The sequence below is a fragment of the Colwellia sp. 6_MG-2023 genome (assembly GCF_030547765.1).
In the GTDB taxonomy this organism is placed as follows: domain Bacteria; phylum Pseudomonadota; class Gammaproteobacteria; order Enterobacterales; family Alteromonadaceae; genus Colwellia.
This window is the reverse complement of record NZ_JAUOPP010000026.1, coordinates 1-57,671: the sequence shown is the minus strand read 5'-3', so window position 1 is coordinate 57,671 and position 57,671 is coordinate 1. Positions and strand designations below refer to the sequence as shown.

The 57,671-nt window shown below is 35.3% G+C and carries 52 protein-coding genes and 1 pseudogene (1 of these 53 running past the window's edge); 14 read left to right on the top strand and 39 right to left on the bottom strand.

The features are described from left to right. From metG to tsaA, 4 genes are all read left to right on the top strand, one after another. Positions 1-1,728 carry the 3' portion of a methionine--tRNA ligase gene (gene metG, locus Q4503_RS15530; protein ID WP_303602815.1) on the top strand. 399 nt of this gene lie to the left of the window's left edge, so the window shows 1,728 of its 2,127 coding nt (coding positions 400-2,127); its start codon lies beyond the left edge, outside the window; the stop codon is at positions 1,726-1,728. 128 nt (positions 1,729-1,856) lie between these two features. Further along, the gene (locus tag Q4503_RS15525; RefSeq protein ID WP_303602814.1) at positions 1,857-3,998 is read left to right on the top strand and encodes a cation:dicarboxylase symporter family transporter; all 2,142 of its coding nucleotides are present in this window, start codon (positions 1,857-1,859) and stop codon (positions 3,996-3,998) included. Between the two features lie 25 nt (positions 3,999-4,023). Further along, positions 4,024-4,464, top strand: coding sequence for a rcsF protein (locus Q4503_RS15520; protein ID WP_303602813.1), 441 nt, complete (start codon positions 4,024-4,026; stop codon positions 4,462-4,464). A gap of 1 nt (position 4,465) precedes the next feature. Further along, positions 4,466-5,203 carry a tRNA (N6-threonylcarbamoyladenosine(37)-N6)-methyltransferase TrmO gene (tsaA, locus tag Q4503_RS15515; protein ID WP_303602812.1) on the top strand — a complete coding sequence of 246 codons (738 nt, stop codon included), beginning with the start codon at positions 4,466-4,468 and terminating at the stop codon, positions 5,201-5,203. A gap of 63 nt (positions 5,204-5,266) precedes the next feature. Here the strand turns inward: tsaA and Q4503_RS15510 are convergent, their stop codons facing one another. After that, complete coding sequence (locus Q4503_RS15510; protein WP_303602811.1) at positions 5,267-7,078, bottom strand: nitrilase-related carbon-nitrogen hydrolase; 1,812 nt, start codon at positions 7,076-7,078, stop codon at positions 5,267-5,269. 404 nt (positions 7,079-7,482) lie between these two features. Here Q4503_RS15510 and Q4503_RS15505 point away from each other — a divergent pair, with 404 nt between their 5' ends. Next, positions 7,483-8,079 carry a PEP-CTERM sorting domain-containing protein gene (locus Q4503_RS15505; RefSeq protein ID WP_303602810.1) on the top strand — a complete coding sequence of 199 codons (597 nt, stop codon included), beginning with the start codon at positions 7,483-7,485 and terminating at the stop codon, positions 8,077-8,079. Positions 8,080-8,634: 555 nt separating this feature from the next. On the opposite strand, the gene Q4503_RS15500 is transcribed toward Q4503_RS15505, so the two are convergent. Beyond that, positions 8,635-11,772 (bottom strand): S8 family serine peptidase, encoded by a 3,138-nt coding sequence (locus tag Q4503_RS15500; protein WP_303602809.1) that lies wholly within the window; start codon positions 11,770-11,772, stop codon positions 8,635-8,637. A 548-nt stretch (positions 11,773-12,320) separates the two neighbouring features. On the opposite strand from Q4503_RS15500, the gene yddG reads away from it, so the two are divergent. Next, the gene (yddG, locus tag Q4503_RS15495; protein ID WP_303602808.1) at positions 12,321-13,241 is read left to right on the top strand and encodes an aromatic amino acid DMT transporter YddG; all 921 of its coding nucleotides are present in this window, start codon (positions 12,321-12,323) and stop codon (positions 13,239-13,241) included. Positions 13,242-13,377: 136 nt separating this feature from the next. On the opposite strand, the gene yiaY is transcribed toward yddG, so the two are convergent. Then, positions 13,378-14,526, bottom strand: coding sequence for an L-threonine dehydrogenase (gene yiaY / locus Q4503_RS15490; RefSeq protein WP_303602807.1), 1,149 nt, complete (start codon positions 14,524-14,526; stop codon positions 13,378-13,380). A 282-nt stretch (positions 14,527-14,808) separates the two neighbouring features. Here yiaY and Q4503_RS15485 point away from each other — a divergent pair, with 282 nt between their 5' ends. Continuing rightward, the gene (locus tag Q4503_RS15485) at positions 14,809-16,914 is read left to right on the top strand and encodes a S9 family peptidase (protein WP_303602806.1); all 2,106 of its coding nucleotides are present in this window, start codon (positions 14,809-14,811) and stop codon (positions 16,912-16,914) included. 58 nt (positions 16,915-16,972) lie between these two features. Here Q4503_RS15485 and Q4503_RS15480 read toward each other — a convergent pair whose 3' ends face one another. Both Q4503_RS15480 and Q4503_RS15475 read right to left on the bottom strand, forming a co-directional pair. After that, on the bottom strand, positions 16,973-18,652 hold the full coding sequence (locus Q4503_RS15480; RefSeq protein WP_215971552.1) for a B12-binding domain-containing radical SAM protein: 1,680 nt from the start codon (positions 18,650-18,652) through the stop codon (positions 16,973-16,975). Positions 18,653-18,804: 152 nt separating this feature from the next. After that, the gene (locus Q4503_RS15475) at positions 18,805-21,162 is read right to left on the bottom strand and encodes a CHASE domain-containing protein (RefSeq protein ID WP_303602805.1); all 2,358 of its coding nucleotides are present in this window, start codon (positions 21,160-21,162) and stop codon (positions 18,805-18,807) included. Between the two features lie 515 nt (positions 21,163-21,677). Between Q4503_RS15475 and Q4503_RS15470 the strand changes: the two genes are divergently transcribed. From Q4503_RS15470 to Q4503_RS15460, 3 genes are all read left to right on the top strand, one after another. Then, positions 21,678-22,145, top strand: a complete 468-nt coding sequence (locus Q4503_RS15470) for a hypothetical protein (protein ID WP_159820537.1) — start codon at positions 21,678-21,680, stop codon at positions 22,143-22,145. After that, positions 22,135-23,253, top strand: coding sequence for a PQQ-dependent sugar dehydrogenase (locus Q4503_RS15465; protein ID WP_303602804.1), 1,119 nt, complete (start codon positions 22,135-22,137; stop codon positions 23,251-23,253). Before Q4503_RS15470 ends, Q4503_RS15465 begins: the two co-directional genes overlap by 11 nt. A gap of 191 nt (positions 23,254-23,444) precedes the next feature. Next, the gene (locus Q4503_RS15460; protein ID WP_368506801.1) at positions 23,445-24,332 is read left to right on the top strand and encodes a LysR substrate-binding domain-containing protein; all 888 of its coding nucleotides are present in this window, start codon (positions 23,445-23,447) and stop codon (positions 24,330-24,332) included. Between the two features lie 190 nt (positions 24,333-24,522). Here Q4503_RS15460 and Q4503_RS15455 read toward each other — a convergent pair whose 3' ends face one another. The 9 genes from Q4503_RS15455 to Q4503_RS15415 form a co-directional block, all read right to left on the bottom strand. After that, the gene (locus Q4503_RS15455) at positions 24,523-26,145 is read right to left on the bottom strand and encodes a methyl-accepting chemotaxis protein (protein WP_303602802.1); all 1,623 of its coding nucleotides are present in this window, start codon (positions 26,143-26,145) and stop codon (positions 24,523-24,525) included. 387 nt (positions 26,146-26,532) lie between these two features. Further along, entirely contained in the window at positions 26,533-26,880 is a 348-nt protein-coding gene (locus Q4503_RS15450; RefSeq protein ID WP_215971557.1) for a DUF2282 domain-containing protein, read from the bottom strand. Between the two features lie 174 nt (positions 26,881-27,054). After that, complete coding sequence (locus tag Q4503_RS15445) at positions 27,055-27,963, bottom strand: YeeE/YedE thiosulfate transporter family protein (protein ID WP_303602801.1); 909 nt, start codon at positions 27,961-27,963, stop codon at positions 27,055-27,057. 148 nt (positions 27,964-28,111) lie between these two features. Continuing rightward, a complete protein-coding gene (locus tag Q4503_RS15440; protein ID WP_215971559.1) occupies positions 28,112-29,695 on the bottom strand; it encodes an FMN-binding glutamate synthase family protein in 1,584 nt (527 codons plus the stop codon). A gap of 223 nt (positions 29,696-29,918) precedes the next feature. Beyond that, positions 29,919-31,160 carry a sodium:proton antiporter gene (locus tag Q4503_RS15435; RefSeq protein WP_215971560.1) on the bottom strand — a complete coding sequence of 414 codons (1,242 nt, stop codon included), beginning with the start codon at positions 31,158-31,160 and terminating at the stop codon, positions 29,919-29,921. A gap of 183 nt (positions 31,161-31,343) precedes the next feature. Then, positions 31,344-31,892: a DoxX family protein gene (locus Q4503_RS15430; RefSeq protein ID WP_215971561.1), complete on the bottom strand. Its 549-nt coding sequence runs from the start codon at positions 31,890-31,892 to the stop codon at positions 31,344-31,346. Between the two features lie 35 nt (positions 31,893-31,927). Then, a complete protein-coding gene (locus tag Q4503_RS15425; protein WP_215971562.1) occupies positions 31,928-32,755 on the bottom strand; it encodes a DNA-binding domain-containing protein in 828 nt (275 codons plus the stop codon). Continuing rightward, a complete protein-coding gene (locus tag Q4503_RS15420; RefSeq protein ID WP_303602800.1) occupies positions 32,748-33,692 on the bottom strand; it encodes a DUF692 domain-containing protein in 945 nt (314 codons plus the stop codon). Before Q4503_RS15420 ends, Q4503_RS15425 begins: the two co-directional genes overlap by 8 nt. After that, a complete protein-coding gene (locus Q4503_RS15415) occupies positions 33,682-34,029 on the bottom strand; it encodes a DUF2282 domain-containing protein (protein WP_215971564.1) in 348 nt (115 codons plus the stop codon). The genes Q4503_RS15420 and Q4503_RS15415 overlap by 11 nt, the downstream gene beginning before the upstream one ends. 581 nt (positions 34,030-34,610) lie before the next feature. On the opposite strand from Q4503_RS15415, the gene Q4503_RS15410 reads away from it, so the two are divergent. Beyond that, complete coding sequence (locus Q4503_RS15410) at positions 34,611-37,151, top strand: TonB-dependent siderophore receptor (protein ID WP_303602799.1); 2,541 nt, start codon at positions 34,611-34,613, stop codon at positions 37,149-37,151. A gap of 253 nt (positions 37,152-37,404) precedes the next feature. Next, positions 37,405-37,605, top strand: a complete 201-nt coding sequence (gene arfA / locus Q4503_RS15405) for a ribosome alternative rescue factor ArfA (protein ID WP_215971566.1) — start codon at positions 37,405-37,407, stop codon at positions 37,603-37,605. Positions 37,606-37,704: 99 nt separating this feature from the next. Here arfA and Q4503_RS15400 read toward each other — a convergent pair whose 3' ends face one another. From Q4503_RS15400 to Q4503_RS15390, 3 genes are all read right to left on the bottom strand, one after another. Then, on the bottom strand, positions 37,705-38,064 hold the full coding sequence (locus Q4503_RS15400) for a hypothetical protein (RefSeq protein WP_303602798.1): 360 nt from the start codon (positions 38,062-38,064) through the stop codon (positions 37,705-37,707). Positions 38,065-38,304: 240 nt separating this feature from the next. Then, positions 38,305-38,775, bottom strand: a complete 471-nt coding sequence (locus Q4503_RS15395) for a hypothetical protein (RefSeq protein ID WP_303602797.1) — start codon at positions 38,773-38,775, stop codon at positions 38,305-38,307. Between the two features lie 167 nt (positions 38,776-38,942). Then, positions 38,943-39,206, bottom strand: coding sequence for a hypothetical protein (locus tag Q4503_RS15390; protein ID WP_303602796.1), 264 nt, complete (start codon positions 39,204-39,206; stop codon positions 38,943-38,945). Between the two features lie 368 nt (positions 39,207-39,574). Between Q4503_RS15390 and Q4503_RS15385 the strand changes: the two genes are divergently transcribed. Together Q4503_RS15385 and Q4503_RS15380 are read left to right on the top strand one after the other, a co-directional pair. After that, on the top strand, positions 39,575-39,829 hold the full coding sequence (locus Q4503_RS15385; RefSeq protein WP_303602795.1) for a hypothetical protein: 255 nt from the start codon (positions 39,575-39,577) through the stop codon (positions 39,827-39,829). A 56-nt stretch (positions 39,830-39,885) separates the two neighbouring features. After that, a complete protein-coding gene (locus tag Q4503_RS15380; RefSeq protein ID WP_303602794.1) occupies positions 39,886-41,658 on the top strand; it encodes a lysophospholipid acyltransferase family protein in 1,773 nt (590 codons plus the stop codon). A gap of 151 nt (positions 41,659-41,809) precedes the next feature. Here the strand turns inward: Q4503_RS15380 and Q4503_RS15375 are convergent, their stop codons facing one another. From Q4503_RS15375 to Q4503_RS15270, 22 genes and pseudogenes are all read right to left on the bottom strand, one after another. Continuing rightward, positions 41,810-42,310 carry a DinB family protein gene (locus Q4503_RS15375; RefSeq protein WP_215971571.1) on the bottom strand — a complete coding sequence of 167 codons (501 nt, stop codon included), beginning with the start codon at positions 42,308-42,310 and terminating at the stop codon, positions 41,810-41,812. Between the two features lie 34 nt (positions 42,311-42,344). Continuing rightward, entirely contained in the window at positions 42,345-42,626 is a 282-nt protein-coding gene (locus Q4503_RS15370; protein WP_303602793.1) for a zf-HC2 domain-containing protein, read from the bottom strand. After that, on the bottom strand, positions 42,598-43,302 hold the full coding sequence (locus Q4503_RS15365; protein ID WP_215971573.1) for a sigma-70 family RNA polymerase sigma factor: 705 nt from the start codon (positions 43,300-43,302) through the stop codon (positions 42,598-42,600). The genes Q4503_RS15370 and Q4503_RS15365 overlap by 29 nt, the downstream gene beginning before the upstream one ends. 151 nt (positions 43,303-43,453) lie before the next feature. Next, positions 43,454-44,605: an acyltransferase gene (locus Q4503_RS15360; protein WP_303602792.1), complete on the bottom strand. Its 1,152-nt coding sequence runs from the start codon at positions 44,603-44,605 to the stop codon at positions 43,454-43,456. 172 nt (positions 44,606-44,777) lie between these two features. Further along, on the bottom strand, positions 44,778-45,128 hold the full coding sequence (locus tag Q4503_RS15355; RefSeq protein ID WP_215971575.1) for a hypothetical protein: 351 nt from the start codon (positions 45,126-45,128) through the stop codon (positions 44,778-44,780). A gap of 490 nt (positions 45,129-45,618) precedes the next feature. Continuing rightward, positions 45,619-46,707, bottom strand: a complete 1,089-nt coding sequence (locus Q4503_RS15350; RefSeq protein WP_303602791.1) for a hypothetical protein — start codon at positions 46,705-46,707, stop codon at positions 45,619-45,621. A 292-nt stretch (positions 46,708-46,999) separates the two neighbouring features. Then, entirely contained in the window at positions 47,000-47,512 is a 513-nt protein-coding gene (locus Q4503_RS15345; protein ID WP_303602790.1) for a cupin domain-containing protein, read from the bottom strand. Between the two features lie 55 nt (positions 47,513-47,567). Continuing rightward, positions 47,568-47,969 carry an NUDIX domain-containing protein gene (locus Q4503_RS15340; protein WP_215971578.1) on the bottom strand — a complete coding sequence of 134 codons (402 nt, stop codon included), beginning with the start codon at positions 47,967-47,969 and terminating at the stop codon, positions 47,568-47,570. A gap of 120 nt (positions 47,970-48,089) precedes the next feature. Beyond that, positions 48,090-48,578, bottom strand: coding sequence for an AAA family ATPase (locus tag Q4503_RS15335; RefSeq protein WP_303602789.1), 489 nt, complete (start codon positions 48,576-48,578; stop codon positions 48,090-48,092). Between the two features lie 68 nt (positions 48,579-48,646). After that, positions 48,647-49,222 (bottom strand): YdeI family protein, encoded by a 576-nt coding sequence (locus tag Q4503_RS15330; protein WP_215971580.1) that lies wholly within the window; start codon positions 49,220-49,222, stop codon positions 48,647-48,649. Between the two features lie 112 nt (positions 49,223-49,334). Next, entirely contained in the window at positions 49,335-49,649 is a 315-nt protein-coding gene (locus tag Q4503_RS15325; RefSeq protein WP_303602788.1) for a DUF4144 family protein, read from the bottom strand. A gap of 285 nt (positions 49,650-49,934) precedes the next feature. After that, positions 49,935-50,627 (bottom strand): aspartate/glutamate racemase family protein, encoded by a 693-nt coding sequence (locus tag Q4503_RS15320; RefSeq protein ID WP_215971582.1) that lies wholly within the window; start codon positions 50,625-50,627, stop codon positions 49,935-49,937. 62 nt (positions 50,628-50,689) lie between these two features. Continuing rightward, the gene (locus Q4503_RS15315) at positions 50,690-51,010 is read right to left on the bottom strand and encodes a hypothetical protein (RefSeq protein ID WP_303602787.1); all 321 of its coding nucleotides are present in this window, start codon (positions 51,008-51,010) and stop codon (positions 50,690-50,692) included. Between the two features lie 105 nt (positions 51,011-51,115). Further along, on the bottom strand, positions 51,116-51,892 hold the full coding sequence (map, locus tag Q4503_RS15310) for a type I methionyl aminopeptidase (RefSeq protein WP_215971584.1): 777 nt from the start codon (positions 51,890-51,892) through the stop codon (positions 51,116-51,118). Further along, positions 51,885-52,091, bottom strand: a complete 207-nt coding sequence (locus tag Q4503_RS15305) for a ParD-like family protein (protein WP_215971585.1) — start codon at positions 52,089-52,091, stop codon at positions 51,885-51,887. The genes map and Q4503_RS15305 overlap by 8 nt, the downstream gene beginning before the upstream one ends. 184 nt (positions 52,092-52,275) lie before the next feature. Next, complete coding sequence (locus Q4503_RS15300; RefSeq protein ID WP_215971586.1) at positions 52,276-52,692, bottom strand: GFA family protein; 417 nt, start codon at positions 52,690-52,692, stop codon at positions 52,276-52,278. A 69-nt stretch (positions 52,693-52,761) separates the two neighbouring features. Further along, the gene (locus tag Q4503_RS15295; RefSeq protein WP_303602818.1) at positions 52,762-53,256 is read right to left on the bottom strand and encodes a GNAT family N-acetyltransferase; all 495 of its coding nucleotides are present in this window, start codon (positions 53,254-53,256) and stop codon (positions 52,762-52,764) included. Positions 53,257-53,394: 138 nt separating this feature from the next. Then, the gene (locus tag Q4503_RS15290; RefSeq protein WP_303602786.1) at positions 53,395-54,204 is read right to left on the bottom strand and encodes a nuclease-related domain-containing protein; all 810 of its coding nucleotides are present in this window, start codon (positions 54,202-54,204) and stop codon (positions 53,395-53,397) included. Continuing rightward, positions 54,205-54,918, bottom strand: coding sequence for an NYN domain-containing protein (locus tag Q4503_RS15285; RefSeq protein WP_215971588.1), 714 nt, complete (start codon positions 54,916-54,918; stop codon positions 54,205-54,207). It lies immediately after the preceding gene. A gap of 129 nt (positions 54,919-55,047) precedes the next feature. Further along, positions 55,048-56,379, bottom strand: a complete 1,332-nt coding sequence (locus Q4503_RS15280; RefSeq protein WP_303602785.1) for a diguanylate cyclase — start codon at positions 56,377-56,379, stop codon at positions 55,048-55,050. 306 nt (positions 56,380-56,685) lie between these two features. Further along, positions 56,686-57,213 carry a DUF3750 domain-containing protein gene (locus Q4503_RS15275; RefSeq protein ID WP_303602784.1) on the bottom strand — a complete coding sequence of 176 codons (528 nt, stop codon included), beginning with the start codon at positions 57,211-57,213 and terminating at the stop codon, positions 56,686-56,688. 272 nt (positions 57,214-57,485) lie between these two features. Beyond that, positions 57,486-57,671: pseudogene (locus Q4503_RS15270) on the bottom strand (transposase); the annotation flags it as partial.

The window sequence follows — 57,671 nt, the reverse complement described above, 5'->3', positions numbered from 1 at the left end:
TCGCAGCTTTATGATCCTGAAAAGGGTATGTTTTTACCTGATCGTTTTGTAAAAGGCACCTGCCCTAAGTGTAAATCAGAAGATGAAAATGGCGACAGCTGTGACAAATGTGGCGCAACTTATTCACCAACTGAAGTCATTAACCCGCGCTCAGTTGTTTCTGGTGCCACACCGGTACTAAAAGATTCGGAGCACTACTTCTTCGACTTACCAGCCTTTGAAGGTATGTTAAAAGAATGGATTCGCAGTGGCGCATTACAAGAAGAGATGGCTAACAAGCTTTCAGAATGGTTTGAGCAAGGTTTAAAGCAATGGGATATTAGCCGTGATGCTCCTTACTTTGGTTTTGAAATTCCAAATGCTCCTGGTAAGTTTTTCTATGTTTGGTTAGATGCACCAATCGGCTACATGGGAAGTTTTAAAAATCTATGTAATAAGAATTCAAACATTGATTTCGACAGTTTTTGGGCCGAAAATTCTGACGCTGAGCTATACCACTTTATTGGTAAAGATATAATCTATTTCCACAGTTTATTTTGGCCATCAGTACTCGAAGGTGCTGGCTATCGTAAGCCAACAAGCGTATTCGCCCATGGTTTTGTTACAGTAAATGGCGAGAAAATGTCTAAATCTAAAGGCACCTTTATTAAAGGTCGTACTTATTTAGATCATTTAAATCCTGAATATTTACGTTACTACTACGCAGCGAAATTAACGAATCGCATCGATGATTTAGATTTAAATCTAGAAGACTTTGCTCAACGTGTTAATTCTGATTTAGTGGGTAAAGTCGTTAATATCGCTTCACGTTGTGCTAGTTTTATTACCAAACGTTTTGATGGGATGTTATCAACAAATATTGATAACCAAGCACTTGCTGACGAAGTTATGAATGCTGGTGATAGCATTGCCGCACATTATGAAAGCCGTGATTTTGGTCGTGGTATGCGTGAAATTATGGCACTTGCTGATAAAGTTAATGAGTACATTGCGGTAAAAGAACCTTGGCAGCTTGTGAAAGACGAAACTAAACAGCAAGAAGTACAAGATATTTGCTCTTTAGGTATCAACATGTTCCGTACCTTAATGATTTATTTAAAACCTGTCTTACCAGTACTTGCCGATAGCACTGCTGCATTTTTAAATGATGAATTAATTTGGGATGGTCATAAAAAACTATTAACTGATCATAAAATCAATAAGTTTAAAGCACTGTTACAACGTGTAGATATGGATAAAGTTAATGCAGTCACAGAAGCTTCGAAAGAAAATTTAACGGCTATAAGCACGGACGCTAAAAAAGAAAAAACAAATAATAAGAAAAAGAAACAAGAAAAAATTGTCGATAATTCTGCTGCACTTGCTAATCCATTAGCTGCAGATCCTATTAGTGAAGAGATTCAGTTCGATGATTTTGCTAAAATTGATTTAAGAATTGTTAAAATAATTAATGCTGAGCATGTTGAAAAAGCCAATAAACTACTTAAATTAACATTAGCACTTGATAATGATGGCACAGAAACTCGTCAAGTATTCGCTGGTATAAAATCGGCTTATCAACCTGAAGATTTAATTGGCAAGCAGACGGTTATGGTAGCCAATTTAGCGCCTCGCAAGATGCGCTTTGGCATGTCTGAAGGTATGGTGTTAGCTGCAGGCCCAGGCGGCGAAGACTTGTGGATATTAAACCCTGATGATGGCGCACAACCAGGTATGCGAGTTAAATAAAATAACTTACTGTTATCACTACCAACTTCATTTTATATGAAGCGCTCGTAAAAAAGGTATGGCATAACGCGATACCTTTTTTTTTGTCAAGCTAAACTAATTAAACCTATAAAAACATGAGTATTATTATGGTAAAAAAACTAACAAGTTTGCTAAGCAACACACCGGCTTCCTTGCTAATTTTAATCGCTATGTTTATCGGTTTAGTTGTTGGTGCAACCACATCAACCGTTTATTCGGGGGTAAATGAAATAGCAGACGCCTTTGTTATGCTATTACAAATGACAGCGCTTCCTTATATTGCGTTATCATTAATTATTGGTATAGGTAGCCTCTCAGAGCATAGAATAAGCGGTACGATTAAAAAAAGTTTAGTTATTCTTATCTCATTAACCGCAACCGTATTGCTTTTTATTTTAATCACACCCATTTCCTTTCCAGACTGGGAAAGTGCTGATTTTTATAGCTTAAGTACAATAAAAACAGTACAAGATCTCGATATTATTAAGCTCTTTATTCCCACTAATCCTTTTTATTCATTTGCTAACGGTTTAATTCCAAGCGTTGTTATGTTTAGTATTCTCGTTGGCATCGGCTTAATGAAGGTAAAAGCTAAAAAACAGACCTTATTAGCTTTAATAGGCTTAAACAAAGCCATTATTAATGTTAGCTCTATGGTGATTAAATTAGCGCCATTAGCTATTTTTTGCATAGCGTTACGTGCTGCAGCAACAATTGATAGTTCACAAATAGATGGGTTACTTGTTTATATAGTTTCCGCCAGTGCTTTAGTGTTGCTGTTAGCCTTTTTGATAATACCAGCAATTATTGCGACTATTACACCACTAGGCTATAGAGAAATATTAAAGGCCTCACGTGAAGCAATGATCACTGCCTTTGCAACCGGAAGCTTTTTTATTGTTATTCCATTAATTGTCGAAAAAACAAAACATTTAATTGAAAAAATGCCGGTAGATAATGCCCATTTACGCACTGATGCTGTTATTGCGCCTAGCATCATTGTGCCTATTGGCTTTAGCTTACCAATAGGCGGTAAACTTTTAGCTTTATTATTCGTTTTATTCGCTGCCTGGTTTTCTGGCTCAGAAGTTAGTGCAAGCCATTACCTTTATTTACTTACTGCTGGTTTACCCCAATTATTTAGTTCAAGCTCAGTGGCTATGCCAAATTTATTAGAAATATTCAATGTACCTAGCTCAATGTATGAATTATTTTTAGTCGCTGAAAACTTAATTGTCGGTCGCCTTAGCGCTTTGCTTTCTGTGGTATTCTCGTCAAGCTTAGCAATATTAATTGCGACAAGTATGTTAAAACAACTTACATTTAAGTGGTCTAAGTTTAACAAATACTTAATCCTTCTTCCGGTATTATCTGTTATTGCCTTTATCGCATTAAGGTTTACTTTTGACAGCATTAGTTATCAATACCAAGGGTATACAAAGTTTATTGAACGTGACTTTATTATGTATAACTCCCAAAGTAAGGTGTTAGAGGCACCAACTAATATCAAGGCTAACTCTCAACCCAATGTTGATGTGTTAACACGTATAAGTAAGCGAGGCTTTATCCGTGTTGGTTATTTTAGAGATGACTTACCTTATGCTTTTCATAATAATGAGGGAAAACTTGTCGGTTTTGACATTGAAGTGCTTAACCTACTCGCAGATGATTTAGAGGTAGATATTGAATTTGTGCGAATTTTCCATAATGAAGCACAAAAACTACTCTCTTCTGGTTATTTAGATATAACAACCGGCATTCCTTTAATTCCTAACAATATGAAGAAATTCACATTAACTGTGCCATATAGTACTCAATCTCTTGCTTTTATCGTTCACGATGGCAGGCGGAGTGAATTTACTACTTGGGAAAAAATAATTAGTAATGAACAATTAATTATTGGTATCCCTGAATTATACTACAGCGAAAACTTAGTGAATCGTCATTTTGAACACGGCACAATTTGGGAAATATCTACACCAAGGTTATATTTTAAAAAAGAATACGAACATATTGACGCCATGCTTATTGGGGCTCCAACGGCTTCAGCTTGGACTTTATTACACCCAGAATATACAGTAGTAACGCCAAAACCAGCGCAAGCTCCCTTATCAATGGCTTTTGCTATTAATAACAAAGATACCGCTTTTGAATTATTTATGCGTAACTGGATACACATGAAAAAGCAAAATAACAATATTGATCAATTATTTCAATATTGGATTGCCGGAAAAGAAGAATTTAAATAGTACATAACAATAGAGCCTAACCAAGATGAAATTAAACACAAAATTAAATATGAACAGAACATTAAAGCTATGTGTTAGCCCTTTACTGCTTTTATTAGCCAGTTGTAGTAGTAGCTTTGTCTCAACCAATCTCGATAAAGATAACTTTAGTGATTATTTCTCTGCCAGTCACGTTAAAATTTATCAAAGCGAAAAAGACATTAACGCTCGTTATCAATTAGTGGGGATTGTTGAGGGTCAAGATTGCCAAATTAAGCCTCATCACGCAGAGCCTGATGAGATTAATGCACGAACTGAAGCAAGAAGGTTGGCATTTGATCAAGGAGCTAATGGTATCGTTTTTTCACAATGTGCCTTATTACCCCACGAACGGTTAGCCCAACTAAATGACAGTGCTGATGCGCAACAATGCCATGCCATTGTTATCTGTTATGCAAAAGCTTATGCCATTGAAGTAACCAAGTGACATGATTGAAGCAAACTTAACGAGTGCTCCTAGCATTAACATAAAGCCCATTGGTATTGTTAATTCTCCTTATAAAGAGAAGTTTGCGATACCTCGTCAACCTGGGTTAGTGGATGCGGCCAAAGGCACTATCGCATTACTTAATGATGTCAATACACTTGATAGTGTTAGAGGACTAGAGCAGTTTAGCCATATTTGGCTATTATTTGTCTTTCATGGCACACAAGCGCAAGGCTGGAAGCCATTGGTGAAACCACCTCGCCTTGGCGGTAATAAAAAGCTAGGAGTACTTGCAACACGTTCAACCTTTAGACCCAACCCTATTGGGATGTCCGTGGTTAAACTCGATAGCATTGAAACCGTAGAACAAAATATTATTTTGCATATCTCAGGGATGGATTTATTAGATCAAACACCTATTGTAGACATAAAGCCTTATATTACCTATTCAGACGCCTTACCCAATGCATGTGCTGGCTTTGCTCAACATCAACCTAATAGTAAGCTAAACATTACCTTTTCAGAAAATTCACGGCAAATTTTAACCAGATTAACACAGCGATTACCTGAGTTATCCTTACTTATCGAACAAGTATTAGCGCAGGATCCTCGCCCGGCATACAAACAAAATAAGCTTGATGAAAAGGTTTATGGCATGCATTTATATAACCTAAATATTCAATGGCGGATGCTAAATGTAGAGACAATAGAAGTTATTCAAATTAATGAACTATCTTAAATTTTAGCTTTGTTACTACTAAATTTCGAACAAAGCTATTCTCCTGTGTGTTAACTTATTTTCTTATTTATTACAAGCCGCTACAGGGTGAACAACTGCTTTGGTAATTTTACCATATTGGTATTTAACAATAGGCTGGTTTATATAACCAGTAAATTTTCTTGGCTTCCATTGAGGTAAAAAAGCATAGTCTGTTGTTAAATTAACAATTAACCCTGTCGATTTTTGACATTTTATTTTGTTCTGGTTCTTAATGTTACTCGGGGTTCTTGACGCTTCATTAGCTAAAAGATCATTAGAGAAGTTTTTCTCACGACTCCCTGCGACAACACAAATCCTATTCTCAGCAGCTAGAGACAAAATATTATACTCGACCTCGCTGGGCTCTTGAATATCAAAGGGTAGCAACAATAAATGAATGCCACTCAACGCGGCAACTTTTACTATTTCAGGTAGGTTAGCATCATCGGCTGTTAACATTGCAACAGTAATATTACCTTGCTCTAGTGGCAACGCTATTATAGTTAATTTATCGCCTAATGATGTCCACTGATACCTATTACAAAAGTGTAATTGCTGTTGTGTTGCCAATAAACCTTGTTGATTTATTAGAACCGCCTGATGTATTCCTTCAATAACTAAACTGGTACACACATACTGAAAAGGTCTCAGCACTGCACTAATTTGAGTTATTAGTTGTAGGCTCAAACTCGCAATTTTTTTACGTTTTTCAACATCATTCGTTATTGCTTTATCAGCGATAAAAAACAACTCTGGTAATTGGATAATATCGCTAAGGTTATTTTCAATATAATGGCAAACATCTTCGATTGCTTCTTCATTAGATTTATAGGTTGCATATATAGCAACATTAGCTGTTTTTGCAATACTTTCATCAACTAAAGCATGCTTATGCAATGGCGATTGATTAATTTTTTCTCTTAATGCCTGATATAACTCAGGCCGTAATTGTTTAAGCACTTTAGAGCCATCAGGACGAACTTTATTATGCAGTCCAACTTTTTTACCTGTACCTATTAAATCGATATCAGCAAAAATATAGCCCTCTTTATTATGCTTTATTTGTGCTAGTACTGAACCACTAGGACAAATGATTTGGCTATTCCCTACTCCGGAATTACTCGACTGAGCCGTTTGCGTTGTAAAATCATTAGCTTTGCTTTGAGCAATAAAATCTTGTGATGATTCTTGATGACTTACTTGGTGACGTACCGGATAAATTAATGCACCGATTTTATTAGCTGTCGCGATAAACACATTATTTTCACACGCACGAGCGGCATCATATAAACAACTTTGATCAAGTGCAAAGGTGTTAACTGAATTACACAATAACTGCGCGCCGCCTAACGCTAATTTTCTCGATTTTTCAAAAGTGATACCATCGTTACCATTTAATAGGCCTAATTTTCCATATGGCGTTGTGGCTACATCTGCAGTTTCGCTTGTACAAATATAAAAGTCATGCTCATGCCCTATCAACGAGTGTTTATCTTTTTGTTGAATAAGCTCTCCTAATGGTGAAAATAAACAAGACGTTACCGTAATATTTGATTTAATAGCGCCATCTTGATGATCACGTGAAGGGTATCTTCGTAAAGTAACATTAATAACAATATAACAATGATGTTTTATTGCTTGATCAGCAATACATTGTAAGAAACTACCATTGATTTCTAGCGCTGCATTCCATGCTTGATTATGATCACTACACTCACTCAACGTATTACTATATTCAGGAAGAACAATTAGCATGGGTTTACACACCGCAGCGTCATTTATTATACGGATACAAGTTGCTAAATTTTCTTGTGTGCTTGAAGTGGTGGCAAACTGAGTAACGGCTACACGCATAGTTTATACTTTTCCATAGAGCGAATGATTATTTATTTTAAAAATGTGAATTGTATAACAGAACACATTGCACATGATGGGCGTGATAGTACAACACAAAGCACATCAAAAACTATTGCTAAGCTTATATTTGCTAATTTTTAACTATATATGTTACTGCTAGCTATAGTTTTATATGCGTAAACACATCAAGTGTCAGAAAATTTTACACTATATAAAGCGCTTTATGCTCTTGTTAATAAAAACATCCAAAACAAAAGTAAATTACTGATATTTAATAACTAATAACTTAATTGTTAACTAGGCGTAAAAGTTGCATTAATATGTAAATTGTTGGTGTTACTAATGTAAAAGGTGATATTCAACATATAAATTAATAAAAATAAAATAAATTAGGAAGTAACATGTTAAATAAACTTTTTTTAAAAACATTATTCACATTGTCGTTAGTATTTACACTTAGTAGTGCAGCCAATGCGACGTTAATCACACAAGATATTTGGCTTGATTCAAGCATTACTACTGAAATAGATTATCAATATATTGGCTTTATCACTATAGATACTGAAATAGCAATTGTTGATGATGTTTTCAATGATGGCTCTTTGTTATTAGGAACTGTTAACGCCTGGGTTGATTTTGAGTTATTTGGTTTAAATTTTTGGACTGAAGCAGAAAGCAATGTAGCCTTAGATGCTAATCCTTCATCTTTTCCAATGTTTGGTTTGTTTCAAGCCTTATTTGATGTAAATAATTTAGCAGCAGGTCTTGAATTGTTGCAATTTGACGTTACCGAAAATACATTTGACTTCTATGCTTTCAGTGGTTTAATTGATACAGTTTTCGGTTTTGGTGATATTTTCGATTCAAGTGGTGGCCTATACGACTTTGGTGAGTTAGCACTAGGTGAGGCGAGATTAACAGAGGTTCCTGAGCCGACCACTCTACTACTATTTTTAGCTGCAGCAATTGGCTTAACGACACGCAAAAAAGTAAAGTAATGCGATAATATACGCTCTAACAATTCAGTAATTATTGCATCGTAAAAAAAATAATCGTTTTTATTTAAAGCTAAGAGTATCAACTCTTAGCTTTTTTTATGTCATTAGCTTAGTGAGCTCTTGTACTGTAAGAAGCAACACATTGACAATATCGAGACTTTGGTAACCACATTATTTAACTGCCTTACTATATAACAAGCGAACCAAACTTAACGTTTACATCTTGTATACAGCTATATTAACAATATAAGCTCATGAGTATTACTAGGATAATGTGAACAATAAACTTTCCAGCTTCAGCTTAATATAGCTAAAGCCTCATACATACTTACAAAGCTGCAAAGTTGATATTTTCAATGATACCAATCTCACTACCTATATGATCATTTCTACGTATAAAGTTGTTCACTTACATAATGAAACCAGGATTACACATTTAATCCGCTAACTAATTCAATTAATAATAAAAAAACCTCATGAAATTACTCTCATGAGGTTTTTATTTAAGCACCTAAACAAATAAATAATTTGCACATTTATTTATAAAGCGAGTGATTAGTTACCTAATTCCAGAACAGTCGTACCTTCAGCTACACCATCAGCATTATAATAAGTTACCGCTCCCATATAAATACTACCCGAATTTAAACCAGAGGTAAAAATGGTCGTATAATTATATCGACCTTGAATTGCTCTGCTGCTTGATATGACACGAGTAGAGCTTTCAGCTTGATCAGCTACCCAACCTAGCATTGTATAGTTTGTCTCAGCTACACCTTTTAAGTCGCTACCATGAACAAAGGCAATATAAAGATCTCCAACGTCACCGTTATTTGCAGGAGCAGGATTCGTTAGAATAATATCTTCGTCAGAATCTTCTGAAATAGCACTTTCAACGGCACTACAACTCCATGCTATACAACGATATAAATAAACATCCAAATCAGCCCCTGCTGCATCGACTAAACCACCACGTAGACTAAAGCGTGCTACTTTTGTGCCTTCTGGAACAAGAAATCCATGAAAGCCTAATCCAGGTTCATTAAAAGCAAAAGAGCCATCTAAATCTTGAATAACTGTACCACTTGAACCAAATGGCGCAACTAAACCAGCGTAATCAATAGATAAAGCGCCTGAATAATTGGTTTTAACAGGGAAACTATAACGTCCTTGCTGCAATTGTGCAGAAATAACGGCAGGCACTTCAATATTCGTATCTGCTACCGCTTTTATCGCAATAGGGCTACGGACACTATGACCAGCATTATCAGTCCATGTAATTGCACCAAATTTCCAAACATCATTCTCACTTGATGCTGTTTTTGTAAATGTTAATGCATAACTTGCTTTACCATCTACTTCAACATCCAATGTGTTACTCGGATTAACAGCACCGTTAGCATCAAATGTTTGCAACTGCACATCGATTCCTTCAGGCGCTTCAATTGTCGCCGTATAACTTGATGCACTATTTGCCGCATTTGAAACCGTTCTAGTAACAGTTTCAGGTCCTTGTAACTCTGCAATCCCAATCGAAGGTAGATTTAACTGGCTAGGATCAAGACTAAATCCAGCTGAAGTTAATGCATCACACTCAATGCCCATGCTTGCTACAAAAGTTTCATTACCGATACCACATAAAAAAGCAAGATAATCAGCAGTATTTGCATCATACAGTAGACCTGGTGTTAGTGAAGCAACAGGATCAACATGACCAGCACCAAAGTTAAATGGGTCTGCAGGTGTTATACCGTCAGGTTTCATAACGTCTTGATAAGCATTGGTCATCATCGCTGATTTTATTTGCGCTGGCGACCAAGTACTATTTGACTCTGTAAATAACGCCGCAATCCCCGCAATATGAGGAGATGACATTGAAGTACCCTGTAAATATCTAAATGAATCGCCTGCAGCACTGCTGACCGGGTTTTCACTATAAGCTGCCAATATTGTAACGCCGGGTGCGGTAATGTCAGGTTTAATAATATCGTAACTTGCAGAGTTTGGACCAAGCGACGAGAAATCGCCCATTATATTACCAATTACAGGCGTTGGAGAGAATATTTCCGGAGACATTGTTACCTCAATAACTTCTCCACCTGTAATCGCTGTATTGAGTGATTCTCCATTACTTTTACTTATCATAAAACCAGGGATTTCAAATGTACCATCCCCTCCCATAACGATAGGCGTATCATCAGTACTATAGACAATAACGGCAGTTGCACCAGCAAGTTGAGCACGTTCAACTTTTTCTGTAAAAGCACAAGTACCACGACTAATTAGTGCAATATTACCGGCTATTTCTGCAGCATTATCAAGCGGTGTAGCAAATCCACCGTCAAAACAGGCTAATAGAGGCTCTGCAACGACAACATTACCAATAATAGCACCAGTTTCACCTAATGGTTTAGTGATCGCCCCTTCAGCCGCCACCATAACCTCTTCTGGATCTCGTGATGAAACCTTTATACCTTGTGTTATCGCAGTACCATCATAAGTTGAAGCCGCAACACTAGTTACCCAAGGAGCTGGTGTGCCAACAGTTTCAGGGCCATCTTGACCACTGTTACCTGCAGAAACAGCAACAAAAACACCAGCATCTACTGCACGTAGCATAGCCGCTGTCGGTGGTACGGTTAAATCAGTTAAACTACCACCAATGGAATAGTTCAATACATTGACCCCATCAGCAACGGCTTGATCTATTGCAGCCATGGTATCACCGTAAAAACAACCTGCTTCATCAGCACCGGTAATAGGATCTGTGTAAGCATCATTCCAACAGACTTTATAAGCAGCAATACGCGCCCTTGGTGCCATACCTGACACCGTACCTGTGCTAGCTTCATAGCCATTAATATTGATGGAACTCGCAACACCTTCATTACCTGCGGCAGTACCAGCAGTATGACTACCATGACCAGCCGCATCTCTTGGAGACTCAACTTCACCTAATTCATATTGAATGTCATAAACAGCTTCAAAAGAGTCTTTGAAGTATCGAGCACCAATAAGTTTATTATTACAATTAAAGGTTTCATCTAAACCTGAATCACAAGCACCTAACCAACCAAGTGTTGAAGGGTCGCTATAGCTGCCATCATCAGAAAAACTCGGGTTTTCTGGCCAAATACCGGTATCAATAATTCCAACAACAACATCTTCACCTTTAATACCGAGTGAATGTTGACCGCTGCCTGAGGTTAGCCCCAAAAATTCAGGTGTATTTGCAGTGGAAACACGTTGAACTTTATCTTCCCAAACACCAACAACGTCTGGATGAGATTCTAATGCTGCTTTTTGTGTCGGTGACAATATGGCACTAAAACCATTAAAGGTATGCTTAAATGAATAGTTGATATCAATGGCACCTATTTCATTAGCAATAGCTTTTTGCTTTGACTCTAATGCTAATTGATAAGCAACCATTGCAGGTGTATTCGCGTTGTAGTTGTTGCCAGCAACAGCTACTTGCTGGTTACTAGGTAGTAGCTCACCAATATTTCGAGCTTGTTCAACACCTGTTTGCCCTTTAATTTGTACAATATAGCTTTTACTTTCTGTAGCCTGCGTTAAATTTTCACCCGCAAGAACTAATCGACTGCTATCTACTATCACTTCATTAGCATTCGCGGACGTTGCTAAAATGAGTGTAATGACACTTCCTATCATGGATCGTTTAAGTTGCATTTATTACTCCAATTATTATTATTTATTCGCTAAACATAGATATTATTATCTTTACCTTACATACCAGTATGTAAAAAATATACTTTCTTCCATACCAAGGTAATTAGCGATAATAAAATGAAGCAATAACAATGCCTTTGTTGCAAAATGATGAAATTCATTACAACAAGGTAATAAAAATGTTACAAAAGTATACAAACGTAAAATTAGTGTAAAAAAATTTTACACTTATAACTTATATTAAACGAATATAAAACAAACGATAGCGTTTTTAATGACAACAAAAGAATAAAAAACAAAATTAAGAACAACAAAATTAAATTAAACAAAATAAAGTTCTAAGTAATGTTTTTGTTTCTTTATGATTTATGTAAAATAACCTGACAAAGTGTTTGTACTGCTTAAATTATAGACACAAATACTTACATAATTTTCAGACAAAGAGTAAGTATTTCACTAATTTATCAGTTCTTTATTGTCCTAATGGTGTAAATAATTAATTACTGTTAATTTAACGAGTAATAATTAAGTGTGGCTTTAGGTTTACAATGACATTTTTCAGCAATAATAAATATACGATCTGTGGAATAGCGGCAATATTACTTTGGAGTTGTCTCGTTGCACTCATAAGGGACGTATCTGAGCTTTTTAGTCCCATAGGTGGTGCAGCGATGATGTACTCCATCAGTGCCCTCTTTTTAATTTTAGTAATGGGTTTACCAAAGCTTAACGATTTCCCACCTCGTTACCTTATTCTTGGCGCTATATTATTTGTATCTTATGAAGTTTGCCTTGCCTTATCTTTGGGGATGGCGAATACCAGACATCAAGCAATGGAAATGGCTGTTATTAATTATTTATGGCCTGCTATCACCATATTATTAACGGTGTTTTCAGGCCGTAAAAAAGTAAGTCTCTGGGTTTATCCCAGTGTGTTAATTGCTTTTGTTGGTGTCGCATGGTGTATAACTGGCGATAATGATGTTTCAGTTGCTGTTTTAATGAATAATTTTTCTGATAACCCAATAACGTATTTAATGGCATTTTCAGCGGCATTTATCTGGGCTGTTTACTGCATAATCACCCAAAAACTGAGTAATGGTAAAAATGCGATCACCTTATTTTTTACTGCAACTGCGATTACATTGTGGATTCAATATGCCTTGAGTAACGAGCCGCCATTAACATTCTCAATGAGCTCTACTGTCATTCTGTTAATTGCTGGCATTGTTATTGGTAGCGGGTATGCTTTGTGGAATAAAGCGATTATAGGCGGTAATTTGATGCTACTCGGTACCATATCTTATTTTACACCGGTTTTTTCTACTATTATTTCTGCTTTTTATTTATCTATTACCCTCAGCCAATCATTCTGGCAAGGTGTATTTTTAGTCACTCTCGGCTCACTAATTTGTTATTTTGTTACCAGAGAAAAAAGCCCAAAGTGTAAAGATATTGTACTTACATAACAGGCATAGCCAGATCAAATTTTTTAACTGAGCAAATATAAATATTTACTCAGTTAATGCTTGGTTTATAATTTATATATTTTTTACTAGATTTTAATCAAACAAACCTAAACGTCACTCATTCTGTCTAGTAGCTTTACATGGCTGCACGAAAAATGTTACAAATTTCTTCGTGGCTTGCTTGTCTGGGGTTAGTTAGGCTACACACATCTTTTAACGCGTTTTCAGCTAATAAATTTATATCACCGTCTTTCGCACCAAGCTCTATTAAACCAGCCGGGATTCCTACTTTTTGGCTTAATGTTTCAATAGCACTAATGGCAGCGTTTGCGCCTTCCTCTGCAGACATATTAAAAACATTTACCCCCATACTATTCGCAATATCTTTCAAACGTTCAGGGCATACTTTTGCATTGTAGCGTTGTACATGTGGTAATAAAACGGCGTTACAAACGCCATGAGGCAAATCATAAAAACCACCTAATTGGTGAGCCATCGCATGAACATAGCCTAATGAAGCGTTATTAAATGCCATACCTGCCATAAACTGAGCGTAAGCCATTTGTTCTCTTGCTTCAATATTTTCGCCATTTGCCACTGCTGTTGGTAAATTTGCTTGAATAAGCTCAATTGCTTTAAGAGCAACAGCATCAGTAATGGGTGTTGCGCCTGTAGAAACATATGCTTCAATAGCATGTGTTAAAGCATCCATACCTGTTGCAGCGGTTAATGATGCTGGCATACCAACCATAAGAGAAGGATCATTGACCGATAACATTGGCGTGGTATGTTTATCAACAATTGCCATTTTTACATGACGTTTTTCGTCAGTGATAATAACAAAACGAGTCATTTCTGATGCTGTCCCCGCAGTAGTATTAATCGCAACTAAAGGTAACTGAGGCTTTTTAGATACATCTATGCCTTCATAATCTGCAATTTGTCCACCATTACTCGCAACTAAAGCAATACCTTTAGCACAATCATGTGGTGATCCACCACCTAACGAAACGACAAAATCGCAATCATTTTGCTTAAGCATAGCTAATCCAGCATTAACATTACTGACAGTTGGGTTAGGATGTACTTGATCAAAAACAACACTCGATATCTGTTCTTTATCGAGCAAATCAGTAAATTTTTTTACTATACCTATTTTGCTTAATACACTATCACTAACAATTAAACCCTGCTTAAATCCTTGATCTTTTATATAATTAATCGCCTCGACTAAGCAGCCACTACCCATAACATTTAACGCTGGCATATAAAATGATGTACTCATGAAATTCTCCTTTAGTGAACCTGATAAAACCAATAGTTATTTGTACCATAAAAAGAACATGAATTAATTGATCTAAAATATATCTTTATCATTCACTACCGTTATGCCTAAAAGTCCGATATCTTTTGTTGTTTATCATCCAATAAACAACAAAAGCTCCAACACTTATAGAAAAATTTAAAGCTTAGTTTGTAAAATATATATAGACTTACCCATTAGTTTTTTAATTATCAATACAAGATTACTCAACCAGAGATCAGGTTAATTATATAGGAGCACTTAGTGCCAAAAATTTCACTTAAATCAAACAAAAACATTACCGCGCCAATAGCTAAAAAAATTCCACATAAAATGGAAATTCATAATCATCAACGGATCGATAATTATTATTGGATGCGAGATGATCAACGCAGCGATGAAAGTATTTTGGCGCACCTTGCAAGTGAAAATAATTATGCTGATGCTATGCTGTCAGAGCAAGAACCATTACAAGAGCTACTTTTTGAAGAGCTCAAAGCTCGCGTAGTAAAAGACGATAATACTGTGCCTGCAAAAGATGGAAAATATTGGTATCACAGCGAAATTCATGGTGAACAAGAATTTTCAAATCATTATCGTTCAACAAGCTTTTCAGGTGATAACAAACATCTACTATTAGATGTAAATGAAAGAGCTAAAGGTCATGAGTTTTATGATTTAGGTGATATGTCTATCAGCCCTAATGATCAACTATTATCGGTATCTGAAGACACCGACAGCCGTCGTATTTATACCATCCACTTTAAAGATTTAACTAAGCCTGCAGACTTTCCAAACCCATATTTATCAGATGTCCTTGTCGAAACTGAAGGACAAATTGTTTGGGCTAATGATAATCAAACCGTTTTCTATGTAAAAAAAGATCTAGAGACCTTATTGGGTACACAGGTTTTCCGTCATAAGCTAGGTACACCTCAATCTGATGATGTTCTTGTGTATGAAGAAAAAGATCATAGCTTTTATATGAGTTTAGATAAAAGTAGAGACGATTCTCAACTTTACATTTGTTTACACGCCACGGAGTCTACTCACTATCTATTTCTTAATGCAAATGAGCCAAATGGTGAGTTTATCGAATTGCTGCCTTATCAAGAGCAACATGAATATCATGCGGATAAAATGGGAGAATATTTTTATATTGTCAGTAACTACCAAGCTAAAAACTTTAAGCTAATGAAAGTTGCGGTTGATAAAATTAATGATATAAATCACTGGCAAGAAGTGATTCCTCATCGAGAAAATGTGTTATTAGAGGGTGTTGAATTATTTCATAACTTTATCGTAACCACTGAGCGAGAAAATGGTCAGATTAGATTTATCGTTCACACAATTAATGGTACTAATGCTGGTAATCAGTATCCATTATCATTTGATGATCCTTGCTACTTTGCTTGCTTGGGTGATAACCCAGAGCCAAACAGTGCAATCGCACGGTTATATTATTCTAGTTTGACCACACCTGGCTCTTTGTATGAATTTAACTTAGCAACTGGTGAACGAAAACTGTTAAAACAACAGAAGGTTTTAGGTGATTTTAATAAAGACCATTATCAATCAGAGCGTTTATTTATTACGGCTCGTGATGGCGTAAAAATACCAGTATCAATTGTTTATCGCACGGATATGTTCAAAAAAGATGGTACTAACCCACTCCTTCAATACGGTTATGGTGCTTATGGTATCACTATAGATCCTAATTTTTCTAGCCAAACCTTAAGCTTGTTAGACCGAGGCTTTGTCTATGTTATCGCCCATATTCGTGGCTCTGAAATGTTAGGTAGACAATGGTATGAAACAGGTAAAATGGCACATAAGCAAAATACTTTTAATGATTTTATTGATGTTACTAAAGCATTAATAACTCAAGGATATGGTGCTAAAGATAAAATATTTGCTTCAGGTGGAAGCGCAGGCGGTTTATTAATGGGAGCCATAGTAAACCAAGCCCCTGAGCTATATTTAGGTATTGGCGCGCATGTACCATTTCTAGATGTATTAACTACCATGCTTGATGAAACGATCCCACTAACCACCAATGAATATGACGAATGGGGTAATCCAAACGAAGAGCAAGCATACAAAAATATTTTAGCTTATTCGCCTATTGATAACATTAAGGCGCAACATTACCCTAATATACTGGTAACGACAGGCTTACATGACTCTCAAGTTCAGTACTTTGAACCAATGAAATGGGTGGCAAAAATGAGAGAACTGAAAACAGACGACAATATATTATTGTTTAAAACAGATATGGATGCAGGCCATGGCGGTGCTTCTGGACGCTTTAAGCGCTTAAAAGAAGTTGCTTTAGAAATGAGTTTCTTTATTTCGCTATTACCAGAATAGAACAAAATAATAAGTTGAACGTTAAAAATGTCTAAATTACAGCAACTAACAATGGTGGTTAACTCATATGTTGTTGCTGGCGTTTTAACGCTTTGTTTTTAATTATGGGGTCAACTTGTGTTAATTTATCTTGTGGAGTGGCATAAAGGTTAAGCCCACTAAAAAGGCTTTTTAATTTAGCTGCATCATAGTCTTGCTCAATTTTTTTAATGACTAATTGATGTTTTTCTGGATATAACGCTTCGACTGATTGTGAAATCAATTCAAATAATTTTTTCAAATTAATCTTATGTATTTGCCCTGTTTTATTAAAAATCCATTCGGTAATCGCCATAAAATCATCAAAAGGCTCATCAGTCAATATATGCGGTAATGAGTACTTAAAACGTCCTGAATTACCTATCATGTCCCAATATCGAGCAAAGCGGTTAATACGTTGCATGGTAGAAAAGCTTACTCTATCAGTACTTAATATATTAAATGGCGGTAAAGGATTAAACCTCAAATCAAAAGCTTCTGTATGTCTAATAATCGGGCTACCTTTTAAGCGTTTTAAAATACCCATTTGAATTTCGTGCGGACGACAATGATAAAGCTGATTAAAACTATCTTTGAAAGTGTCGAAGGTTTCGCCTGGTAAACCAAAAATCAGATCAGCATGAATGTGCGCATGAGTATTATCTTTTAGCCAAATTAAATTATCTTTCGACTTTGCATTATTTTGTTTACGGCTAATATTTTTTTGAACTTCGGTATTAAAGGTTTGTATGCCAATTTCAAATTGTAAACTGCCTTCAGGAAACTGTGCTAATAATTCTTTTAACTTTCGAGGAAGGTGATCAGGTACCACTTCAAAATGTAGATAAAGATCGTCAGTCATGCGGTCTAAGAAAAACTGCATAATATGCATTGTGGTATTAATATTTAAATTAAAGGTTCTATCAATGAATTTAAAATTACGCGCACCTCGTAGATAAAGAATGTCCATTTGCTCAAGAAATACCGTTATTTCAAAAGGTACTGATGTTTTATCTAAAGATGATAAACAAAACTCGCATTTAAATGGACAGCCCCGTGACGCTTCAACATAAAGTAAACGATGGGTCAAATCTTCATCGGTATAATACTCATACGGTAGCGCTAATTCTTTTAACTCAACCGGTTTCGAGTGAACTATTTTTTTATTTGGTGGCGTATTGTTGATTATATCTTTACAAAGCTGATAAAAACTTAAATCGGCAGGCCCTGTTAATACATAATCTGCACACTGAACTATTGCTTGTTGTTCAGTTTCATAACTAACTTCTGGACCACCTAAAATAATTTTTATTTCAGGTGCAATCACTTTTAATAAATTAACAACATCGGTTGTTTCCACTATGTTCCAAATATAGACACCAAAACCGACTATATCAGGCTTTGTCTCCAATATTTGTTCGACAATATCAATGGGACGAGTTTGAATAATAAACTCTTTTATTTCACAATATTGCTGTAGTTCTTGTAAATTGGCATAAAGATAACGTAGCCCAAAACTTGTGTGAAAATAACGTGCGTTAAGTGTTGCTAATACAATTTTAGGTGAAGATTTAGCTATTCTATCATTTATTTCTAAAGAGGCTTGGTGAGTATTTTGAATAGACTCTATTGGCACAGGCGATGTTAATAGTTCACTATTATCATCAGTTAAATGAATTTGCGTAACCTTGAGTTCAGGGTGATGCTTTTGCTCTGCCATTCTATATGTTAACTGCTTTTATTAATATGACTGCAATTATACGTTGATTGCTCACATTATTCAGTAATCTTATTTTCACATCAACAATGTCACTGAATAGTGTTAGATATCTTTGCTAGCCATATTTATTCAATATGAGTATTTATATTTCATCATGATGATTTATCGTCACCATCTTGGTAATGTTTAAAAGCATTTCGGCCTGCACGTTTTACTTGATACAGCGCTATGTCGGCTTTTCTCAGTAAATCTTCAATAGAATCATCACCTGCAGGATCAGAAATAGCAATACCAATACTCAACGATACTTGTCGCTTCAGAATACCATTGGAAAATACATCACTAATCGCTTCAAAAATATTATTAGCTATTAAAGTAGCATCTTCTGAAGATTTAATTTCTGATAAGATTAAGACAAACTCATCTCCTCCTTGACGGGCTAGCGTATCAGTCCCTCGCAGACACGACTTTAATTTACTTGATAACCATATAAGTAAATCATCGCCAACATCATGACCATATTCGTCATTAACGAGTTTAAAATGGTCAACATCAATATACATAAGCGCAAATGGTCGCTTATATCGACGGCTTAATTCATAAGTACGCGCTAGTCTATCTTTTAAGAATCGACGGTTAGGTAACCCTGTTAATTCATCATGACTTGCTTGATGTAATACTTGTTTTTGAAGTTCCTTACGAACAGTAATATTTTCAATTTGAGAAACGAAATGAACTGGTTTCCCTTTAATATCAACTACCATAGATACACTAAGAAACGCCCAAACAATAGAGCCATCTTTGCAGAAATACCGTTTTTCCATTTGATAGCTTTTTATTTCTCCCGCAACAAGTGCCGTTAGATGTTCAAGATCTAAATTAAGATCTTCTGGGTGAGTAATATCTTGAAAAGTTAACTTAAGAAGTTCTTCCTCACTGTATTGCAACATATTGAGCAAAGACGGATTCACTTCAATCCATTCACCATTTAGCCCTACAAGTGCAATCCCCATTGCTGCTGTTTCAAATGCACCTCGAAAGCGTAGATCACTTTCGGTAAGTGCTAGTTCTAATTTTTTCTGTTCAGTAATATCGGTATGAGTTCCTATACTACGGGCAACACGCCCATCGTCAGTCCAACTAACCGCGTCTCCTCGACAAAGAATCCATATCCACTTACCATCTTTCGCTTGAAGCCTTTGCTCTAGATTATAAATATTCGTTTTACCACTAACAAAATTTGCAATTGCTACTTCAGCACGTTCCCAATCTTCCGGATGAAGTAAGCGTTTCCATTCTGAAAATTCATTTTTAATTTCATCGTCAGCATAGCCAAGCATAGACTTCCATTTAGTATCGAAAGTGACACTATTAGTAAGGTTGTCCCAATCCCAAACACCGTGTTCTGCACCAGACAATGCCGACTTCCATCGAAACTCTGTTTCAGATAGCTCTTTATTCATGAATTCTGCTCTTGCTTCGGCTCTGTTTTTACTACTAGATAAAGACCAAACAAGTAATGTTATCAATATTGAAAATGAACTCCCTAACAACAAAACAGCCAACCCCTCAGTATTCACATGAGATTGAGCGAAGTCACCGTTTGCCGAAAATACAACAGTCCATGTTCGCTGAGCAATAACTAGTTGCTCCGTGTGCTGAAACGCCACCTCCTCAAATTCTTGCGCACTTTGCATTGAAGAATATAGTTGCGTCTTTTTATTTATAGCCGTGCCATCATATATATTTAAATTAATCTTTAGTTTATCGGATAAAATACCCTCCATCAGTATATCCATACTAAACGGAGCATAAACCCATCCATATAATTTTTTTGAGGTTACACCAACTTGCCCGTCATTATTATGGTAAACAGGAAGGTATAACAAGACGCCTGAGATAGGACCTCGTTCGACATCTTGTACCAAACTTACTTTGCCTGAAAGCGCTAGTTTATTACTCACTCTAGACTTATCCATTGCTGCTCGTCTGACTTTTTCTGAATACATATCAAACCCAAATGCATTCAAATTATTTCCACTAAATGGTTCAAGGTATATAATGGAAGTATATTGTTCTCGCTCTCCTTCGGGCGACATAACATAACCGGGAAACCCTTCTGCACGAATACTTGCTATATGCTTTTCCCGCTCTTCTGGCGCAATAGAAAGAGCAAATCCTACACCTAATATTCCTGGAAAATTCTGCTCTAATGCAAGCTCTTCAGTGTAAACTTTAAATTCATTTCGATTGACTTTATCTGAAGCAAGAAATAGCCCCTTTATCCCTCTAAGTACTTGCTGATAAGTTCCCATCTGCTTTTGTATATTTAATAGGCTCTTATCAGTCTCTTGTTCAAAACGCAGTTGATCTTCCAAAAGAACTGTATCCACTGTTTTGTGCCATTCTAATATTGTTAATGAGAGACCTACTGTTAGAACAACAATGCTTAATACTGTCGTTCGTGTAATACGAAGAACTCTTTCAAAAAAATTTTGAGTTTTATTCATAATAACTTTTATGTGCCTAAATACTGATTGAATTCAATGACTGATACCTTGGGATAAACTCAATCATCTCGCGTTGCAAAATCAATAATGCTACTCAACAAGTATTTACATGAAGAATAATTTTGCGCTGACTCTTTGAATACTAAGCTATAATTAAATATATTAACAGTATTTCGCTAATACCCACTTAGTTACTCAGTGTTTTCAAAGCTTGTACATAAACTAGAAATAGATAGCTATAACAGTAAACCCTATTCAAATAATTAGCACTACAATACTTATTTTTATATAAAAATTAAAATACTTAAGCTAAGTGAAAATGATGTGACAAATAGATGAACTTGTTTTACCTAAAAAAATTTCAATTAAAATAAATATTTAACTATGTCACTACAATTATAACTTCATTCTAAAACTTTCCTGTAAGACTGTTCTAATACCATCATAAGCAGTGTATGTTTAACAACTTAAGCATTATTGTGTACCTAATCACTCAATTCATTAAAGGCCTATTTATGTTAAAAACCATTGTGCCATTTATTTTTACTACCTTGATAGCCACTCTGCTTGTGTGTATTGTTTCTACCCAAATAATCTTAGCTGACGTGCAATCATTTGGGCTTAGTATTTCCACCGAAGTACGTTTTAATGCCACTATTCAAGATTTACTCGGACTAGCGCCTGCTTTATATCTATTAATTTCAATTGGTTTTTTAGTTGGTTTTATTATTGCGAGGTACGCTCATCAACTTATTGGGGGAAACAGAGCTATTTGGTATATTGCCGTTGGCATGACTTCTTTTCCTATAACTATGTATCTTATCCAATACTTTATGGGATTAACGCCAATCGCCTCGGCACGAACGCCTCTAGGACTCTTTTTAACGACTTGCTGCTGTATCATTTCTGCATGGCTATTTGCCTTTTTAACATCACATTCTGCTGCTAAACCTAGTTACTTGGGAAATAATAATGAACAATAATACCCTTACAATAAAAAAACTCTACATGAGCTTCTTTATGTTGATTACCAGTGCTATTACTTGTGCGGAAACACAAAACAAAGAATACAACGTATCAACGATAGTCGAAAATTTGAAATACCCTTGGTCGATCGCCTTTTTGCCTAATAATGATATGTTAGTGACTGAACGTATAGGCGCCTTAAGAATAATTAGAGATGGTAAGCTACTTGAAAAAGCCATTTCTGGCTTACCTGATATTTATGTCGATGGCCCCGCAGGTTTATTCGATATATTGTTAGATCCTAACTTTGAAAAAAATCAAAAACTTTATATCTCGTACAGTGCTGGCACAAAAAGCAACAATTTTGTTTCTGTAATGAGTGCTACATTACAAGGACTGTCATTACAACATCAGAAAGTGATATTTACAGGTTCAAGTAGAAATACGCCACATCATCATGGCGCAAGAATGACCTTTTTACCTGATTGTACGCTACTAATTACAGCAGGTGACGGCTTTAATTTCCGTGAACAAGCACAATCCCTACAAAGCATGTTAGGAAAAGTACTGAGAATTAATACTGATGGCAGCATTCCTAAAGATAATCCATTTGTTCATCAAAATAATGTAAGGCCTGAAATATACAGTTATGGTCATCGTAATCCACAAGCTATTTTAGTCAGTAAAACGGGAGAAGTTTGGCTCCATGAACATGGCCCACAAGGGGGTGATGAATTAAACTTACTTAAATCAGGTCATAATTACGGCTGGCCTGCTATTAGTTATGGCATCGACTATTCAGGGGCGTTAATTTCACCTTTTACCGAAGCAAAAGGCATGGAGCAACCGGTTACCTATTGGATACCTTCAATTGCGCCTGCTGGAATGACCGAGTATCAAGGTGATATTTTTCCACAGTGGCAAGGAAACTTATTTATTGCCGCTCTCGCAGGAAAAAGTGTGCGACGTTTAAGCCTAGATGATAATAAAGTGATTGCAGAAGAAACTCTGTTAGCTGAGCGCCAACAGCGAATAAGAGATATAAGAACAAGCCCCGATGGCTACTTGTATATTTTAACAGACAGCGAACAAGGACAATTATTAAAGCTATCTCCTAACCTATAAAAATTAAGCTAAAGCCACTAATAACATAATTGCAATCAATTAAATTTTTACCAGATTTTAGAGCTCAACAATAGTTCAGCTCTACCTTTTACTGATAAATAGTGCTTCCTTTAAAAGCCTTCTAATACTATTTTACCGATTGATTTTCCTGACTCAAGTTCTTGATGAGCTGCTCTTAAGTTTTTCGCAGTATCACAGCCGCAGCAGAAAGTTTAGATATGCGAACAGCGACAGCAAGTGCTGCAATTAAACGAGTTGAACGTGCGTTAGGGGTTGAGCTATTTATCAGAACTACCCGCCACTTAAGGCTTTCAATTGCTGGTGAAAAATACATTCCAAACTGTGAACAAGCATTACAAATGCTTAATTTGGCAAAACAAAGTGTAAAAGACGATTTAGACGTTATTGATGGTGAACTACGAATTTCAGTCCCCTCTGATTTAGGTCGAAACTTAATTTTACCATGGCTTGATGAGTTTATGCAGACACATACAGGCATTAGTGTGAAGTTACATATCAGCGATAGTAATATTGACTTCTACCGTGATCCTGTTGATATCGCTTTACGTTATGGAACACCCAATGATGTAAATCTCTATGGTTTTAAAATTTGTAAAGTACCCCGTGTGATTTGTGCAACAACCGAATACTTAGAAAATAATGGCTTACCAACACACCCTAATGATTTAGCTAACCATAATGGCCTTTTGTATCAACTTCATGACATTATTCATGATGTTTGGGAATTTACTCACCAAGAAAAGTTAATGAAAGTAAAAATGCCAAGTAATCGTGCTTCAAATGATGCCGAACTGGTAAGACGTTGGTGTGTAAATGGTAAAGGTATAGCCACTAAGTCTAGCTTAGATATGTCACATGACTTACTGAATGATAATATTGTATCGATATTAAAGGACTTTGCGCCTAAGCCGACAGAGCTATGGCTAATTTGTCCAAGCAGACAAACAATTACCTCCGCAGTAAGACTGCTTAGAGAACATTTAAAAATTAAATGCCGTGATATTTTTACACAACTAATTAACAAAGGCGTGTTAACTCAAGCAAATGTCAGTTATTAAACTACAAACCTAGCTGATATTGCACATAGACTATTTTAACTTGAAGTTAGTTTATGATACTTTTAATCAATTGAAACATTTCACAATATTATTGAAGACAACACAGCTTGAATATATTTATAAAACTGGCAATGTTTAGATCACTGCCAGTACAATTTATCGTATATGATAAATTTTTTTATAAAATTGCTTAGATTTTAAATTGCGTAACATGATTATTAAGCTGTACAGCAAATTGAGCAAGCTCTTCCGTAGCAATTTTAATTTCTTCAGCGCCAATACCTGTCTGATGTGATAAATCTTTTATTTCAACAACTTGTTTACCCACTTCAGCTGCAACACAACTTTGTTCTTCTGCTGCACTGGCAATTTGTGAATTCATATCAATAATTTGATAAACAGCATTTTTTATTTCAGCTAGAGCCTGCTGCACATCCATTGTTTGCGATACAATAGTGCCTGCTTGACGACGGCCAATTTTCATTGACTCTACAGAAGCCTTTGCACTTTCTTGTACTTTACTTATTTTTTCTTCAATTTCAGCAGCCGATTTTTGCGTATTAGACGCTAAGGTACGTACTTCATCAGCAACTACTGAAAATCCTCGGCCAAACTCACCTGCTCGAGCAGCTTCAATAGCAGCATTAAGCGCTAGTAAATTGGTTTGATCTGAAATACCTTTTATCACAGCAAGTATTTCAGTAATCTCTTCTGTGTTATCAGCAAGCTCAGAGATAATGATAGATGTGTTATCCAGATCACTTTCTAATCCTTTAACACCTATCGAAGATTGTTCAGCTTTCAAAGTGCCTTCATCAACAAGTAAACGAGCAGCTTCCGTTGCTTCAGCAGCAACATTTGTATTATTAGCAACATCTTCTGCGGTAGCATGCATTTGGCTGATCGCTGTTGCAATTTGTTCTGTTGCTTGACCTTGATCTGAAATATTATTTTTGGTTTGAACTGAAATTGACGCTAACTCTTCAGACGCGGTTGCCTGAGAATCTGCAGAATCTGATATTTGTTTCATCATGGCCTTAAGTTTACTAACCATGAGTTGCATTGCTGAATAAATACCAGTTTCTTTTCCTGTATGTTCAAACTGCATACTCAAATCGCCATCAGCAATTTTACGTGTGAGTATTTCTATATCTCTTGGTTCACCACCAATAGGCTTTAAAATTGATAATGTAATCTTCCAACTTAGTAATATCGCCAAAATTACAGCTACTGTCACCAATATAATTAAATTTGTAATTGCTGATTTACCTTGTGCTAAAGAGTTCATGGTAAATTCATCAGCTTTATTTGTCGCAAAATCCTCAAGCTTTAACAAACGGTTATTTAAATCACGAATATGCGCCTCACCTTCATTTTCTGTAATTTGTCTCGCTTCTGCTCTTTTACCCTCTTTCATCAAAACAATTACTTCACTTCGGATTGATTTCCAGTTCATAAAGTTTTCTTGTAGTGCTTTAATTTCTGACTGTTCACCTAGAAAACGTTCATTCAAGACCGCAAAATACTGTAGTGCTTCTTTTTCAATATGCGCCACATCCGCAACCGCTTGATTAATTTGTTCTAATGAATTTGCCAACGCAACATCTTTCATAGAACGATGCATGCCGGTAATAGAGCCTTCTACTTTTGCAATGGCGACACTAACCGCGAAAGGATGTTTATAGAGAAGTTCAGTGTAACTAGATAGCGATCGCATTTGCTTAACAGCTAAGCCGGTCATAATTAATAAAATAACAATTACAATAGAAAAAGCAGCGGCCAAACGTTTTCCTAGTGACAAATTATCAAACATAGAAAATCCTTCTGTTTATAAATTAAATAAAAAAATCGATTTGAAAAATTCAGATGCTAAGTATCTTGTTAATCAGGTTCTCATGCCTTGATCACTATTCAAATCAACTATATTTTTATATAGAAGTTTATGAAGGTTTGATTTTGACAGTGATGATATAGTGACTATGTACCTATAATTAACAACCACATACACTTAATTTTTTGATTAGTGGATTTTCATCTTGACATAAACAACAGCTCTAATAACAATAATTATTTGAGGTGCATGCTTGCATAGATAGAAATAAAATATAATCAAGGTGCAGGTTTTTAATATCCCCTGCACTTAATTTAGTCCTAGAAAATCCCAGGAAAAATATTTATCAAGCTTAGCTAACTTTATAGATTAACCTTTAAGCGAACCAGTACCATTCGGCGTTACAATTGATTCACATGTGCCTTTAGGTGAATATGTCCATGCATTCGCTTGAAAATCTGACGTTGAAGTACCTTCACAACTAGTACCTGCGCCCGCTTTACAATCATTTTCACCCGCTAAAGCAATACCAAAGCATTTATCTTTACGGCCACGAACTTTATCACCAGCTAACCATTTAGTAAGTTGCTCTTGTACTTTTGGTGATGCACCATCTGCAATTTTTAATTGGCTATTTGGACCTGCCGTTGCACCTGTACTTAATACTGCTACTGATGCGCCCACTAATAAAGCTTTAGTTAAATTTACTTTTTTCATTTGTATACTCCAAATTAAAATATTTTTGTTTTTTAAGATTATTTATAAACCAATACAATAGCGACAAGCATATCGCCGTTTTATCAATTAAATAGACCTATACTATTTATAAAAAATTTCAGATAGATAGCCATAAATACAGAATTAATAAAAAAATAGTACAATTTATTCCCATTAATTCCATTTAAAGCATTTTATAATATAACTACCAGCCCAAATCCCTAATAACATTCCTGCGACAGCACCGAACCCCGAAGGAGAAAGTGTAGGTAGTGCGAGTAATAACTGCACACTATTACCTCCCATGGCTATTGAAGCCCCAACCCCCATGAGTGTTCCAGCAAATAAATGTTTCGCCAAATAGCTAACATTAGCAGGAATAAAATTAAATCTTTTTGTCCGCCATGCTGCCAAAAACATACCTAAAAGCATAGCAATAAAAAATAGATACTGCTCTATTAATGGCCAATTATTATTTTGACCATTAATCAAGGCTAAACTTATTTGTTGCAATAAAACACTTGGTGGCCATTGAGGTTGGTAAAGAAAAATACCCCCCGAAAGTAGCCCTATCCCCATCATACCAAACCAAAGCTTTTTTCTTTTTTTATCACCAACTAAACCCCATATAGTAATAGCTATCGTAATGAGAATAAGTGGAATATAACTAATCTCACCAGGCAAAGAGCTACGTACTACCTCTATTTTTGGCGGCCAACAAGCGAGTAGCACCCAGCCAATGAACCACCCTAAAATAGTGGCAAACATTCTAGAGTCACCACGTGCTAATCGACTTAATGTAGATACCCCACAACTTTTGTTTAACGCAGCGCCTAAACCAAATATAAAGCCGCCTAGCACAAACCAGCCACTTAAAGCGTGAGTCCAAAAAGTAAATTTGATATCAAAAAACTGAGAAAAATAAGCGCCAACCCAAGCTAAAACGCCACTAAAAATAATGGCTAATAAAAATTCTTTATTACCTGCTTGCCATTCATTTACTCCTCGAACCATGCATAAGCCTGTTGTTTGAGCTAAATACCCTAAAAAACAAACGCATATAAAAACGCTAATAAACAACATATTTTATCCTGCGATTAAATAAACAATAATAGAAGTGATAAATTTTTAAACCTGCCTGACACTTACACATATAATTATAAATTTATATTGGTTATATACTTACAAAAGAGGCATTTAGCCTCATTTGAATAATTAACGATTGATATATTTACCAAGAAGCTGCATTTGCTTGTGCCATATCATAACGCCAGCTTTCAGGCATACTAACGTCTTCTAATAGGCTATTCGCTTTAATGGTAGGATAAAGCTGCTCATAACTTTTAATATTTATTCCTTCAACTCTACGGTTTAAGTGTTTAGGCTCAAGTTCATCGACACCGTTCAAACCAGCAGCCCCAACTAACTCAACTAAATTTTTAACCGTTTCACGTTGAAAGTTAGCAACGCGTTGCGCTTTATTGGTCACAATAATTGCTTTATTTCGAGATGGATTTTGCGTTGCTATTCCTGTTGGACAATTATCTGTATTACAAGTACGTGCTTGAATACAACCTAAAGATAGCATCATGCCACGAGCAGAGTTCACTGTATCTGCACCTAAAGCCATTGCTCTTAATATATGAAATGCTGAAAACATTTTACCTGACGCAATAATACGCATCTTGTCTCTAAGTCCAAACCCTATCAACGCATTATTTACAAAGATCAATGCATCCTTTATCGGTGTACCTACCGAATTTGTCATTTCAGTTGGTGCTGCACCAGTACCGCCTTCACCACCATCAACGGTAATAAAATCAGGGGTAATACCCGTTGCTATCATCGCTTTACAAATAGCTAAAAATTCGTCACGTCGGCCTATACACAATTTAAATCCTATCGGTTTTCCATCCGATAACTCTCTTAACGTTTTAACAAAAAGCAATAACTCTGTTGGCGTTGAAAAAGCGCTATGTGCTGGCGGTGAAACAACATCAAATCCCATAGGAACATGACGAATGGCCGCTATTTCTTCAGTTAACTTAGCCGCAGGTAAAATACCACCATGGCCTGGTTTTGCCCCCTGAGAAAGTTTAATTTCTATCATTTTTACAACATCTTTAGTGGCATTTCTTCTGAATGTTTCAGGATTAAAATTGCCTGCTTCATTACGACAACCAAAATATCCGGTACCAATTTGCCAAACAATATCTCCACCATGTTCTAAATGATAAGGACTCATACTTCCTTCGCCGGTATTATGTGAAAAACCGCCAATTTTAGCGCCACGGTTAAGTGACATAATGGCATTTTTACTTAATGCACCGTAACTCATCGCAGAAATATTAAGCACAGAAGACATATAGGGTTTGGAGCAATCAGGACCACCAAACTTAACACGAGGGTCAAAATTAGTAAGATGTTTAGGTTGCATTGAATGATTTACCCACTCATAACCCGCACGATTAACATCAAAAATAGTACCGAATGGTCTTGTATCCCTATCACCTTTAGCGCGTTGATAAACTAACGATCTAAATTCTCGAGAAATAGGTGTTCCACTCGTATCAGACTCAACAAAATATTGTTGAATTTCTGGCCTAACAGATTCTAGTAAATATCTAAACCGCCCAAATACCGGATATAAGCGACGAATAGATTGTTTTGTTTGTAATATGTCGTATAAACCAATTAAGTTTATCGGGCCTAAAATAACCAAGGCCCACAACCAATTGGTAGAGATCATAGATAGACCAATTAATAATATAATTGATGTAAACATGAATGCGATGAACATTTGACGCATAGTCATGGAGTAAGGTTCCTCTTTTATAAATTTTATGTAATTATTTATTTCACGGTTATAAGACAAGCCGTTAGATAATAAAATTTCACAATAAAAGAGTATTGCTAAGTAGTATTACTTCATTAGCGATGCAAATAAAAAATACTACTTATAATTCAATAATATAAAAACATAGCAAAACTAACTAAATATTTATATTTATCCCCCTAGATGTCACTAAAGAAAACTATTATTGATTTTGATTGTTAAGTTTTTTTTGTGCTTTTGACTTAATTTTTAACAATTTAATTTTGGCGCCATACCAATCAGCCATTGGCGCTGCTGCAATACCGTGTATCAAAGTGCTTATCCACACAGCATTAATCGCTACTATTAATATTGAATGCCCATACTCTCCAATAATATCTTTAGAAATAATTAGCGCAAATAGTGCAGTTGCCAGCCCTCTCGGACCAAAAAACCCCATAAATACCCGCGTTAATGTTTTGGCTTTTGTACCAAGCAATGATAAGTAAATAGCTAGAGGACGAACAATAAATATACTGACCAAAATATAACCTACAACCGGCAATGTTAAGTGCTCTATAGCAGATGGAAGCAGTCCTAAGCCAATAATAACAAACGATGTCCATATTAATATTTGCCCTTCACTTTCAGTAAATTGATAAATGAAGCGACAATGCCCTTTTACAATATGACCAAAAACTAAACCAGCAACAAAAGAAGCAATAAAACCATTACCGCCCAGTAAACTAGCCATTACGTATGATATACCAGTCAGAGCTAAAACACCGATCCCTTCATACACACTTGAGGTTATTTGTTTTGCTTCTGAATATAAAAATAAACGACCACTTAACCAACCCATTAATAAACCAACAAAGATACCGACAAATATTTGATTAAAGCCAAACATTAACCAAGATGTCCCATTTGCTTCAGAGCCAATTTCCATAGCAACTATGCTGGCAAAAAATAGAATAATGGGTAATGCGAGTCCATCATTTAAGCCACTTTCAACTGATAAGCTTTGTCGCTCATTTGTAGGCACACTTTCATTACTAATAACCGCTTGCCCTAAAGCAGCATCAGTAGGTGCTAAAATAGCAGCAATTAAGGCTAACATTGGCCAAGGCCACTCTGGAAAAAATAAGTAAGCAAAGCCGGTACCAATCAAAATGCTCAATGGAAGACCTAGCAATAACATCCTCAAAGGCCAAGTATTCTGCCTTTTTAATCTACGTAAGTTAATTTGTGAAGCATCTAAGAAGAGTAATACTACAAGCGATATTTCAGCGATCAAATACACAGTTTCATGCGCATCTTCTACATGAATCAAGCCTAGTTGAGACACGATAAATCCCATACCCAAAAATACCATTGGTGCGGTGATAATAGTTGTCGATAATTTTTTTGCCAGCATAGCGTAAGTGCTAACGGCAAAAAGAAGAATGAGTAATCCGATTTCCATTGGAAGTTCCTATTGAGTGAACGAGGGCTTTGATAACCCCGCGAATAATAGACATTATTAAAAAGTCAACCTAAGTGAATGGGTTGATTAATTATTGTGTTTAATCATTAACTTTTATTTAAAAAATAACCGGCTCATGGCCGGTTATTTTTGCTACTTAGTTTACATACGTTAATTTAATCATTAATACGTTGTGGTACGTTTAGCATCTAAGCCAAGAAACTTATCGACAGATAAGAAACCTGGGCCACGTGCAAAAACGACTAATAATGAAGCTGCCCACCAAGAAGCAGGATTAATCCAATGATCTAAGGTTGGAAAAACCGCAAGCTGAATAAACATTGTCATACCAATAAGGCCTAATGCTGCAAAACGAGAAAATAAACCGATAATTAATAATATTGGTAGCACAACCTCAACCACACCTGCCACAACAGCAAGTAATTCAATTATTGTTACGGTAAGTGAGCCATCTACATAGTCTAATGTTTGAGGATCACAAAGAAGTAATGCGCCATCCCTTATTGGATCTGGACAAAAAAATTCATATTTAAATAGGTCATATTTATCAACATTAAATTGTAAAAAACCATCCCATTTACTTAATCCTGAATCGAGAAATACTTTTGCAACCATAAAACGAATAGATAATAACGCTAAAGGCTCTAGAAACCTTGATAACTGTTCACCCATTTGTACGTACAATAACTGTAGTTTTTTTACCATGCTCATGTTTTTTTCCTTATCTTACTTATTATTTATATTTTTTAATTACTGTTAATTTCTAATAACTCATTTTGTAAGCAAGCAGTAAAAGCATCACTTACTTCAAAGTTTTCATCTAGCGTAATAGCGGCATCAAAAGCCTCCCCCAAAGTTCTACCTTTACCTTGTAGAGCTTGCATAAGTGCAACCTCAGCAATAGACAGTAAACGGGCTTGTACTCCACCTTGTAAACGCCATAACATTACAAAAACATCTATTGATGATCTGTCTGTAATAGCATCATTATTATTTTTTTTTAGTGATATCCATTCAGAAAAAGCATCCTTTTTTACATGTACCAACAACACACTCGGATTAAGCTTTACATTAAGTTCAGTAAACTCAATTTCTTGCTCAATTAAATCGGTAACATACTCTATGGTTAATGTTTCATTAGAATCAGCACTCATTAAACTCATTAGCCATGCGTAGTCTAAATACGCAATATCAGCTAAGTTAACGTATAAGTCGGCAGAAAAGTTCTGTGCTACAGTCAACCCAACCTTATCACTACTTTCAAATTCAAACTCTTTAAGCAGGTCGATAATAAAGTCAGGGAAATTTTTTCCGTATCCAACTAAGGTACCTTGCTCTGGTGGAAAATGGTCAACATAAAGTCGCGCCATTTTTCTAAAATCATCATTGCCCAATTTTTTTTCACACATAGGAAAATTAGCAGCTAAGGCATCAACACAACCTTTATAAAACCCATTACGATAAACGGCCATTCGTTCAAGGTGCGCTGAATTTTCACAAAAAGGTGCCATAACACTGAGATCACCATGACGTAAATAACGAGAAAAAGCATCGATATATTGATTGCTATTCATTAACGAGCACCTCATTACCAGCTGCATTGACGTTTCTTAGTACCTTGTCTTGCTCTAAATAGTTTTGAGCTATTTGGCGTTCCTTCATAAGCTCTGTAAATGATGGAATATTCGCATCTCGCTCAACCAATACAGGCGTATGACCAAATAACCCTAACGCTTGTTCCAACAACTTCCACACCGGTGGTGCTACTGCTGCTGCATGACTGTCAATTAATAATGATTGACCCAGGGTAGGATCGGGATCGTGCCCTGCAATATGAATTTCACCAACAAGCTCTGCTGGTATCTGTTTTAGATAGTTTAATGCATCAATACCTGTATTTTTACTGCTGATATATAAATTATTAATATCAATAAGCAAGCCACAACCTGATCGCCTAGCAGCTTCAACTAAAAATTGAGGTTCATCCATATCACTTATAAAATCTAAATAGTTACTTGGATTTTCAATTAAAATAGACCGACCAATACCTGACTGATAACAATCAACACCATCAATTAATGATTGCAGTGCATCTTGTGTTCGAGGCAAAGGCATTAAATCGGCAAAATACTTACCATCTGACTTAGACCATACGGCATGCTCTGATACTAAAATAGGTTGAAATTCATTAATCAATGCTTTTACTTGCTTAGTATGGGCAGCCATGGCTTTATGATCAGAGCCTAGCGAACCACCAACCCCATGAAAACTGATGTTATGGTTTTCACGAACTGCTCGTAAATAGTTTAAGCGTGGGCCACCTGCAACAAAATAATTTTCGGTATGTACCTCAAACCAAAGATTATTATTTACTGATGGTGCTTGCACAGGTAGCGATAAAATATCATCAAGATGTTCAGGTTTTAGACTTAAGCCTGCACCTAATTTATCCCCAGCAATAGTATGCTGAGGAAAATTTTCTTGGGAATAATATAAATTATTAGCCTTCAAGTGAGCCTGTTCCATTCGGCGTTACAATTGATTCACATGTTCCCTTAGGTGAATATGTCCAGGCATTCGCCTGGAAGTCTGACGTTGAAGTACCTTCACAACTAGTACCCGCGCCCGCTTTACAATCATTTTCACCCGCTAAAGCAATACCAAAGCATTTATCTTTACGGCCACGAACTTTATCACCAGCTAACCATTTAGTAAGTTGCTCTTGTACTTTTGGTGATGCACCATCTGCAATTTTTAATTGGCTATTTGGACCTGCCATTGCACCTGTACTTAATACTGCTACTGATGCGCCCACTAATAAAGCTTTAGTTAAATTTACTTTTTTCATTTGTATACTCCTGATTTAATTTATTTTTCTTGCTTAATCGAGAGCTATTAATAAAAAGTTAATAACCGTTACCTTCTAAAAGCAAGTACCTTAAGGATAAGTCATATCCCTGTATTAGCAATTTAAGAGACCTCAACTTGTAACAAATAATTTCAAAAAATTTTTATTAATTGTAATAACACTAAAAAAAATGGTGCAGGTATTTATTAAATTATCTAAAGCCAACGAAAAACGGGGTCTATAATGAATCAGCCTTATTAGCTGCCTTTATCTATAACAATTATTAACTATCACTATTTACTATTACCGTTTTGTGAAAATTATTCATTAATACCCTTCTTGTTCATTATTCATTTTTCTACAAATGCTTCAAAGGCGATTATTTATTTCGCACACTTTACTGGTTAAATTAAAGGCAACACTAGGTTAAATTTCAATACATAGAAAGTTATTCACATATTTTGAATAAATAATTACAGTTTTTCGTTTCTTTTTATACTCATATATTGCTAGGATAGCGCCAACACAGTGTAACTAACACAATTATAAAAATATAATAAAAAAACAATAGGGGCATGATTATGCAAAATTACCGTATAAACACATTAGCACTAGCGATAACATTAGCTATTAGTGCACCAAGTATTGTAAATGCACAAGAGTCACAAGCGCTTAGTGCTGAAAACCTTGAACGCATTTCTGTATTAGGTTCACGCGTATCTAACCGTACTTCTACAGAATCTTCTTCTCCTATCGATTTAATTGACGCAGATGATTTAAACAAAGGCGGTTTTACTGAACTTGGACAAAGTTTACAAGCAACAGCACCATCATTTAACTTTTCTCGTACACAAGTTTCAGATGGCTCTGATTTATTCAGACCAGCAACATTGCGAGGCTTACAACCTGATCAAACCTTAGTCTTAATTAACGGCAAACGTCGTCATAACCAGTCTATTTTTGGGCTTAATGGTACAGTTGGCGCAGGTGCTGCTGGTACTGATATGAACGCCATTCCACTGACTGCATTAAAAGGTGTTGAAGTATTACGAGATGGCGCTGCAGCACAATATGGCTCAGACGCTATCGCGGGAGTTATTAACTTATCACTTAATAACTCCACTGGCGTTACCACTGGTTATGTTCAATATGGCGGTACAAGTGAAGGCGATGGAGATACCCTTTCTACCGGTTTAAACCGTGGTTTTGAGCTGGGCGATAATGGCGGATTTATTAACTTATCACTTGAATACCGTGATGCTGATGGTACTAATCGTGCTGAGCGCGATACTGGTGGTTCGCTTGACGTAGAGCCTGGAACTTTATCTGACGAAGTACGTTGGGGCCAAGGTAATTCAGCGAGCGAATTCACTTCATTCTTTTATAATATGGCAATTCCTTTTGGCGATAACGAGCTATATTCATTTGGTGGCTACTCTGAGCGTACCGCGTTAGGTAATGGTTTTTACCGTAACTTTAACGAAGCATCTAAAAACGTAACACAAGTATACAGCGATGGTTTTTTACCACGCATTTATAATGAAGCAGAAGATACCTCGATTGCGGTAGGTTTAAAAGGTGATATTAACCCTGACTGGACTTACGATGTTTCAGCAGTATATGGCGAGAACCAATATGATTTTTCTTCTCGTAATACGTTAAATGCCTCTTACGCTGCCGAGTATTTATTTAATAACCCAGAAGCCAGCGATACTGAAATTGCCGCGAATTCAGGTCCATCTGGCGGTTATTCTGGTGGTTTCAGATTCGATCAAACAACGGTTAATCTTGATATTAACGGTATCGTGGATATTGGTCGTAGTGAACCGCTTTATGTATCAGTAGGCGCTGAATATCGTAAAGAAAACTACGAAATCGTTGCAGGTGAAGAAGCCTCTTATGCGTGTGGTTTAGCCAATATGGATACCTCATATCCTTCGGTTAACGACCCTGAGCAATTCGCTGAATGTGGTTTTCAGGCTTATAACGGCTTGCGTCCAGAGGCAACGAACGACAGTGACCGTAACAGTTACGCATTCTATGCAAACGTTGAAACTATGATTAACGATGCTTGGAACGTTAGCGGTGCACTTCGTTATGAAGATTTCTCTGATGCGGGTGATGACATCATTGGTAAGTTAGCCACTCGTTATGAATTTAACGATGATTTTGCGGTACGTGCAGCGGTATCAACTGGCTTTAGAGCCCCCTCTCTTCAACAAAGTGGCTACACAGCGTTCACAACGAACTTAGGCTCAGACGGAACATTAACGCAATCATTCACAGCAACAACAGGCTCAGCATTCCCAAGTGCATTAGGCGTTGATAGTTTAGAGCTTGAAACATCTAAAAACTTAAGTGCTGGTTTTGTTTATGATGTAAGTAGCGAATTATCATTAACCGTAGATTTTTACCGTGTAGAGATTAAAGACCGTATCAACTTAGGTAGTTTACTATCTGCTGATGATGTTGCTTTTAGTGCTGATGCTGTAGCTGCGCTTCAAGCAACAGGTGCTGTACAAGCTAACTACTTCTCAAATTCAGTAGATTCAACAACACAAGGTGTTGATATTATTGCGTCATATCGTACCGAGCTTGATGGTGCCAACGTAGCAGTAACATTTGCAGGTAATATCAACGATACAACCATTGATAATGTGAATGCTTCTGAAGGTATTCCTGAAACTGTTGCCTTAGATGACCTACAACGTAGCTTCTTAACTGACGGGCAACCGGGCGAGCGTGCAACACTAACCTTCGATTACGGACGTGACGCCTACATAGCAACACTACGCTTTAATTATTTTGGTGAAACTGATGTTAAATATTTCGGTAATGACCATATTTCATTACCTGGTGAGCTTTCACCAACAGGATCGTTTAAACCAACCAGTATCGTAGAATCTGCTGTGCTAGTTGACTTAAATGTTAGCTACAAAATTAACGAAATGTTGTCACTTTCTGTAGGTGCTGATAATCTATTTGACGAAACACCAGACGAATTAGGTGACGACGAAGTACTTAACTTTATCACCAATGGTGCTTTTAAATACCCTGTACGTGCATTGCCTTACGGCTTTGACGGCAGAACGTATTATGCTAAATTAAGCTTTAGTTTTTAATGGCTAACATCACTCATTAAGTCAATAAGGCTCTCTGAAAAACGCAGTTAATTACTGCGTTTTTTTATGCTATTTTTTTGTCCTTTAGTGACAATATTTATTTTGCTAAAACAAACTAAATTACAATAATAATACTTGCATGCTTGTAAATTGAGCATACAATCGCCATCTTAATAGTAAGCTGATTTGAAGCAGTAAATTATTAAAATTATTTTAATCTCTTAACAACGTATAAGTAACATATAGGACTGACATGACTAAAAAATCTAAAGCAAAAAACACGGTTAATTCAACCGTAGATACTGGCAGAGGTGTTATCAAACACAATGCACTAGCAGCGATGGTAACGTCTAAATTATTTAGACCACAAGTAGTAAAAGCGAAGAAAGGCAAAGGTTCATTTAAGCGTAACAGTAAACATTCAGGACAAGAGTCCTATTTAATCGCCGCTTAAATAGCTGTGATCAAATAGGGCTTTTTCAAAGCCAGTAAACAAGTTCAGAATAAACCAACAATAATCCTTCATTAAAATATGCCTTTGACTTTAATTGGCTTATGTAGCTATTGTGCCATGAAAATTTAGATATAACGCTTTTAATTTGGGAGGAATAAGTGGCCAACCAATTTCTTTCGTTACCCTACTCGCCTGCCAAAATAAGTGTTCAACATAATACACATCAATAAATTCGAATTCTTTAGGATGAACATCAATTAACTTTTGTTCCATATAAGATAAATATCTTTGTGCTAATTCAATATTCCCGTTAGCAAATGCGATACAGGTAGCATCAGCAAAGGCTTCCATTTTTGATGTAGTCATACATTCCTCTTGATCATCCATCAATAGTTTTATCTCAGGAAATGTACAACAAATTTCATTAAGAAAACTTAGTACGACGTCATCATCATTCATTACTAATACCTAAAACTATTACTGAAAATTTTAGAGCGCTTTACCTATAAATGAGCCTATAACAACGCCAAAAGCCATAATAAAAACCAAGCCAACAAATGATGCTAGTACGATTAAGCCTGTTTTCTGTTTTTTTGGCATCGAGTTCTACCCGCTTTTCAATTCATTAATCATATTATTTCCTTATATATCTAACACGGCTTTATAATCACTCTTGTTGATGTACTTGCTTGCAATTTTTCATAAACTTATTGCTGATGTGCTGGTTAGTCCAGAATCAATACCCATTGCAGTTAAAATATCGTTTTCAAACTTAAGTACAAAATTATAAGCCCCTTTAACAAATACAGGATTACAGTTTTTATCCCACGATTGTTCCATTTTTTTATTTAACTCATCTGCCGTACCAATTTCAAATTCAACTTCTTCTCGAATTGGTTTTCCGTGAGCAATATTATCTCGAAGAAATTTCAATTTTTTTAGAGTGGACAATGGTTCTACAGACTCATCGAATTTAAGATCTGCTTTATCGCAAATGGCCTTCAATTTCTTATGGTATTTATCCCTCTCATTCCAACCTTCAATATACCCATCTCCAATAAAATTAATAAAGGCTTCTACAGAGAAAGCTAAGGCAATAATTGCATTTAAGCAATCTAAATTAATACCTTCCGCATTAAGGTTTTCTTCTTTTACTTTTATGTTATCCAAATTGTATAAAGCTAGGTTTAGAAGAGTATTATGTGGTTTTTTTTCAATTAAATATTTAATATTATTCTGCCTAATGTCTCATTTAGAGATTAATAGAGTTTGGTTAAAGAAATTTATTAACAATAGTAAGCTGCATTGTCTTTTGCAATGAACAGCTTTGAGCTATTTTACTTTTTAGACAATAAAGTATTTAGCTTTTGATTTATTAAAGACTGCTCAACTAAAGAAAAATATTTATAAATATTACCAACGGCTAAAATACTACTTAAATTTAATAATAAGTGGAAAGTAATACAAACTAAAATGGTATAAATAATATTTGTATCGTTAAAATACCAATAAACAACTCCCCAAAACCATACTCCACCAATTAGTGATGAATGAATTTTACTTGTTTTTACTGCTTGCCTCATAGATTCATCTAGATTCACAGCTTTCTCCTTTAGCTCATAGCAATTTTATATTGTGTGATTTGCATACTTTTCTGTATTTATATCATGAAAGCGGACAACTGTCGTATTTCCCTTAATATGATCAAAATACTAGGCTCTGTATAAATAAACAACCCACATAGTAAAAAGTACTTAAAGTATGTGATAAATTTTAAAAGTGCCAATAACCTTGTAACTTTTTTGAAAATGAGGGCATCTAAAGAATATGATAGATAATTAAAACCACTCGATTAGGTACGATTTATATACCTAGAGTGGCACTAGAATTGTAATAATAGAGGTGATATATATGAAGTACGCCAAGACCAAAAACAAGCGTAAAAGGTAAAGCCGGTAGTTCGGATAGTGTGTTATCGAATTTAAGTACTGAGCCTAGAAGCCTTTTTGCTGAGCGGGCTAATATTGCTCAAGAACGACGTCATCAAATGGCAATGAAACAAAGAAATGATCAACGTCAACATGATGCTTCGATAAAAAAAGTTACAAAAGCGGTAAATAGCGATGTTAATAATTTTCAAAACAGCTTAAGCTATTGGTTACTAAAGGCAAACTTAAAAGACCTTTTTATTATGTTATTCTTCGGTACGTCAAGACGAACATAGTTTATATACTATTAACCACTTATAAAATTTAATTACGTTACCCATTATACCCCGTTATGACAGATACAGATAAAACACGTTCAGACTTACGAATAGCATCAATGGCACCTAATTCCTTCGCTGGGTCAGTGCTTAAGTTATTTGCTCCCTTGCTTGATAAATTGTTAGGTATTAGACGCTTACGTAGTATTTACGAATCCTCTGATTTACCCGGTTTAGATAAACAAGCATTCTCTGAAAAGTTATTGAAATTGTTAGGCGTTCAGGTGTTGGGTGGCGAAGATATAATCGCTAAAATCCCAAAGACAGGTCGATGTATTGTGGTATGTAATCATCCTTACGGTATGATTGAGGGTGTTATTATTGCCCATTTACTCACTGCCTTTCGTGCTGACACCAAAATAATGGCCAATGTTGGTTTACAAATATTTAAAGAAATTAAAGACTATTTTATCTTTGCTAATCCGTTAGTACCTAAAGCACCCATTAATACTTCTGCGATAAAACAGTGTTTTAGTCATATTAATCAAGATGGATTATTAGTTATATTTCCTGCAGGTCGCGTGTCTTTTTTTAACTCGGATAAAAAAATAATAACGGACGGTGATTGGAACCGACTTGCGGTTAAAATTGCGAATAAAACTAATAGCCCTATTTTACCTGTTTTTATTTCAGGTACTAATAGCGCTTTATTCCACCGCATGGGACGCATTTATTATCGTTTTCGTTTATTAATGCTAATTCGTGAAATGCTTAAATTACAGCAACACCGCATAACCCTAACAACAAAAAACTTAATTGAGCCTAAGCAGCTAAAAAAACTTGGTAGTATTGAAAAAATGAATGATTTTATACGATTACAGTGTTATTTAAATGACGAAGATTATCTCAGCCAGTGGCCTGAAGACGATGAACAAGGATCTTTTAAAGACGTTATTCCTCAGGCTGACAGTGAATTAATAAAAGCGGAATTATCTCGCTTACCGGCTAAGCAACACTTGTTAGATTTTAAATCATATTCTGTCTACTACGGTTATCAACATCAATTACCCACTTGTGTTCAAGAAATTACGCGTTTACGAGAAATTACGTTTCGGACACTAAACGAAGGCAGTGGTGAGTCTTGTGATACCGATAAATTTGATGCTACTTATATGCACTTATTTGTTTTTGAAAATAACAATGAAGAAATTATAGGTGCTTACCGCGTTGGTCAAACAGATCTTTTACAAAAAGACGGGGATATTTCACAGCTCTACCTTTCACAAATGTTTGATTTTCAACCTGAGTTTATTAATCAGCAGCAACCTTGTTTAGAGATGGGGCGCTCTTTTATTATAGAAGCGTATCAAAATAGCTTATATGGCTTATTATTATTGTGGAAAGGTATTGGCGCATTTGTTTGTCAGAACCCGCGTTATAGAACGTTATATGGCACGGTATCGTTAAGTAAATTATATGACCCACGTTCAGTCGCTTTAATTAATGATATTATGGTAAGAGGCACTCATGGCGTTCAGCCTAAAGCCGCGTTTGTTGGCAAGCTTCATCCGGAAGTAAAAGATTTTGCGAATCAGGAATCGGTGGGTATTTCGCAACTATCGTCGCTAGTTAAAGCGATTGAAGAAGACGGTAAAGATATTCCTATATTATTGAAAAAGTACCATAAACTTGGCGCTAAATTTCATTGTACGGGCATTGATTTAAACTTCAATCAAACCCCCGGCTTACTGCTTAGTGTTGACTTTCCTCGATCACCTGACAAACTATTAAAGATTTATCTTGGTGACGGTAAAGATGAGTACGTACAATATAGCGACGTTGATTAATTTGAATATATGAATGCAGTTTAGTGAGTGATCATGAACTTAGTTTTACCAAAATAGTGGATTTAAACAAAGTTCAGTACGCCCTATTCTTTCAAAAAAAGTTTAGCGGTTAGCATTATCCTTATCACCACATTGCACAAATAACGAAAGTTTATCTTGCTCTCATATAACTTACCGTGGCAGGAGCTAAACCAAATGTTTGAGGCAGCGCTTTTGTTTGGGCAAATGATATTTGAGCAATCATAGCGTAATGATGAACAGCATGACTACCAACAAACACTAATTCTCGGGCGATTGAGGTTTGTACTGTTTGTACATTTTTACTGGTCATCGATACTTCAGTTTTGAGTGGCAACAACGTGTTTAATTGCCTTTCACTAAGGCTTTTAATCCAATCAGATATTTCATTTAACTTATCGATTGCAAGTGTTGGATGTAGTTCGACAGAACTACCACGTCCTCTCTTATCATAATCAATTTCGTTGTTATGTAAACCTGACATCAGAGCAAGGTAATGATCAATGATATGTCGAATATGGGAGCCAGCTGAACTGATAAAGTTAGGAGATATGATAGCGGTGTAATCCTCTTGGGATACTTGATTGAGGTATGACTGAGCTTGTTCAATAATTTCTAACTGGCTTTTTATCATTTTTCTTTATTTCCAATGTTTAAATTAACTAATACTATTTTTTCGTTCGACTTTTTAATATCGCTTTAATAAGTTCTTCAGGTACTTTTTTAGCTGGCTCGGCATTAGTAAACTCAGCTTGAGAAATACGAATGATATTTTCGTATTTACGGACATAATTTTTACACTCTTTACACATACTTAGATGCAGTTTAAATTTTAAGCACTCTATATAGGATAATTGATTTTCATGAAAATCATATAAAAAACTGTCAATTTCTTTGCAAGTGAGCATACCTGGAACATATTTAGACATTAACCGTCTGATCGTTAACATGCCAATTCACCTTCCAATTATCTTCAAAGTTGCCTTTGTCTTTTTCCGCTAAAATAGCCTTCAACAGCAGCCTTGCTCTATGAAGTTGCGTTTTTACTGATGCTTCAGATATACCTAATATATTCGCAGTTTCTTTCGTACTTACTTCTTGGATGTCTCGAAGCAAGATAACGTTACAATATTTATCAGGAAGTTGGTAAATAAGTTCATTAAGCGACAGTTTTAGTTCATTTTGTTCAAATAACTGCTCAACATTATGCCCTATTCCTCCCATTACCCCTTGTTCTTGCCCTTGCACAGAATTAGCACTAAAAACAGTACGCTCACCGTATTTATTGTAATACTGAGTAAAGCTTTCTAAGGATAAAGTGTTTTGTCTTTTTCTCTGTCTTATCAACATTAATGCTTCATTGACTGTAATACGGTGCAACCAAGTTATTAAGCTTGAATCTTTTTTAAAAGCAGCAATATTTTTGAATACTTGAATAAAAGCTTTTTGCAACGTTTCTTGTGCATCGTCATCTGAAGTAAAAAAACGGCAAGCAACAGCATACATTCTTTCGCTGTACTGTCGTACCAAGATTTCATAAGCAAAATCGTCGTTGTTAATTAACTTATCAATAAGTTCATTTTCTTTCGCTTGCTCAACAATCGCAGAGGTGTGTACTTTCAACAATGTATAACCTTTAAATTAGTGAGCGTATAAATAGTTATTTAAATAGAACGATTAAAGCAGAGTTTTATTTCATATAGATGAAAATTAATAAAAAACACAAATAAATGTTCATTAAAAAGACGATTTTAACTTAGGTTTAACTTGTTTAACCTTATTGGAGCGGGCTATTTTCTGCTAATAGCGGCAAGCTCTTCTTGGGTTTGAGGCCAAATAGAAAGCGTAATGAATTAAATGGTTTAATGATAAAGAGACAAATTGCACTGGTAATAATAAATGATAAAACGAATAGCAGTATGATTTTAACCACTATTGGTGCTTCCAACCCAATGACATAATAACCAACAACCACGATAACTGTTTGATGAAAGATGTAAAAAGGATAAATTAATTCATTGCTAAGGTGTAACCATTGATGGGTTTTGCATAAATAAAACTGTCCATAACCTAAAATAGTTAACAGTGCCGACCATGCCAATAAACAACAAACTAACCACCAAATAGACCAACGTGCATCTAAGGATAAATACTCACTAAGATCGGGTGAATAGTAATACGCATAAAAAATAATGGTAGCGATCAGTAATATCATTAAGTTATAAAGTCGCTGTTCGCCTATCGCTTGCCAAACATCTTTGCTTTGAATGAAGACCATACCCGCGATAAAAAAGAAGAAGTAATAGATGGACGATGATAAATTTTCAATTTTATTATCGTCGCTGGTAAAAGTTAAAGAAAAGTATATTTTTATCCCAATAAGTAAACAAACAAGTAAAAACAAACCGGCTTTATATGTACTCAGTTTTACGACATTATTGATAATTAGCGCCCCAAATTTAGTGCTTAAAAGTTTATTAATGGGAATAGCAAGCAAAGCAAAAACAATGAGATATTCGATAAACCAAAGGTGGTTAGATTCAAATTTAAGCACAAGTTTAGGAAATTCCTGCCAGTAGGATTGCAGCTCTGTAATATTTTCAATGTAAGTCTGTGGAGGTACCACTAATATTACCCCTACTAGCAAAGGGATAAAAAGCCTTGTTATCTTGTTTAAGGCAAACGCTTTAGCACTTATTTTTGATAATAAAATTACACTACCTACACCAGAAATAAAAAATAAGATCGGTAATCTAAATTGCTCAAAATAAACCATTACATCATCAAGTACTTTGCTTGAGTCATTATTCATAATGTGCCAATTATCACCATTAAAAGGCATACATACATGATGAAGGAATACGGCAAAAATCAGTATAACTCGTAACCAATCTAATTCTGATAACCTTACGGTGTTGTTAAATGTCATTGTGAACCTTTCAACTTAAAGCGTGTTAACGGGTATAGTATTTGGTCTAGTAATTATTGATGAAAACAACAACATCATTAATGACGCAAGTTAAACATAAACAATAATTGGCTAAATTTTCGAGTGAATCAAAAGAATCAGTAACACTTTTTAGTTAACTATCTGCTAGTTATTAAAACACCATAGCATGGTCAACTAAAAACCGACCATTTTGGTGCGTTAATACTATTTCAGCCACATACTCGCCTTCAACTTTAGAGCAAAACTGTTTCCAGATAATAGCTGCTGAATCAGGACGTTTAAGCACAGCAATAAGCTCTCGCTTTCCCCAGGTACCTTTTTCAGATTGATATTTTTCACATACCCAAGCTAGGTGCTCTTTGGTAACAATTGCTTTCGCTCTATCAGTAAAGTCTTGAACATGTTTTGCATGATTAATATCTGTCGATGCTTGCATCAAGTTATCCATAATAGGAGTCGCTATCGCTAATATTTCTTGATCCGACATTTTCATAAAATTCATTCAAGCTCCTTAGTACGATTAATCACTATTTTTTTAATACGTCTTTTAATTATCTTTTGTTCACAATAAAGTTGAAGCAATAACTAACAACCAATACAAAACCCTATCAAATGAGTGAATATCAGAAATATAAAGATATAAGTTAAATGGAATAACAAAGAACAAAATACCTAAGACATAAATAAATGTCCTAAAAAATTCGGTACTAGTCTTAGCTTCTTCAATATATGAGTTAATAATTTGATCTGATGTATCTTTTAATTCAGGATATACCTTTCGTATCCAACGTAAATAATTCATTATTCCCTGCTTGACTTTATACTTAACTTCTTGTTGAAGATGAAAAGTCATTGACTACAATTAGCCTAAAAAAATAGCTAAAAAAAGCATTGCTACTTTTATCGTTTTAAAAATGGCAATGCTATTAAATTTATTCAATGTTAAGTGCTTAGCTCAAAGTTTACCGTTTATAGTAAACCTTTAGTGCTAATTATTGTCTATCGTCAATGGTATAGCCATGTGGAATATTAAATTGACTATCATGAATTTGTTTTTCAGAGACTGATGTTACTTCATAAATATATCGAACACGGGCATCTTTTTTCCATTCATCAACAACACCATCAACAATTTTATCCGCTTCATCTTTTATAATATTACCCAAAAAGCTGCTTGCAGCGTTGCCTAGGCCTTGAGAGAAATCCAGTGGTTTGTCTGCACGTTTTTTCTTTGCTACAGGGCACGCTTCACTTTTTTGAAACCACTCCATTTTGACAGATAGCGGATAACCTTCAATGGTTGATAACTTTTGAGTTATGCTATTAAACTGCATCTTGTCTGTTTTTTCTACATCACCACTAAATGCGCTAATAGCTTTATAACCATCTTTACCTAGTAACCGTACTAAAGCATTATTATCACCAACAGTATCAAGGTAATTATCAGTCGCTTTTTCATGCACTTTCCAAGCATGGGTCATTTCTGCTGTCGGGGTTGTCGTCCAAAATACAAATTGTAATAGGTTAAGATCAACTTTACCTGCAGAATCTTTAAACTCTGTGACCCAAGTAGCCGTATATTCTTGAGCGGGCAAACCGCCTATTTGACGCGTACTGTTTGTTGCAACAACAGTAAAATCATTTTTATCTAATGTTACAGCACAACCACGTTCTTCATAAGTTTCATATTCTTCTTCCTCTTCTGAAGACGCTTGGGTTTTCGCCATAAAATTTTCAAAAAGATCAGTACAGCCACTTAACTTACATTCTCGATAAGTTTCTCTATCATTATCAACTTCCCAAAGTAAATTTTCAGTCATGCGGAAAATATTGGTAGTATCGTAATTAGCCCATCCCATATAAAAGCTGTCAAATTCAGCTTTTTGGTGTATTGCTCGCATATCTTCTCGTGTATATACGGTTTGTTTGCCCGCGTGATCTGGTAGATATAAACCATTAATACTAAATTTTGCTGTAATCACAGAAGTAGGATTTTTTGGTGTGTTATCAACCGGCGGCGCAGCACATGAAGCCAAAACACTTGCTACAGCTAGTGCAATAATATTACGATTAAAAATCATTTTTTTTCCTTAATATGAATGAGTTAATAACATTTTCACATAAATCCCTGATTTTGATAAGCATTAAATTATATTTATTATCAGTTCATCAACGAACATATGGCACAGATAATAGTGAGCATAAACAGTCATAAAAACGACGTTTTAGCAGTATAAGTGTATAACTTATCGCAATAATAAGGATAAAACGAAGAATCAATGATATTGGCTATGACTCGACGTTGCTACTCATTACAAATATAAAAAAACAATGCTAATACGATGTATTATTTAAACCTACACTACTGCTTCGCTACATTTTATTCGCTAAACGCTCAATCACAACTTTATGTTGAGGAAATTTACTGAGTAATTCTTCTCGACTTACTTCTATCATATCTTCTTGCTCCCAACCTGGTGCTACAGCTTCGCTTACTAAACCATATGAACCAGAAGTTAACTCGGCAGCTTTATAAGTGCCACCAGGAACGGCAAGTTGTAATTGCTGACCATTGACTATATCTGGGCCAACCACCACTTTTTTATAACGCCCATCAGGGTAAATCATATGATAAGTAATTGGCGCTCCCATATGATAAAACTCAATACCATCCGAATACTTGGTATGAAAGTGATCAATATGATTATCTTCAGTCAACATATAAAATATTGCCGACATCGTTGTTCTTTCACCACGCACAGTACAGACTTTATCTCTATGATTGGCCTTAAATGTCTGACGAAAATACCCTCCTTCAAAATGATGTTCTAATAATAACTGTTCAATTACTTGCTCTTTAGTTAAGTTCGGGACGGCATTATTCATAATCGTTTAATTACCTTTAGTGGTGTTTTAGCTAGTATTCAATCACGGTATAAAATTAATTTAATAAACCTTGGCTCTTGAGCCAATCCATCACTTTAATAGATCCAAGTGAACAAAGATGTTTATCCTGATAGTCAAGAAAATCAATTTCTTCTATTTCAGCAGCTGGAGCAAGTTCCCCGTAAAAGTCGGCAAAATAACACGTTAGTTTCACAACAGTATCGGTATTTTTACCATCGGCATGTGCTTTAAAAGTTTTTGCATATTGAATCGAATCTGGCATTAAATCTACCGATATTTCTTCTTTAACTTCCCGTATCAGTGCTTGCTCATCAGACTCCCCTGCTTCTCGTTTACCACCTGGAATATAAAACAGCAGTTTATCTTTTGAGCGAGCACTTAGTAGTTTGCCGTCTTGAATGTGTAACCAAGCAAGCTTATCAATTTCTTTTTTCACAAGTATTCCTATTAATCTTAATTACGCTAACCATCTTAACTATTTGATTTGACTTTAAAGCAATATAATTACGACATTTCAGAATGAAATTGTAAATTATTTGTGCTTTGCAATAATTTGTTAGACTTCTGGCTCATTCGACAAATGCATTCGTTTCTTACCTTTAAAGTCGTGATATAACTTTTCATGTGCAACTTTCGAAAAGGTATCGGTTCGATCAGCGTATTGTGAAATCCAATTCACTAACATTGCCAAATTAGCATCTTGAGCAGCCTTACTTTCATATTTATGTGGTTCCCAAGGGCGAGCTTTAGCATTTTTTATGCAAGCAGAAACAGGTAAGTTTAGAAAAATAATTTCGTCTGCTTGCTCAATGACAACTGCTAATAAATCGGCATAACAACCTTCAACTACCCAGTTATTGTGGGTTAATAAAAAGTTATTCAGCAATATACTAGACTCGGCAATAGGCAATCGCTCTGGTGGAGTAATCGGTTTCCAAGCAATAGTGTCTAAATCTAAATGAGCAAGATCGTCGTGTAACGCTAACTGTTTTGCGAGCGTTGATTTCCCCGATCCTGAATTACCAAAAATAACAACTTTACTCAATATTATTCCTTAGCGCCTAAACACTGTTAAATGATTTACTCTGTTTTGTTTGCAATATTACATTTAATTTATTTGGGCTTCTCTTCATTAATTAACATGTTAATAAATTTTGTAAAACGCCTTGATCTAGTTTCGGCTTTTTTCGCACTTATTAAACCATGAGCTATAACATAGCGACTTGATTTAGTTAGTTTTTCAAAAAAAGTTTTTGCGCTTGGCTTACTCTCTAGTGCAACTAAAAAATCGGTGGGAACTTCTATTTCACTGACAACATAAGCATTTTCCCAACGACCATCCGCTTTTGCCGCGCGAATATGCACAAGACCAGGCTCCATCATTAAGTTTTCACGTATCAAACGTTCAGCATGCTCGGTATTCCTCTTAGACCAGTTACTTCGTACAGTTCTTGGCGTAATACGTTGCAGATAAGCTTGCGCATCAATTGATTTTTTAACACCATCAATCCATCCCCAGCAAAGCGCCTCGATCACGATATCATTCCAAGTGACACTCGCAATACCCGTATTTTTCTTGTATATTTTAACCCAAAGCTCACTTTCAGACGCGTGATTAGCCTTTAGCCATTGGCTTAAATCTTTTGGTGTTGGGAATATTTTTATTTTTAGCGGATCAGGCTCTGGCATTTCGTAATAACCTCTTTTGGGTCTCGCCTTATGTAGTGACTAACGTAACTCGTTGTAATAATAAATAGCAACATCACTAGCGGCTGTTTGTTTAAAAAACAAGTTTATGAAGTTAATAATTTAATGAATGTATCGCTTCAGAAACGGTTAAAAAATTAATTTTCGTAAGACAAACAGAAACCTTATTAAATTCATGCGCACGTACTAATTTTACAACTTCGTCTATTGACAGCCTAATGTCGTTGGCAATTAAATCAAGCATCCCTGAAATAGACTTAATCAGATAGCAGTTACCTGATGCATCGATTACATAATCATCGTCAGTAAAAATAAGTCCACTACACTCTAAGTTAAATTTTTGAAATGAATCTAAGTAAATAAGTTCATCATCACCATCAAGTTTCAACATACATGGCCACGAAATCATAACAATTACCTTAATGTATTTTACAGCCCAAACAGGCTAAATTAGTGATTAAAATGTAAAAGCTGATAAAATCGGCTATCACGATGTTGAATTTTATTATCTACTTAACCTGAACTCGGTTTAAGATGTTTTTAATCCATTGAAATAATTATTAATAAAATTTAACTTATACTCTAGCTTGATAGTTTTTCTTTCTTCAAGGAAAATTTCGCGTCAATAGCTAGTCTATTGCTAGTAAAAGTAGCGATTAGAGAAGAATATATTAAGCCGAGCTCAGGTTACTTACTATTCAATTGCCCATTTAACTGCTTTTTGTGCATGAATAGCGGTGGTATCTAGCAAGGTAACATTTGTATCGCTTTGATCAATTAGCATGCCAATTTCAGTACATCCAAGAATTACCGCCTCGGCGCCTTGATTAGCTAAAGAATTAATAATTCTGAGGTATTCATCTTTAGAAGATGGAATGGTATTTCCAAGGCAAAGCTCTTTATAAATAACATGATGAATAATTTTTCTATCTGTTTCATCAGGAACTAGCACCGTTAAACCATAATTATTTCGTAGACGCCCTTTGTAGAAATCTTGCTCCATAGTAAAAGCCGTGCCTAATAGGCCAACCGTTTTAATTCCTCTTTTAACCAAAACTTCAGCAGTAGCATCAGCTATATGTAATAAAGGGATATTAATCGCTTCTTCTATTTGAGGAGCAACTTTATGCATGGTATTTGTACAAATAAGTAAACAATCAGCTCCAGCACGTTGAACATTAATGGCAGCTTGAGAGAGTATTTTTGCAGTACCATCCCAATCACCAGTGTGTTGTAACTTCTCAATGGTATCAAAATCAACACTATACATGGCAATTCTTGCAGAATGCAGGCCTCCTAAAGCTGCTTTAATGCCTTCATTAATCTTTCGATAATATCCAACTGAGCTTTCCCAGCTCATACCACCTAAAAGACCAATTGTTTTCATACTACCTCTCAAAATACGTTAACAATATAACGAGTCTATACCGTTTTTCGCTAAGCTAAACATTAACGTGACATGTCAGATTCAATTTTTAAATACTTACCTTTACCGAAAGTAATGTAATACAAGGGTAATAAAAGCAATGTTATTATATTACTCGCAAAGGAATTTTTAATAACAATGCCATTTTCAGTTATAGCGTGAACTGGAAAAGTTTGACTTGAACACCAATCAATTCTTGCCTGAAGGTTTTTAGTATCATCGGGAATTTCAATCGATTGTATAGACCCTCTTGTAATTGTTGCTACCTCTACACCATCTGCAAATAACTTATAGTCTCGCGCCATATCTGCGAGCTGCTTTGGTCTAAAAACTTGGATAATCATTTGTGCTCCATATTGGCTATATACTCCATAAAATAGCAAGGATAATTAGTTATAATAAACAACGACTAAGCAAGAGCTAACGCTTAATACATTTTACATAATTTGTTAAGCCGCTTTTTCTTCATCTCGAAGCGTTAATACTTCAAAACCAGTCTCTGTCACTAAAATAGTATGTTCCCATTGTGCAGATAGTTTCTTATCTTTAGTCACTACGGTCCAGCCATCATTTTTAATTTTTATTTTTTGCGAACCCTGATTAATCATTGGCTCTATAGTAAATGTCATTCCCGCTTCAAGCACTAAGCCTGTATGTGGTTTCCCATAGTGAAGTACTTGAGGATCTTCGTGCATTTCTTTACCGATTCCATGTCCGCAATATTCTCGAACGACACTATAACCAGAAGCTTCGGCATGTTTTTGTATGGCATGACCAACATCACCCAATGTTGCTTTTGGTTTTACTACTTGAATACCTTTCCACATAGCTTCATACGTTGTTTTAACTAAACGTTTAGCTTCAGGACTAGCGGTGCTAAGTACATACATTTTGCTTGAATCACTGATATAACCATTTTTCTCTAAGGTAATATCAATATTTACAATATCTTTGCTTTTTAATTGAGAGATATTATTAGGTACACCATGACAGACAACATCATTTACCGATGAGTTAAGTGAATATTGATAACCATACTGCCCTTTACTCGCAGGGCGAGCATGTAATACATTAACAATATAACTTTCGACTTTAGCGTCAATCTCTAATGTTGTTATCCCTTCACAGATAAAATCATCAAGCATTTTAAATACTTGAACTAAAAGTCTACCTGACTCTCTCATAAACTCAATTTCTGCATCAGTTTTTAACATTGATTTATTCATGTAAAAGCTCCGCAATAGTAAGTTTTTCTTTCAATAATTGCTTTTTAATGATTTCGTGATAAGTAAGTGTTGGGTTTAACTCAGCTAGCATACCTAGTTTTATCCAGAATTCTGCTTGTGAATTGATAGACCTAGACATGACATTGCTCGACTTTCTAATTTCTTCATGCAATTCGTCTGATATTTTTACGATTCCCATTATGCGTTCCATATATGAATTATATATAAATCATATATTCATAAAAATAAAATGTCAACGTAGTAAATTTACTCTTCACTAACTGAAAAGTGATTACTAACCCTAATATGAGCATTAACATTTTTCACAGCCAACTATCATTTTAATTTAGCACTTTAATTTAATATTTTTATTATAAATTTAATTATATTTCAGCTGAAAAATAAGCCATGATCTCATCGGTAGTCATCTCTTTGGTTGCATTTGAAAAGCAATAATAGTTAGGTCGCATATCACTAAAATATTGCATATCCATTTCTAACCCTTTTAAGTTATGAAACATCCCTACCGGCATATTATATTCACCTGTAGCTTTAAATTTATAAAACAGATGAGTGCCACATTCATTACAAAAACCTCGCGATGCCCAAGATGATGACTCATACATTTTAATTTTATCTTCACCTTCAATTTTTACGTTAGTTCCGCATTTAACCGCAAAGAATGGCCCTCCCCCCCAAGTTCTACATGATTGGCAGTGGCAAACTGTAAACTTAGGATCAACCTCTTTCACAGTGATTGTGACAGCACCACAAAGACAATTTGTTTTTGCATTAGACATATTGGTAACACCTTAATAAATAGATAAAGCTGAGTATTTTATTTGCATTGTTTATATTTAAATTATTTATCACTTTGCCAGATAATCTGGTCGTATTCTTGACATCATATGTACGTCTAAATATTTGCCTGATTTAAAGGCACTTAATTTTTTAGTGCCTTCTATTTCAAACCCAACATGTTTATAAAGTGATATCGCAGCTAAATTATCAGCGTGTACTTCTAACTCTAAGCGCACTAAGTTCAACCAATTATCAGCTTGATTTATAGCCTCAAGCATTAGCATTTTACCAACGCCTTTACCATGAGAATCAGGATGAACAGCTATAGCTATACTTGCCCCATGCTTTTCTCGAATTTTATTTTTCAAGAAAATAGTTATATGCCCAACAACCCGAGATTGACTCTCGACAACTAAAGTATAATTATCTGGACTATTAAATAAATTTTCCACTATCTCTGCATTAAGAAAAGGCAGCTGAGAAGTATTCTCTAAAAGTGATGGGAAATTATATATTTCAAATAAATCGTTGTTATCTGAGCTTGCTAACCGTCTAATTTTCATTTCCAAAATCGATTCCTACGCAAATTTACAATTTGCACATACCATAACAATAAAAAACTGAAAATTCTTTACTAATATGTTGACAAAAAATACAGCTAATATCTTCCATATACTAATTTAACTTATTACATAAAAGCCTTAGTAACGCCTTGCTTGGATAATATTCCTACACTTTGGAAACATACTACATCCCCAAAATTCATTACCTAAGTGCTTACCTTTAGTCGCCTTACGTAAAACCATTTCAGCACCACATTTTGAGCAAAGTTTGCTATGAGTCTTAGCTTGGATAATTTCTTTGACATGTTTAACATGTTGTCGGTTAGTTTTAAAACTATACTCTAACCTGCCACTTTCAATCTGTTCGATAATACTTTGTGTTTCTTCTGTATTGAAAACAATGTCAGTTTTACTTTTAATATATCTGATACCACCGCGTGCAAACCTTACATTGTCAGGCATTTTCGATTTAAAGGTACTATCACCAATAAAGATGATAACTGAGAATATAGGAGTGTTTCCACTATTGTTATCAGTAAATAAGCAAGATTCTAATGTTTTAACGTGTTTATAGTTTTGGTGAAGTGGATTCTGAAATTTTGATTTGTGCCGATAGATTTGTTGCGTCCATTGCTTTTGGTTTTCACCTCCAAATATCCATCCTTTCATATTTTTGGTTTCAACCACAAAAATACCATATTGGGATACAATAATGTGATCTATCTGAGTTGTTCCCTGTTCTATATTATTAATAAATGTTGGTAATGTTACGTTTTTAATAAGGTGATACGTATTTTTGTCTAAGAATAGCTTAATCAGTAAGTTAACTTGCCACTCACCAAGTAAACCTTTGAACCAAGAAGATTTTATGATAGAAATAATTATGAGGCTTGGTATTAAATACCAAGCAGCACTTAACATCATATTGATAAAAATTGATAAATCCATCTAGACTAACTTATGTTTACGTATGTCCCTTACCCAAGTAACAGAGCCATTCGTACGCTTCATTTCAAATAAATCGATTGCAGCAAACAAATCACTCAATTTTTTGAAACCATAATTACGTTGATCGAAGGAAGCATGATTTGATATGTGTTTTCCAATAGGCCCTAGTTGTGCCCAACCTGCATCATCTTCAGACGCTTCAACCGCTTGGCGAAGCATATTTATTAATTTAGTATCACACTTAATACTTGGTTCACTTTTACTTACCGGCTTTTCCTCTTGCTTCATTTCATCTAAATAAAGAAATTTAGAACAACTATTAACAAAAGCACTTGGAGCTTTTCTTTCGCCAAACCCAATAACAAATTTACCATCGGCTAATGCACGAGTGACGAGTGGTGTAAAATCACAATCAGAAGAAACGAGACAAATTGAATCTACATCTTTAGTGTAAAGAATATCCATCGCATCAATGACGAGTGCAATGTCGGTGGCATTTTTACCTTTGGTTAGATCAAATTGTTGAATAGGTTGAATGGCATATTCATGAAGAACATCTTCCCAAGGTTTAATACAGTGACTTTTCCAGTTTCCATAAGCCTTACGAATGTTAACAACACCATAACGTGCAAGTTCAGACAAAATAACATCAATCTTTGCAGCAGGCGCATTATCAGCATCAATAAATAATGCGATTTTTTCCTTGTCCTTCAAAATTTGATTCCTTTCAAGTGCTATATAATCTATTTATGCCATACCCTCATAAAATTTCAACTCATTTCACTATTTGAACATAAGAGCTAAATATTTAATTGACTGTCCTTATTAATTTTTTATTAATTTTTAGTTATTTGTACTAATAATACGATTTTTTCCCTGCTGTTTAGCTTGATAAAGATTCTTATCAGCTAAATCTAATAACTCATTCGCAGAGCTATCTTTATTGGGGATAGCACTAGCCACTCCAATACTCATGGTGACATAATCTGACACCATAGATTTTATATGGGGAATTTTTTCCGATTGTAATCTTTGCATAAACAGATTTAATTCATCAACACATTGAGCTGCCAGCGTTTCGGGTAATATCATGGCAAATTCTTCACCACCTATTCGAGCAGCCAAGTCTGCAGGACGGCTAAAACACTTTCCCCACAGAACTGCTATCGCTCTAAGACAATGATCACCTTTTTGGTGACCATACTGATCGTTATATTGCTTGAAAAAGTCTAAATCACCAATCACCAATGTTAGAGGTTTTTTACTACGTTCACACCGCTTCCATTCAATATTTAAGGCGTCATCAAATTTTCTTCTATTGGCTAATGATGTCAGTGAATCCTGATTAGACAATTCTAATAATTCTAAATTCTTTTGGCGTAATTGTTGATCCTGCATTTCGTAACGATGAAGTTCTTCAAGTAATTTTTTTCTTGGTGCGGTCATCAAATCTTTAAGCTGTATGGGGGATTTTAGAAATCGCACTAAATGTCGTTTAAATACCCAATAAAAAATCAACATAGGAAAACTATAGCTTAAAGCTAGTATCAATTTACCGGTTATATTATCCATGATGATATTGCTTAGGTTTTCATCCAAACCAATCGCAATCAGAGGAAATAGCAAACCATCAATACATAAAATAACGATAAATGCAGCAGTATAAATAAAGGCAAGAAAAGAAATGTTAAAGATAACTTTACGAATTTGAATAAACAAAAACAGTAAGATTAATAACTCTAAAATTATTAATCCTCCACCTATTAATAGCATTGAAAAAGAAGTCTGAAATATATCTATCGAAATATTAAGATGATTAATAACTACATCTGAGTCAAGCAACAAACTGTAAAGTTTAAAACTAAGATAAGTAAGCGTATTCACCAGTAAAACTAGCTTCATTACATTATTGATAACGCTGACGTTACGTTCAATTATTATCAGCATGGTAATACTCATCATGAAAGCACCAAAAGCGATAGTTCCGCCTGAAATAACGATGTTTTCGCTTAACTTAAATGAATAAATACTACCGAGCACGCCACCTAAAACTAATACAGTACTGATATATACATAAAATAAGATCGTGCGTGATTTAGGTTTTACAGTGGTTAATAACAGAGGGAAAATTGAATATATAGCAACGTTAAGTATAAAAGCACTTAGAACATTCATGGTCTGTTTCTTATTATTAGTTATTGTTTTTATGATGGTTTGAAATAGACATCACAACTGTAGAACATTGTATAGCTTAAATAAGGCTATTATATAAAGTTTCATTAGGAAATAATCCCAATTTACTTCAAATTGAACAAGTTACTCTTTGTAATCCAATCAACAAACTTTAAAAAGTTTATAGGATTGTAAAGGGTCGCTACATACAAGTTATTTATTAACCTTAGTTGAGAAGTCTGTGTTGTTCAAATTTGAAAATTTGAGCGACTTACCTTGTAGATTTTGTAATTTTGTTAATTACACTCATTAATCGGCATAACCACTGCCAATGGCACTAAACGGTAATTCTAGTTCAAGATCGGGTACTTGAAGCGCCACCCAAGCGACAAAGGTATTACTATTTGGGCCTGGAATAACACGATATTCATTTGCCCAAGGGTAAGCCGCTATGGCTGCTTTAATTTGGGGAATAAGCTCAGCGGCCTTCTCCCCTTTAATCGAAAGCAATAATTGAGGTTTGGATCCGAACCAATATCTATCTGGTGTCTCCGTTTCGTATTCTCTTATAGCAGATAAGCCACGTTCTACTTGCCAACCTATAACTTCATAAACATTATACTTAGTTGCTTTCTCTTCTTTGATTGCAATCCAAGGGTGAACAGCAAACCAACCACGCCAGCTATACGCATCGGCAGCATAAAATTCAATAATAGCTCTGCTATCTTCACTAGGAAGAGTAGCAATACCCGCAGGCTCTCGGCTCGCTGTACGCCAATCAGTGTTTGAACAAGCACTAATAAACAATACAACGCAAGCAATAATCAAAGTTCTCATATATCCTACTTGTCTTATACATTCTATTTCACTGAAACCCTTGATAAAAAATTAAATTAACGAGTAAATTAACGAGGACACTCGCTTATAAAGCAATAAAGTATATTAAAATAAAATAGGTGAAATAGCGATTCAAAATAAATGCAATAATTATTTATCAGCCCTGATAAGAATCATTTGACGAAATTATCAAATAAATAAGAGAAATACCTATTTTTAGACGTGCGAAAGTTTAACCGTGATATAGGTAGGTGGTTATTATGGTTAAATGGTTACGCTAGAAGTTTATCACAACAATTAACATTGGTTCGTCGCTTTAATCCTTTATGCTCACAATAATCTGTTAATACATCACTGTGACCTACCGCGCCATGAAACAACCGTCTAAAGTCTTTGGTTAACGTTAGCCAATTATCAGGACTGATGTTCAAGCGGTTAAGTAAAGCAGGTTGAGTTGC

Excerpts from the sequence above, each read along its gene's own strand:
- Q4503_RS15525 (WP_303602814.1), top strand. The coding sequence starts at position 1,857 with ATGGTAAAAAAACTAACAAGTTTGCTAAGCAACACACCGGCTTCCTTG.
- Q4503_RS15520 (WP_303602813.1), top strand. The coding sequence starts at position 4,024 with ATGAAATTAAACACAAAATTAAATATGAACAGAACATTAAAGCTATGT.
- tsaA (WP_303602812.1), top strand. The coding sequence starts at position 4,466 with ATGATTGAAGCAAACTTAACGAGTGCTCCTAGCATTAACATAAAGCCC.
- Q4503_RS15510 (WP_303602811.1), bottom strand. The coding sequence starts at position 7,078 with ATGCGTGTAGCCGTTACTCAGTTTGCCACCACTTCAAGCACACAAGAA.
- Q4503_RS15505 (WP_303602810.1), top strand. The coding sequence starts at position 7,483 with ATGTTAAATAAACTTTTTTTAAAAACATTATTCACATTGTCGTTAGTA.
- Q4503_RS15500 (WP_303602809.1), bottom strand. The coding sequence starts at position 11,772 with ATGCAACTTAAACGATCCATGATAGGAAGTGTCATTACACTCATTTTA.
- yddG (WP_303602808.1), top strand. The coding sequence starts at position 12,321 with ATGACATTTTTCAGCAATAATAAATATACGATCTGTGGAATAGCGGCA.
- yiaY (WP_303602807.1), bottom strand. The coding sequence starts at position 14,526 with ATGAGTACATCATTTTATATGCCAGCGTTAAATGTTATGGGTAGTGGC.
- Q4503_RS15480 (WP_215971552.1), bottom strand. The coding sequence starts at position 18,652 with ATGGCAGAGCAAAAGCATCACCCTGAACTCAAGGTTACGCAAATTCAT.
- Q4503_RS15475 (WP_303602805.1), bottom strand. The coding sequence starts at position 21,162 with ATGAATAAAACTCAAAATTTTTTTGAAAGAGTTCTTCGTATTACACGA.
- Q4503_RS15470 (WP_159820537.1), top strand. The coding sequence starts at position 21,678 with ATGTTAAAAACCATTGTGCCATTTATTTTTACTACCTTGATAGCCACT.
- Q4503_RS15465 (WP_303602804.1), top strand. The coding sequence starts at position 22,135 with ATGAACAATAATACCCTTACAATAAAAAAACTCTACATGAGCTTCTTT.
- Q4503_RS15455 (WP_303602802.1), bottom strand. The coding sequence starts at position 26,145 with ATGTTTGATAATTTGTCACTAGGAAAACGTTTGGCCGCTGCTTTTTCT.
- Q4503_RS15450 (WP_215971557.1), bottom strand. The coding sequence starts at position 26,880 with ATGAAAAAAGTAAATTTAACTAAAGCTTTATTAGTGGGCGCATCAGTA.
- Q4503_RS15445 (WP_303602801.1), bottom strand. The coding sequence starts at position 27,963 with ATGTTGTTTATTAGCGTTTTTATATGCGTTTGTTTTTTAGGGTATTTA.
- Q4503_RS15440 (WP_215971559.1), bottom strand. The coding sequence starts at position 29,695 with ATGACTATGCGTCAAATGTTCATCGCATTCATGTTTACATCAATTATA.
- Q4503_RS15435 (WP_215971560.1), bottom strand. The coding sequence starts at position 31,160 with ATGGAAATCGGATTACTCATTCTTCTTTTTGCCGTTAGCACTTACGCT.
- Q4503_RS15430 (WP_215971561.1), bottom strand. The coding sequence starts at position 31,892 with ATGAGCATGGTAAAAAAACTACAGTTATTGTACGTACAAATGGGTGAA.
- Q4503_RS15425 (WP_215971562.1), bottom strand. The coding sequence starts at position 32,755 with ATGAATAGCAATCAATATATCGATGCTTTTTCTCGTTATTTACGTCAT.
- Q4503_RS15415 (WP_215971564.1), bottom strand. The coding sequence starts at position 34,029 with ATGAAAAAAGTAAATTTAACTAAAGCTTTATTAGTGGGCGCATCAGTA.
- Q4503_RS15410 (WP_303602799.1), top strand. The coding sequence starts at position 34,611 with ATGCAAAATTACCGTATAAACACATTAGCACTAGCGATAACATTAGCT.
- arfA (WP_215971566.1), top strand. The coding sequence starts at position 37,405 with ATGACTAAAAAATCTAAAGCAAAAAACACGGTTAATTCAACCGTAGAT.
- Q4503_RS15400 (WP_303602798.1), bottom strand. The coding sequence starts at position 38,064 with ATGAATGATGATGACGTCGTACTAAGTTTTCTTAATGAAATTTGTTGT.
- Q4503_RS15380 (WP_303602794.1), top strand. The coding sequence starts at position 39,886 with ATGACAGATACAGATAAAACACGTTCAGACTTACGAATAGCATCAATG.
- Q4503_RS15375 (WP_215971571.1), bottom strand. The coding sequence starts at position 42,310 with ATGATAAAAAGCCAGTTAGAAATTATTGAACAAGCTCAGTCATACCTC.
- Q4503_RS15370 (WP_303602793.1), bottom strand. The coding sequence starts at position 42,626 with ATGTTAACGATCAGACGGTTAATGTCTAAATATGTTCCAGGTATGCTC.
- Q4503_RS15360 (WP_303602792.1), bottom strand. The coding sequence starts at position 44,605 with ATGACATTTAACAACACCGTAAGGTTATCAGAATTAGATTGGTTACGA.
- Q4503_RS15355 (WP_215971575.1), bottom strand. The coding sequence starts at position 45,128 with ATGAATTTTATGAAAATGTCGGATCAAGAAATATTAGCGATAGCGACT.
- Q4503_RS15350 (WP_303602791.1), bottom strand. The coding sequence starts at position 46,707 with ATGATTTTTAATCGTAATATTATTGCACTAGCTGTAGCAAGTGTTTTG.
- Q4503_RS15345 (WP_303602790.1), bottom strand. The coding sequence starts at position 47,512 with ATGAATAATGCCGTCCCGAACTTAACTAAAGAGCAAGTAATTGAACAG.
- Q4503_RS15330 (WP_215971580.1), bottom strand. The coding sequence starts at position 49,222 with ATGCCAGAGCCTGATCCGCTAAAAATAAAAATATTCCCAACACCAAAA.
- Q4503_RS15325 (WP_303602788.1), bottom strand. The coding sequence starts at position 49,649 with ATGATTTCGTGGCCATGTATGTTGAAACTTGATGGTGATGATGAACTT.
- Q4503_RS15320 (WP_215971582.1), bottom strand. The coding sequence starts at position 50,627 with ATGAAAACAATTGGTCTTTTAGGTGGTATGAGCTGGGAAAGCTCAGTT.
- Q4503_RS15315 (WP_303602787.1), bottom strand. The coding sequence starts at position 51,010 with ATGATTATCCAAGTTTTTAGACCAAAGCAGCTCGCAGATATGGCGCGA.
- map (WP_215971584.1), bottom strand. The coding sequence starts at position 51,892 with ATGAATAAATCAATGTTAAAAACTGATGCAGAAATTGAGTTTATGAGA.
- Q4503_RS15305 (WP_215971585.1), bottom strand. The coding sequence starts at position 52,091 with ATGGGAATCGTAAAAATATCAGACGAATTGCATGAAGAAATTAGAAAG.
- Q4503_RS15300 (WP_215971586.1), bottom strand. The coding sequence starts at position 52,692 with ATGTCTAATGCAAAAACAAATTGTCTTTGTGGTGCTGTCACAATCACT.
- Q4503_RS15295 (WP_303602818.1), bottom strand. The coding sequence starts at position 53,256 with ATGAAAATTAGACGGTTAGCAAGCTCAGATAACAACGATTTATTTGAA.
- Q4503_RS15290 (WP_303602786.1), bottom strand. The coding sequence starts at position 54,204 with ATGGATTTATCAATTTTTATCAATATGATGTTAAGTGCTGCTTGGTAT.
- Q4503_RS15280 (WP_303602785.1), bottom strand. The coding sequence starts at position 56,379 with ATGAATGTTCTAAGTGCTTTTATACTTAACGTTGCTATATATTCAATT.
- Q4503_RS15275 (WP_303602784.1), bottom strand. The coding sequence starts at position 57,213 with ATGAGAACTTTGATTATTGCTTGCGTTGTATTGTTTATTAGTGCTTGT.